General features: G+C 70.6%; 53 protein-coding genes, 4 pseudogenes and 1 riboswitch (2 of these 58 running past the window's edge). Of the genes and pseudogenes, 40 read left to right on the top strand and 17 right to left on the bottom strand.

Features of this window, described 5'->3' with window-relative positions; genetic code table 11:
• On the top strand, positions 1–403 hold the final stretch of the coding sequence (locus tag CP981_RS35415) for a M28 family metallopeptidase (RefSeq protein WP_085922123.1). The gene continues 542 nt to the left of window position 1, outside the view; 403 of the gene's 945 nt are visible here — the last part of the coding sequence; the start codon falls outside the window, past its left edge; its stop codon occupies positions 401–403.
• Between the two features lie 38 nt (positions 404–441).
• Here CP981_RS35415 and CP981_RS35410 read toward each other — a convergent pair whose 3' ends face one another.
• A complete protein-coding gene (locus CP981_RS35410) occupies positions 442–756 on the bottom strand; it encodes a type II toxin-antitoxin system Phd/YefM family antitoxin (RefSeq protein WP_085922124.1) in 315 nt (104 codons plus the stop codon).
• A 61-nt stretch (positions 757–817) separates the two neighbouring features.
• Here CP981_RS35410 and CP981_RS35405 point away from each other — a divergent pair, with 61 nt between their 5' ends.
• The 3 genes from CP981_RS35405 to CP981_RS35395 all read left to right on the top strand — a co-directional run bounded on the left by CP981_RS35405 (position 818) and on the right by CP981_RS35395 (position 2,721).
• Entirely contained in the window at positions 818–1,453 is a 636-nt protein-coding gene (locus CP981_RS35405; RefSeq protein WP_085922125.1) for an ATP-dependent Clp protease proteolytic subunit, read from the top strand.
• A gap of 6 nt (positions 1,454–1,459) precedes the next feature.
• Positions 1,460–1,768: a hypothetical protein gene (locus CP981_RS35400; protein ID WP_085922126.1), complete on the top strand. Its 309-nt coding sequence runs from the start codon at positions 1,460–1,462 to the stop codon at positions 1,766–1,768.
• A 289-nt stretch (positions 1,769–2,057) separates the two neighbouring features.
• Positions 2,058–2,243, top strand: a riboswitch (cyclic di-AMP (ydaO/yuaA leader).
• A 4-nt stretch (positions 2,244–2,247) separates the two neighbouring features.
• Positions 2,248–2,721, top strand: coding sequence for a C40 family peptidase (locus tag CP981_RS35395; RefSeq protein WP_085922127.1), 474 nt, complete (start codon positions 2,248–2,250; stop codon positions 2,719–2,721).
• Between the two features lie 190 nt (positions 2,722–2,911).
• Here the strand turns inward: CP981_RS35395 and CP981_RS35385 are convergent, their stop codons facing one another.
• On the bottom strand, positions 2,912–3,562 hold the full coding sequence (locus tag CP981_RS35385; RefSeq protein WP_085922128.1) for a LysE family translocator: 651 nt from the start codon (positions 3,560–3,562) through the stop codon (positions 2,912–2,914).
• 71 nt (positions 3,563–3,633) lie between these two features.
• On the opposite strand from CP981_RS35385, the gene CP981_RS35380 reads away from it, so the two are divergent.
• Positions 3,634–4,551, top strand: a complete 918-nt coding sequence (locus CP981_RS35380) for a LysR family transcriptional regulator (RefSeq protein WP_085922129.1) — start codon at positions 3,634–3,636, stop codon at positions 4,549–4,551.
• Between the two features lie 207 nt (positions 4,552–4,758).
• On the opposite strand, the gene CP981_RS35375 is transcribed toward CP981_RS35380, so the two are convergent.
• Both CP981_RS35375 and CP981_RS35370 read right to left on the bottom strand, forming a co-directional pair.
• Positions 4,759–5,187 (bottom strand): ATP-binding protein, encoded by a 429-nt coding sequence (locus CP981_RS35375; protein ID WP_085922130.1) that lies wholly within the window; start codon positions 5,185–5,187, stop codon positions 4,759–4,761.
• Positions 5,188–5,467: 280 nt separating this feature from the next.
• Positions 5,468–6,694 carry an 8-amino-7-oxononanoate synthase gene (locus CP981_RS35370; protein ID WP_244329943.1) on the bottom strand — a complete coding sequence of 409 codons (1,227 nt, stop codon included), beginning with the start codon at positions 6,692–6,694 and terminating at the stop codon, positions 5,468–5,470.
• A 156-nt stretch (positions 6,695–6,850) separates the two neighbouring features.
• On the opposite strand from CP981_RS35370, the gene bioB reads away from it, so the two are divergent.
• The 4 genes from bioB (at position 6,851) to CP981_RS35350 (ending at position 11,004) form a co-directional block, all read left to right on the top strand.
• Complete coding sequence (bioB, locus tag CP981_RS35365; protein WP_085922418.1) at positions 6,851–8,014, top strand: biotin synthase BioB; 1,164 nt, start codon at positions 6,851–6,853, stop codon at positions 8,012–8,014.
• Complete coding sequence (locus CP981_RS35360) at positions 8,007–9,311, top strand: adenosylmethionine--8-amino-7-oxononanoate transaminase (RefSeq protein ID WP_085922131.1); 1,305 nt, start codon at positions 8,007–8,009, stop codon at positions 9,309–9,311. The genes bioB and CP981_RS35360 overlap by 8 nt, the downstream gene beginning before the upstream one ends.
• A 123-nt stretch (positions 9,312–9,434) precedes the next feature.
• Positions 9,435–10,136 carry a dethiobiotin synthase gene (gene bioD, locus CP981_RS35355; protein WP_085922132.1) on the top strand — a complete coding sequence of 234 codons (702 nt, stop codon included), beginning with the start codon at positions 9,435–9,437 and terminating at the stop codon, positions 10,134–10,136.
• Between the two features lie 196 nt (positions 10,137–10,332).
• On the top strand, positions 10,333–11,004 hold the full coding sequence (locus CP981_RS35350) for a class I SAM-dependent methyltransferase (protein WP_085922133.1): 672 nt from the start codon (positions 10,333–10,335) through the stop codon (positions 11,002–11,004).
• Positions 11,005–11,025: 21 nt separating this feature from the next.
• On the opposite strand, the gene CP981_RS35345 is transcribed toward CP981_RS35350, so the two are convergent.
• The 4 genes from CP981_RS35345 to CP981_RS35330 all read right to left on the bottom strand — a co-directional run bounded on the left by CP981_RS35345 (position 11,026) and on the right by CP981_RS35330 (position 13,739).
• Positions 11,026–11,397 carry a fic family toxin-antitoxin system, toxin component gene (locus CP981_RS35345; protein ID WP_085922134.1) on the bottom strand — a complete coding sequence of 124 codons (372 nt, stop codon included), beginning with the start codon at positions 11,395–11,397 and terminating at the stop codon, positions 11,026–11,028.
• Entirely contained in the window at positions 11,394–11,666 is a 273-nt protein-coding gene (locus CP981_RS35340; protein ID WP_063770822.1) for a toxin-antitoxin system HicB family antitoxin, read from the bottom strand. The genes CP981_RS35345 and CP981_RS35340 overlap by 4 nt, the downstream gene beginning before the upstream one ends.
• Positions 11,667–11,788: 122 nt before the next feature.
• Positions 11,789–12,358 (bottom strand): CAP domain-containing protein, encoded by a 570-nt coding sequence (locus CP981_RS39320; protein ID WP_280117060.1) that lies wholly within the window; start codon positions 12,356–12,358, stop codon positions 11,789–11,791.
• A gap of 292 nt (positions 12,359–12,650) precedes the next feature.
• Positions 12,651–13,739: a cytosine permease gene (locus tag CP981_RS35330; RefSeq protein ID WP_085922136.1), complete on the bottom strand. Its 1,089-nt coding sequence runs from the start codon at positions 13,737–13,739 to the stop codon at positions 12,651–12,653.
• A 424-nt stretch (positions 13,740–14,163) separates the two neighbouring features.
• Here CP981_RS35330 and CP981_RS35325 point away from each other — a divergent pair, with 424 nt between their 5' ends.
• A complete protein-coding gene (locus tag CP981_RS35325) occupies positions 14,164–15,645 on the top strand; it encodes an APC family permease (protein ID WP_085922138.1) in 1,482 nt (493 codons plus the stop codon).
• 21 nt (positions 15,646–15,666) lie between these two features.
• On the opposite strand, the gene CP981_RS35320 is transcribed toward CP981_RS35325, so the two are convergent.
• Positions 15,667–16,089 (bottom strand): MarR family winged helix-turn-helix transcriptional regulator, encoded by a 423-nt coding sequence (locus CP981_RS35320; protein ID WP_085922419.1) that lies wholly within the window; start codon positions 16,087–16,089, stop codon positions 15,667–15,669.
• Positions 16,090–16,317: 228 nt separating this feature from the next.
• On the opposite strand from CP981_RS35320, the gene CP981_RS35315 reads away from it, so the two are divergent.
• The 8 genes from CP981_RS35315 (at position 16,318) to CP981_RS35280 (ending at position 24,620) form a co-directional block, all read left to right on the top strand.
• Complete coding sequence (locus CP981_RS35315; protein WP_085922139.1) at positions 16,318–17,247, top strand: SDR family NAD(P)-dependent oxidoreductase; 930 nt, start codon at positions 16,318–16,320, stop codon at positions 17,245–17,247.
• A gap of 4 nt (positions 17,248–17,251) precedes the next feature.
• Complete coding sequence (locus CP981_RS35310) at positions 17,252–18,145, top strand: amidohydrolase family protein (RefSeq protein WP_085922140.1); 894 nt, start codon at positions 17,252–17,254, stop codon at positions 18,143–18,145.
• Between the two features lie 13 nt (positions 18,146–18,158).
• Positions 18,159–19,661, top strand: coding sequence for an acyl-CoA synthetase (locus CP981_RS35305; protein ID WP_085922141.1), 1,503 nt, complete (start codon positions 18,159–18,161; stop codon positions 19,659–19,661).
• Between the two features lie 59 nt (positions 19,662–19,720).
• Complete coding sequence (locus CP981_RS35300; RefSeq protein WP_085922142.1) at positions 19,721–20,176, top strand: MaoC family dehydratase; 456 nt, start codon at positions 19,721–19,723, stop codon at positions 20,174–20,176.
• 78 nt (positions 20,177–20,254) lie between these two features.
• On the top strand, positions 20,255–20,680 hold the full coding sequence (locus tag CP981_RS35295) for a GNAT family N-acetyltransferase (RefSeq protein ID WP_085922143.1): 426 nt from the start codon (positions 20,255–20,257) through the stop codon (positions 20,678–20,680).
• 216 nt (positions 20,681–20,896) lie between these two features.
• The gene (locus CP981_RS35290; protein WP_085922144.1) at positions 20,897–22,240 is read left to right on the top strand and encodes a hemolysin family protein; all 1,344 of its coding nucleotides are present in this window, start codon (positions 20,897–20,899) and stop codon (positions 22,238–22,240) included.
• Positions 22,237–23,256, top strand: coding sequence for a hemolysin family protein (locus tag CP981_RS35285; RefSeq protein ID WP_085922145.1), 1,020 nt, complete (start codon positions 22,237–22,239; stop codon positions 23,254–23,256). The genes CP981_RS35290 and CP981_RS35285 overlap by 4 nt, the downstream gene beginning before the upstream one ends.
• Before the next feature lie 116 nt (positions 23,257–23,372).
• Positions 23,373–24,620, top strand: a complete 1,248-nt coding sequence (locus CP981_RS35280) for an FAD-dependent oxidoreductase (RefSeq protein WP_085922146.1) — start codon at positions 23,373–23,375, stop codon at positions 24,618–24,620.
• Here the strand turns inward: CP981_RS35280 and CP981_RS35275 are convergent.
• Positions 24,589–25,212 carry a TetR/AcrR family transcriptional regulator gene (locus CP981_RS35275; protein ID WP_085922147.1) on the bottom strand — a complete coding sequence of 208 codons (624 nt, stop codon included), beginning with the start codon at positions 25,210–25,212 and terminating at the stop codon, positions 24,589–24,591. The genes CP981_RS35280 and CP981_RS35275 overlap by 32 nt on opposite strands.
• 122 nt (positions 25,213–25,334) lie before the next feature.
• Between CP981_RS35275 and CP981_RS35270 the strand changes: the two genes are divergently transcribed.
• The 5 genes and pseudogenes from CP981_RS35270 to CP981_RS35250 all read left to right on the top strand — a co-directional run.
• Positions 25,335–26,201, top strand: coding sequence for an SGNH/GDSL hydrolase family protein (locus CP981_RS35270; protein WP_085922148.1), 867 nt, complete (start codon positions 25,335–25,337; stop codon positions 26,199–26,201).
• Positions 26,202–26,481: 280 nt separating this feature from the next.
• Positions 26,482–26,832, top strand: a complete 351-nt coding sequence (locus CP981_RS35265) for a hypothetical protein (protein WP_085922149.1) — start codon at positions 26,482–26,484, stop codon at positions 26,830–26,832.
• A 235-nt stretch (positions 26,833–27,067) separates the two neighbouring features.
• Positions 27,068–27,778: a FadR/GntR family transcriptional regulator gene (locus tag CP981_RS35260; RefSeq protein ID WP_085922150.1), complete on the top strand. Its 711-nt coding sequence runs from the start codon at positions 27,068–27,070 to the stop codon at positions 27,776–27,778.
• 175 nt (positions 27,779–27,953) lie between these two features.
• Positions 27,954–31,475 carry a carboxylic acid reductase gene (gene car, locus CP981_RS35255; RefSeq protein ID WP_085922151.1) on the top strand — a complete coding sequence of 1,174 codons (3,522 nt, stop codon included), beginning with the start codon at positions 27,954–27,956 and terminating at the stop codon, positions 31,473–31,475.
• 358 nt (positions 31,476–31,833) lie between these two features.
• Positions 31,834–32,112, top strand: a pseudogene (locus CP981_RS35250) (immunity 49 family protein); the annotation flags it as partial.
• Between the two features lie 226 nt (positions 32,113–32,338).
• Here CP981_RS35250 and CP981_RS38000 read toward each other — a convergent pair.
• Entirely contained in the window at positions 32,339–32,509 is a 171-nt protein-coding gene (locus CP981_RS38000) for a hypothetical protein (protein WP_158092600.1), read from the bottom strand.
• Between the two features lie 614 nt (positions 32,510–33,123).
• On the opposite strand from CP981_RS38000, the gene CP981_RS35245 reads away from it, so the two are divergent.
• From CP981_RS35245 to CP981_RS39030, 6 genes and pseudogenes are all read left to right on the top strand, one after another.
• Complete coding sequence (locus tag CP981_RS35245; RefSeq protein WP_208853026.1) at positions 33,124–33,606, top strand: hypothetical protein; 483 nt, start codon at positions 33,124–33,126, stop codon at positions 33,604–33,606.
• Positions 33,607–33,701: 95 nt separating this feature from the next.
• Positions 33,702–34,058, top strand: a complete 357-nt coding sequence (locus tag CP981_RS35240) for a hypothetical protein (RefSeq protein ID WP_085922152.1) — start codon at positions 33,702–33,704, stop codon at positions 34,056–34,058.
• A 127-nt stretch (positions 34,059–34,185) separates the two neighbouring features.
• Positions 34,186–34,524, top strand: coding sequence for a hypothetical protein (locus tag CP981_RS35235; RefSeq protein WP_244329942.1), 339 nt, complete (start codon positions 34,186–34,188; stop codon positions 34,522–34,524).
• Between the two features lie 9 nt (positions 34,525–34,533).
• A pseudogene (locus CP981_RS39635) lies at positions 34,534–34,818 on the top strand (hypothetical protein); the annotation flags it as partial.
• A 102-nt stretch (positions 34,819–34,920) separates the two neighbouring features.
• Complete coding sequence (locus tag CP981_RS35225; protein ID WP_244329941.1) at positions 34,921–36,126, top strand: erythromycin esterase family protein; 1,206 nt, start codon at positions 34,921–34,923, stop codon at positions 36,124–36,126.
• A 289-nt stretch (positions 36,127–36,415) separates the two neighbouring features.
• A pseudogene (locus tag CP981_RS39030) lies at positions 36,416–36,682 on the top strand (IS630 family transposase); the annotation flags it as partial.
• On the opposite strand, the gene CP981_RS35215 reads toward CP981_RS39030, so the two are convergent.
• Positions 36,672–38,042, bottom strand: coding sequence for an FG-GAP-like repeat-containing protein (locus tag CP981_RS35215; protein ID WP_244329940.1), 1,371 nt, complete (start codon positions 38,040–38,042; stop codon positions 36,672–36,674). The pseudogene CP981_RS39030 and the gene CP981_RS35215 sit on opposite strands and share 11 nt — an antisense overlap.
• A gap of 292 nt (positions 38,043–38,334) precedes the next feature.
• Between CP981_RS35215 and CP981_RS35210 the strand changes: the two are divergent.
• Positions 38,335–38,466 (top strand): annotated as a pseudogene (locus tag CP981_RS35210) (helix-turn-helix transcriptional regulator); the annotation flags it as partial.
• Positions 38,467–38,675: 209 nt separating this feature from the next.
• The gene (locus CP981_RS35205; RefSeq protein WP_244329938.1) at positions 38,676–39,434 is read left to right on the top strand and encodes a class I SAM-dependent methyltransferase; all 759 of its coding nucleotides are present in this window, start codon (positions 38,676–38,678) and stop codon (positions 39,432–39,434) included.
• Positions 39,435–39,555: 121 nt separating this feature from the next.
• Here the strand turns inward: CP981_RS35205 and CP981_RS35200 are convergent, their stop codons facing one another.
• The gene (locus CP981_RS35200) at positions 39,556–39,816 is read right to left on the bottom strand and encodes a UDP binding domain-containing protein (protein WP_280117074.1); all 261 of its coding nucleotides are present in this window, start codon (positions 39,814–39,816) and stop codon (positions 39,556–39,558) included.
• Positions 39,817–40,362: 546 nt separating this feature from the next.
• Here CP981_RS35200 and CP981_RS35195 point away from each other — a divergent pair.
• From CP981_RS35195 to CP981_RS35170, 6 genes are all read left to right on the top strand, one after another.
• Positions 40,363–40,917 carry an ATP-binding protein gene (locus CP981_RS35195; protein ID WP_085922158.1) on the top strand — a complete coding sequence of 185 codons (555 nt, stop codon included), beginning with the start codon at positions 40,363–40,365 and terminating at the stop codon, positions 40,915–40,917.
• Positions 40,918–41,098: 181 nt separating this feature from the next.
• On the top strand, positions 41,099–41,692 hold the full coding sequence (gene nbaC / locus CP981_RS35190; protein ID WP_085922159.1) for a 3-hydroxyanthranilate 3,4-dioxygenase: 594 nt from the start codon (positions 41,099–41,101) through the stop codon (positions 41,690–41,692).
• Complete coding sequence (locus tag CP981_RS35185) at positions 41,682–42,152, top strand: RidA family protein (RefSeq protein WP_085922423.1); 471 nt, start codon at positions 41,682–41,684, stop codon at positions 42,150–42,152. Before nbaC ends, CP981_RS35185 begins: the two co-directional genes overlap by 11 nt.
• A gap of 35 nt (positions 42,153–42,187) precedes the next feature.
• Positions 42,188–43,687: a 4-hydroxyphenylacetate 3-monooxygenase, oxygenase component gene (gene hpaB / locus CP981_RS35180; RefSeq protein WP_085922160.1), complete on the top strand. Its 1,500-nt coding sequence runs from the start codon at positions 42,188–42,190 to the stop codon at positions 43,685–43,687.
• A complete protein-coding gene (locus CP981_RS35175; protein WP_085922161.1) occupies positions 43,677–44,234 on the top strand; it encodes a flavin reductase family protein in 558 nt (185 codons plus the stop codon). Before hpaB ends, CP981_RS35175 begins: the two co-directional genes overlap by 11 nt.
• A 37-nt stretch (positions 44,235–44,271) precedes the next feature.
• Positions 44,272–47,436, top strand: a complete 3,165-nt coding sequence (locus CP981_RS35170) for an AfsR/SARP family transcriptional regulator (protein ID WP_158092601.1) — start codon at positions 44,272–44,274, stop codon at positions 47,434–47,436.
• Between the two features lie 12 nt (positions 47,437–47,448).
• On the opposite strand, the gene CP981_RS35165 is transcribed toward CP981_RS35170, so the two are convergent.
• The 4 genes from CP981_RS35165 to CP981_RS35150 are packed head-to-tail and all read right to left on the bottom strand — an operon-like array spanning position 47,449 to position 51,040.
• Complete coding sequence (locus tag CP981_RS35165; RefSeq protein ID WP_085922163.1) at positions 47,449–48,225, bottom strand: 2-keto-4-pentenoate hydratase; 777 nt, start codon at positions 48,223–48,225, stop codon at positions 47,449–47,451.
• A 9-nt stretch (positions 48,226–48,234) separates the two neighbouring features.
• Complete coding sequence (dmpG, locus tag CP981_RS35160; protein ID WP_280117059.1) at positions 48,235–49,308, bottom strand: 4-hydroxy-2-oxovalerate aldolase; 1,074 nt, start codon at positions 49,306–49,308, stop codon at positions 48,235–48,237.
• Entirely contained in the window at positions 49,305–50,234 is a 930-nt protein-coding gene (locus CP981_RS35155; RefSeq protein ID WP_085922164.1) for an acetaldehyde dehydrogenase (acetylating), read from the bottom strand. Before CP981_RS35155 ends, dmpG begins: the two co-directional genes overlap by 4 nt.
• Positions 50,231–51,040 (bottom strand): 2-keto-4-pentenoate hydratase, encoded by an 810-nt coding sequence (locus CP981_RS35150; protein WP_085922165.1) that lies wholly within the window; start codon positions 51,038–51,040, stop codon positions 50,231–50,233. Before CP981_RS35150 ends, CP981_RS35155 begins: the two co-directional genes overlap by 4 nt.
• Before the next feature lie 263 nt (positions 51,041–51,303).
• Between CP981_RS35150 and CP981_RS35145 the strand changes: the two genes are divergently transcribed.
• The 3 genes from CP981_RS35145 to purB form a co-directional block, all read left to right on the top strand.
• On the top strand, positions 51,304–52,302 hold the full coding sequence (locus tag CP981_RS35145; RefSeq protein WP_244329937.1) for a pseudouridine-5'-phosphate glycosidase: 999 nt from the start codon (positions 51,304–51,306) through the stop codon (positions 52,300–52,302).
• Positions 52,299–53,915 carry an MFS transporter gene (locus tag CP981_RS35140; protein ID WP_085922167.1) on the top strand — a complete coding sequence of 539 codons (1,617 nt, stop codon included), beginning with the start codon at positions 52,299–52,301 and terminating at the stop codon, positions 53,913–53,915. Before CP981_RS35145 ends, CP981_RS35140 begins: the two co-directional genes overlap by 4 nt.
• An 875-nt stretch (positions 53,916–54,790) precedes the next feature.
• Positions 54,791–55,841, top strand: partial view of an adenylosuccinate lyase gene (gene purB / locus CP981_RS35135; RefSeq protein WP_085922168.1) — the 5' portion only. It continues 389 nt past the right edge of the window; the window shows 1,051 of its 1,440 coding nt (coding positions 1–1,051); it begins with the start codon at positions 54,791–54,793; its stop codon lies beyond the right edge, outside the window.

Raw genomic sequence — 55,841 nt, 5'->3', positions numbered from 1 at the left:
CAAGCTCGGCGCCGACAAGTCGAAGATCGACTCCTATCTGAACTTCGACATGATCGGCTCGCCGAACCCGGGCTACTTCGTCTACGACGACGACACCCGCCTGGAGAAGGTCTTCAAGGACTTCTTCGCCAAGAAGAACATCGCCACCGAGAAGGAGACCGAGGGCGACGGCCGCTCGGACCACGCCTCCTTCAAGGACGCGGGCATCGCCGTCGGCGGCCTCTTCTCCGGCGCCGACTACAAGAAGACCGAGGAGCAGGCGAAGAACTGGGGCGGCGAGGCCGGCAAGGCCTTCGACGCCTGCTACCACCAGTCCTGCGACACCGCGAAGAACATCGACGACAAGGCGCTGGACAACCACACCGACGCCATCGCCCACGCGCTGTGGGAGCTCAGCTCCTGAGCCACCCGCACCCCCGCACGGTCAGCACTCGCTGACCGTCAGCTCTCGCGACCCGGCCGCCGGTCCCCGGCAGCCGGGTCGCGGTGTTCTGCGGCGATCCCGAACCGCCGCCGTTCGCCCGGAGCGGACGGGAGCTGTCGCACGGCGGAGACCGTGCTGATCACCTGCTCGTCCTCCGCACTCTGCTCTCGCCGCCCCAGCTCATCAAGAAGCTCCAGGTCAGCGGCGGATACCAGCGCCACCAGCGGTTTGCCGTGCCGGGTGACGACCACCCGCTCACCGCCGTAGACAACGCGGTTGATCAGATCCGCCAGCTCCGCCCGGGCTTGCGTCACCGGAATTTCGTAGGCCATGCTCCCATTCTAACTGGACGTACATCCTGTACATTTTTTACACAGAGAGAGGAGCAAGCTCATGCTGCGACCGATGGCCCGCTACATCCTTCCCGAGTTCACCGAGCGCACGTCCCAGGGGACGCGCACCATGGACCCGTACTCCAAGCTGCTCAGTGAGCGCATCATCTTCCTGGGCACCCCGGTCGACGACGCCTCCGCCAACGATGTGATGGCGCAGTTCATCCACCTCGAACACGCCGCGCCCGACCAGGACATCTCGCTCTACATCAACTCCCCCGGCGGCTCCTTCACGGCGATGACCGCCATCTACGACACGATGCGCTTCGTGTCGTGCGATGTGCAGACCATCTGTCTGGGGCAGGCCGCCTCCGCAGCCGCGGTCCTGCTGGCCGCCGGCACCCCCGGAAAGCGGCTGGCCCTGCCCGGCGCCCGGATCCTGATCCACCAGCCCTCGCTCCACGAGCCCGTCCAGGGCCAGGCCACCGATCTCCAGATCGAGGCCGAGGAGTTGCTGCGCACCCGCGACATGCTGGAGCGGATGCTGGCCGAACACACCGGACAGCCCCGGGAGCGGATCGCCGCCGATATCGAGCGCGACAAGATCTTCGACGCCGAAGCCGCCCGGGAGTACGGCCTGATCGACGCACTCACCCGTCAGCGCAAGCAGTCCGCCCCCCAACTCGGCGAGCGGTGAGCCCGGATGCTGCTGCCGGAACTTCCGCCACTGCCCGCCCTGACACGGGCCGAGGGCGACCTGATCGACCGCTACCTGGAGGTGCTCGACCTGCTGGGCAGGATCAACCCGGCCCGGGGCGGCGACACCTACACCGGACTGCGGGCCGCCCAAGCACTGGTCGGCAAGGCCGCCGGACTGCGCGACGCGCTGACACTGATGCACGACCGGGGCGAGAGCGAGCTGCACCGCGAGACCCTGGCCCGGGCGCTCCGGGTACTGGAGGGCGAGCGCCGGGCCGGGCTCGTGACGATGCCGCCGGCCACGGAGAGTTGACGCGACACGCACACGGAGCTGCGCATACGGCGTAGCGTCCGGGCCCGATGTGAGGAGGCGACGAATTGCGCGGGGAGAGGCAATTCCTTGGACCTTTGATGTTTCGCCCCTGGTCCAGGGGCTGCGACGCTCCGCGCCTCAGCGCATGAGGGAACAAAAGTAACCATTCAGGCGAAGTGTGACGCATGTCACATACGGCATTTTCAGCTCGGAATTCTGGTGGCGGGTGCGTGACGATCCCTTCGACGGCAAGACCCCGCCACAGCGACGGGGCGGTCCGGACGGGCGCCTAATCCCGCCGCCGTACCGGATGTCCGGTCGACGTTGTGGATCGGCGGGAGCGGAGGACCCGAGCAGGACGGGGTCCCGGCCTTATGGCCGAGGGCTCCTTGGGGTGAAGCCGTACGCACGGCCGGGCATCTTCGCCTGCCCGAACCCGACAGGTCTTCCTTCGCAGGCGGCTGACGAAGGGTTTGCGCATGACTGTGCGCATGCATACGCCGAATCTGCTGGCGCGCGCCGGCACCGTCACCGCTCTGACGCTGGTCACCCTGGGCGGGACAACCGTCTCCCCAGGAGAGACCGGGAACGCCGAAGCCGCGACGGTGTCCGCCTACGCGCTGCGGATCGCGGCCTCCAAGAGCGGCGCGCCCTACCAATACGGCGCCCAAGGGCCGTACCGCTTCGACTGTTCGGGCCTGACGCTGTATTCGTTCAAGCGCGCCGGGCGGGCGCTGCCCCGTACCGCCGCCGCACAGTACGTCCGCACCCGGCATGTCCCAGCCTCCGTGCGCAGACGCGGTGACCTGGTCTTCTTCCGTTCCGCACGCGGCATTTACCACGTCGGCATCTACGCGGGCCGGGGCCGGATGTGGCATGCGCCCAAGGCCGGGAGCGTGGTGCGGCTGGAACGGATCTGGAGTGGCGCGGTGTCCTATGGACGTGTGGGCTGACCGGCATTTCGTCTCACGTGTGATCAATTACCAGTGGGATTGGCCAACTTGGCCGGGTTACCTCACCACTGAGCACACTGCTGACGGCTGCGGCGCGCGGAAGCTTCCCGCCCGCGGACGGCTCGGTGACGGTGCTGCCCCGCCGTCGCCGCGGGACACCGGGGTGCGCCGGCCTGCCCGTGCCCGTCCTTCAGGCCAGTACGACCTCGACGAGCAGGATGCCGCCCAGTGTGGTGAGCAGCGCTCCGGTGACGGCTTCCAGGGCGCGGGTGACCCGGGGGCGGCGCAGCCAGCTGCCCAGGCGGTCGACGAGCAGAGCGACGGCGGGGAACCACACCAGGGCCATGGCCACGACCATCGTCGCGAGCAGCAGCGTGCGCGGCAGCGCGGGCTCGCCGGCCGGGACGAACTGCGGCAGCAGACTGAGGAAGAGGACCGGGGCCTTGGGGTTGAGGGCGTTGGTCAGGAAGCCCTGGCGCAGGCTTCGCCCCGCGGTGGCCGGGCGGGCGGCCGGGCTGTCGGCCGGTGCGGTCGCGGCATCGCCGGGCGTCCCCCTGCGGCGGACGGCAGCGGCCAGCGCACCGACGCCGAGGTACAACAGATAGACCCCGCCCAGGAGTTGGACGGCGCCGAAGAGCGCGGGCACGGCCACCAGCACGGCCGCGAGCCCGGCGACCGCCAGTGCGGTGTGCACCAGCAGCCCGCCCGCCACTCCGACGGCGGCCGCCACCCCCGCCCGGCGCGAGTCGAGTGCGTGGCGCACCACGACCGCGAAGTCCGCGCCCGGCATGGCGACCATGCCCGCGGCGACTCCGGTGAAGGCCATCAGCTGTCCGTCCATGGGAGCAGTTTCGCTGGTCAGAGCCTTTAATGGGGAGTGGCAATGTTCTTGGGGGGCCTAAAGAGGTTCTTATGTACGACCCCACGCGGCTGGCCGCTCTGGTGGCGGTGGCGGAGGCCGGTTCGATCAGCAGAGCCGCCGACCGGCTGGGCTACACCGCGCCCGCGCTCTCCCAGCAGCTCGCCAAGCTGGAGCGGGAGGCCGGGACGGCGCTGCTGGTGCGCCACCACCGCGGGGCGCGGCTGACGGCGGCCGGTGAGCTGCTGCTCGTACGGGCCCGGCGGGTGCTCGACGAGCTGGAGCAGGCGCGGCACGAGCTGTCCCGGCTGACGGGGCTGTCCGGCGGCCGACTGCGGGTCGGCACGTTCATGACCGCCGGGACGCATCTGCTGCCGCCCGCGCTCAACGCGTTCCGGCGCGCGCACCCCGATGTGGAGCTGAGCGTCACGGAGTACGTACCTCCGCAGGCCACCGCAGCGGTGGCGCTGGGCGAGGTCGATCTGGCGCTGACGCACGAGTATGTGCCGGGCGAGGCGATGCCGCCGCCGGAGGGGGTGCGGCTCGAACCGCTGCTGACCGAGGAACTGGTGCTGGTCACCGCGCCGGGCCATGCCCTGTCGGCGGGTGCCGGACGTCTGCCGCTCGCCGAGCTGGCCGGTCAGCCGCTGGTCAGCATGGCACCGGCCAACCCGAACCGGCGTGCCGTGGAGGCGGTGCTGGCGGCCGCCGGGGCGAGTGTGGCGGTGCGCTGCGAGTCGCCTAGCTATGCGGTGGTGTGTGCGCTGGTGAGCGCGGGGCTCGGGGTGGCGGTGGTCCCGGAGATGATGGCGGAGGGCTCCGTGACCCCGCTGGGGGTCCGCCGGCTGGACCCGCCGGAGCTGCTCCGCCGGATCTCGGTGGCCTACCGCCCCGACGGCGGCGCCCCGGCCGCGGACACCTTGCGCGCCCTGCTGCGCGGAGCCTTCACCCGCCACTCCCCCACGCCGTAGCCCTAGGGGGTGTCCGCAAAGTCCCGCCTGGCTCGCGACGTCTGGCACGCACGCTCGCTGCGTTGTCGGATCGTCCACGTAGACCCACTACGAGGACGACCCTCCGCCTTGCGAGCGCACGCACCAGACGCCGCGAGCCCCGCCCTCCGGGCGGACGACGGGACTTTGCGGACACCCCCTAGGTGCCGCCGGGTGCGGCAGAGGTCGTCAGCGGACGGTGTTCTGCCACGGCAGGGTGATCCAGACGGTCTTCCCGCCGGAGTCGGTGGGGACGACCGAGAGCCGGCCGCCGGCTTCCGCGGCGAGGCAGCGGATGATGACCAGGCCCCGGCCGTTGTCCTGCTGGACGGCGGCGGGCAGTCGGCGCGGGTGGCGGGGATGGCTGTCGGTGATGCCGACCCGCAGCTGCTCGTCGCGCTCCAGCCGCAGCTCGACGGTGAAGTCCGGCGACCGGCCGAAGGTGTGCACGACGGCGTTGGTCGCGAGTTCGGAGACGATCAGCCGGAGGGAGTCGGCGAGTGCGGAGTCGGCGGGCAGGCCCCATTCGGCGAGCACGGTGAGGGCGTGGCTGCGGGCGGTGCGGACCGAGGCGGGGGCGCTCGGCAGAGTCAGTGAGGATGCTTGGTGGTCTGCCATCGAGGCGCCGTCCCTTTCCCACCGAGGCCCGGGTCCGGTGCGCACCGGACCCGGGATGCCGCTCCGGACACCGGTGCGGCCTCGGGCTTCTGCTGGGCGCCAGACTGCCACCCCCGCCGGCGATGAGATACCCGATCCACCCACATATACGGAGCCCTATCGCTCGTTGCGGTGAACTCTGCCCTGCGAGAACGGATTTGGGCGGACCGCACCAGCGGGTTCCGGGAGGCCCGCAGGAGCGGGGCCGACGACGGCGGCCGGCCCCGGAACGCCGTACGCGTCAGGCCGTCGGCGCCGTGGCCACGATCGTGCCGACCGCCGTGTCGAGCTGGGCGTCCGTCAGATCCGCGCGGGCGGTGAGCCGCAGCCGGGAGATCCCGTCGGGCACGGACGGCGGCCGGAAGCAGCCGACCGCGAGTCCGGCCGCACGGCAGTCGGCGGCCCAGCGGACCGCCGCTTCCGGCGAGGGGGCGCGGACCGAGACCACCGCGGCATCCGGCCGGACCGCGGCCAGCCCCGCCGCGGTGAGCCGGTCGTACAGCTCCCGGGCGACCTGGCGGGCCCGGGCGGCGCGCTGCGGTTCGCGGCGCAGCAGCCGCAGTGCGGTCAGGGCGCCGCCGGCCGCCGCCGGGGCGAGTCCGGTGTCGAAGATGAACGACCGGGCGGTGTTGACCAGGTGCTCGATGACCCGGGCCGGGCCGAGCACCGCACCGCCCTGGGAGCCGAGGGACTTGGAGAGCGTCACGGTGGTCACCACATCGCCGTCACCGGCGAGCCCGGCGGCCCACAGCGCACCGCGGCCCCCGTCGCCCAGGACGCCCAGACCGTGCGCGTCGTCGACGAGCAGCGCGGCGCCCGCGGACCGGCCGACCTCGGCGAGCGCGGGGAGCGGCGCGGCGTCGCCGTCGACCGAGAAGACCGCGTCGGTCACGGTGAGCGCCCGGCCGTCGTGGCCGGTCAGCGCCGTGCGCACGGCCTCGGGGTCGGCGTGCGGGGTCACTTCGGTACGGGCCCGGGAGAGCCGGCAGCCGTCGATGAGGGAGGCGTGGTTGCCCGCGTCGGAGACGACCAGGGTGCCGGGGGCGGTGAGCGCGGTGACGGCGGCGAGGTTCGCGGCATAACCGGACGACAGCACCAAAGCGGCCTCGAAGCCGCAGAACGCGGCGAGTTCCGCCTCCAGCCGGGCGTGCAGCTCGGTGCTGCCGGTGACCAGCCGGGAGCCGGTGGCGCCGGCGCCCCAGCGGTGCGCGGCGGCGGCCGCACCGCGGGTGACCTCGGGGTGCCGGGCGAGTCCGAGATAGTCGTTACTGGCCAGATCGAGCAGCGGGGAGTCGGCGGGGCGGGCGCGCAGCGTGCGGACCAGACCGGCACGATGGCGTGCGGCGCGGGCCGTGTCGATCCAGTCGAACGCCGCGTCATACACCGGCCGGGAGGCCGCGGCGGGGGGCTCGCCGGGGGTCGCCGGCGCGGTGTCGTGGAGCAGCGACGGGGCGGAGTCCTGCGGCATCGGCGTCCTTCGTCTGTCGGCCTCGATTGTCGGCTGTCTATAGACGTTAGCGGTCGTTCCGCACGCCCACAGTGTGGTGATACACACACCTCGATCGGAGCTCGTTGTGGAGATCCTCCTTGGCCGGAGGCGGTGGCGTACGCCAGGATCAACGCCATGGAGCTGCTGAACACACTGGTGGACAAGGGACTGCGGCGCGAGTTGCCGACCCGCGAAGAGGCGCTTGCCGTGCTGGCGACCTCGGATGACGAACTGCTCGATGTCGTGGCCGCGGCCGGAAAGGTGCGCCGCCAGTGGTTCGGGCGGCGGGTCAAACTCAACTATCTCGTCAACCTCAAGTCGGGCCTGTGCCCCGAGGACTGCTCGTACTGCTCCCAGCGGCTGGGTTCGAAGGCCGAGATCCTCAAGTACACCTGGCTCAAGCCGGATGACGCGTCCAAGGCGGCGGCCGCCGGTGTGGCCGGCGGCGCCAAGCGCGTCTGCCTGGTGGCCAGTGGCCGCGGCCCCACGGACAAGGACGTGGACCGCGTCTCGGAGACCATCTCCGCCATCAAGGAGCAGAACGAGGGCGTGGAGGTCTGCGCCTGCCTGGGTCTGCTCTCCGACGGCCAGGCCGGCCGGCTGCGCGAGGCGGGCGCCGATGCGTACAACCACAACCTGAACACCTCGGAAGCCACCTACGGCGACATCTGCACCACGCACGACTTCTCGGACCGGGTGTCCACCGTCCAGCAGGCCCAGGCGGCCGGGATGTCCGCCTGCTCCGGCCTGATCGCCGGTATGGGGGAGAGCGACGCCGACCTCGTCGATGTGGTCTTCGCACTGCGCGAACTGGACCCGGACTCGGTCCCGGTCAACTTCCTGATCCCGTTCGAGGGCACCCCGCTCGCCAAGGAGTGGAACCTCACGCCGCAGCGCGCGCTGCGCATCCTGGCGATGGTGCGGTTCGTCTGCCCGGACATCGAGGTACGGCTGGCCGGCGGCCGCGAGGTCCATCTGCGCAGTCTCCAGCCGCTCGCCCTGCACCTGGTCAACTCCATCTTCCTCGGCGACTATCTGACCAGTGAGGGCCAGGCCGGCAAGGACGACCTCGCGATGATCGCGGACGCCGGGTTCGAGGTCGAGGGCACGGACACCACGACGCTGCCCGAGCACCGACGGCCGGCCTGCGGCGGGGCGGCGGCCGACGACGCGGACGGCGCGGACGGCGACGCCGAGGAACTCGCCGCCACCGTCGCGGCACCGTCCGACGACACCCGCCGTGATCTGGTCTCGGTGCGCCGCCGCGGTGCCGGTACCGACCTGCCGCCCAATGCCTGAGCCGCTCACCCCCGGCGAACTGCTCGCGCTCGACCGGCAGCATGTGTGGCATCCGTACGGGCCGATGCCCGGCCGGACCGCACCGCTGCTGGTGGAGTCCGCGTCCGGGGTCCGGCTCCGGCTGGCCGAACCGGCCGAGGGCCGGGACGAGTTGGTGGACGGCATGTCGTCCTGGTGGTCGGCGGTGCACGGCTACAACCACCCGGTCCTCAATGACGCCGCGCAGGGCCAGTTGGGTCGGATGAGCCATGTGATGTTCGGCGGGCTGACCCATGAGCCGGCCGTCCGGCTGGCGAAGCGGCTGGTCGACATCACCCCGGAGCCGCTGGAGCATGTCTTCCTCGCCGACTCCGGTTCGGTGTCCGTCGAGGTCGCCGTCAAGATGTGCCTTCAGTATTGGCGCTCGCTCGGAAAGCCCCGCAAACAGCGGCTGCTGACCTGGCGCGGCGGCTATCACGGCGACACCTGGCAGCCGATGTCGGTGTGCGATCCGGACGGCGGGATGCATGAGCTGTGGCAGGGGGTGCTGCCGCGGCAGATCTTCGCGGACGCCCCGCCGGCCGGCTTCGACGCGGCACCGGACGAGGCGTATGCCGCGCAGCTGCGCGAGCTGATCGCCCGGCACGCCGATGAGCTGGCGGCGGTGATCGTGGAGCCCGTGGTGCAGGGGGCGGGCGGGATGTCGTTCCACTCCCCCGGCTATCTGCGGGTGCTGCGGGAGGCCTGCGACGCCCATGGCGTGCTGCTCGTCTTCGACGAGATCGCCACCGGCTTCGGCCGTACGGGCGCCCTCTTCGCCGCTGAACACGCGGGCGTCGCACCCGATGTGATGTGCCTGGGCAAGGCGCTGACCGGCGGATATCTCACCCTGGCGGCGACGTTGTGCACGGCGGCGGTGGCGGACGGGATCTCCCGCGGCGCACTGCCGGTGCTGGCGCACGGTCCCACCTTCATGGGCAATCCGCTGGCCGCGGCCGTCGCCGATGCCTCGATCGAGCTGCTGCTGTCCCAGGACTGGGCGCAGGAGGTCAAGCGGATCGAGGCCGGGCTGCGGGACGGTCTGGCCCCGGCCCGGGGCATCGCCGGGGTGCGTGACGTACGGGTGCTCGGCGCGATCGGTGTCGTCCAGCTCGACCACGAGGTGGACATGGCGGCCGCGACCCGGGCGGCGGTCCGGGAGGGCGTATGGCTGCGCCCGTTCCGGGATCTGATCTACACCATGCCGCCGTACATCACCGGCGACGGCGATGTGGCGCGCATCTGCGCCGCGGTGTGCGCGGCGGCGCGCGAGGGCTGACCGCACGGGCGGCGTGGCCGGGTCTCCGCGCCCCGCCGCCCCCGGTGCCGTGCGCACCGGGCACACCGCAACATTCCCAGTCATAGCGCGCGGTATCGGCCGCGCAGAGTCGGAGGCACAACCATGTCGGTGCTGTTCGTGACAGGCACGGGCACGGAGATCGGCAAGACCGTGACCACGGCCGCGATCGCCGCGGCGGCGCTCGCCCGGGGCCGTTCGGTGGCCGTGCTCAAGCCGGCCCAGACCGGCGTCACAGCGCATGAGCCGGGTGATGTGGCGGAGGTCGAACGACTGGCCGGCCCGGTCACCGGCGTCGAACTCGCCCGCTACCCGGAGCCGTTGGCGCCCGCGACGGCCGCGCTGCGGGCCGGTCTGCCGCCGGTCGGTCCGCAGGACATCGCCGAGGCCACCGCCAAACTGGCCGCCTCGCACGACTTGGTGCTGGTCGAGGGCGCGGGCGGGCTGCTGGTCCGCTTCGACGCGGACGGCCATACGCTCGCCGACGCCGCGCGGCTGGCCGGGGCCCCCGTACTGGTGGTCGCCCAGGCGGGCCTGGGCACCCTCAACACCACCGCGCTGACCGCGCTGGCCCTGCGCTCGTATGGCCTCGACTCCCCGGGCGTCGTCATCGGCAGCTGGCCGGCCGAGCCCGACCTCGCGTCCCGCTGCAATCTGGCGGACCTCCCGGACGCCGCGGGCGCTCCGCTCCTCGGCCTGGTCCCGGAGGGTTCCGCCGGGCTCGCGCCCCACGCCTTCCGCACCGCGGCCCCGGACTGGCTGGCGCCGGCGCTCGGCGGATCGGGCGCGTTCCGTATCCCCGCGTGACGGCGGGGCGGCCGCGGGCACACCGCCGCACGGACGGCGCGTGGTGAGCGAGGACGGGACCTGCCCTCGGTGCGAGAGCGGCCCCCCGCCTCGTACGGATGTCCGGGCCGCTGACGGGGTGGCTGCCGGTGACTCCTTGCCCGCCCGGTGGGGAAACTGACTCCAGGAGCGGGCAGCGTCGGCGAAGGGGTCCGTCATGTGGCAGCGCAGAAGAGTTCCGCAGGGCACGGTGCACCACCCGGTGTTCGCCCGTTTCTATGCGAGCTGCTGCGGTCCGGCCGCGGATGCGCGGGCGGGGGTGGCCGCGCTCCGGAAGGAGCTGCTGACGGGCACCACCGGCCGGGTCATCGAGGTCGGTGCGGGCACCGGGCTGAACTTCGCGCACTATCCGGGGACCGTCTCGGAGGTGGTGGCCATCGAGCCGGAGCCCACCCTGCGGGAGGTGGCCCGGTCGGCGGCGGCGCATGCGGAGGTGCCGGTGGATCTGGTGCCGGGGGTGGCGGAGGCGCTGCCGGTCAAGAGCGAAGCGTTCGACACCGCGGTGGCGTCGCTGGTGCTGTGTTCGGTGCGTGAGGTGCAGCGGGCGCTGCTGGAGCTGCGGCGGGTGCTGCGGCCGGGCGGTGAGCTGCGGTTCTTCGAGCACGGGCGGGCCGCGGGGCGGGGGCTGGCGGCGGTGCAGTGGTCGCTGGACCGGACGGTCTGGCCGCTGCTGATGGGCGGCTGTCACACCGGCCGGGACCCGTTGGGCGAGATCCGCACGGCCGGGTTCGAGGTGTTGCGGGTGCGCCGGCTGCGGGTGCCGGAGCGCGGGCCGACGCTGCCGACCTCACCGGCGGTGCTGGGCACGGCCCGGCGGCCGGCCGACTGAAGCGGCCCGCGCGCGGGCGGCTCAGACCGTCCAGGTGCGCAGCTCGTCCGCGATGGCCCCGACGTCGGCCGTACCGTCCTTGACGAGGCGGGCGAGGTCGCGGACCTGTTCGGGGGAGGTGGCGATCTTCAGACCGCTGGCGACGAGGTAGCCATAGGCGACGGCGGTCGCGAACATCGCATTCGCCTCCTCCAACGCCGGTACCTGGAGCAGGAGTTGGAGCAGCGCTGCGGCGCGGTCCTGGGGTTCGGTGTAGACGGGCACACCGAATATCTCGGCTTCATGGCGGCTGACGGCGGCCACCAGGGAGCCCCAGTCGGTGACCTGGGGGTCTCCGGGGGTGTGCTGTTCGGCGATCAGAAGGAGCCAGGCGAGGTCGATGCGCAGTGTCACGTGGTGCCCGGCAGTCCTTCGTGGTCGGTGGTGCCCGGGGTGGCAGGGGGACTGCCTTCTTGCCGGCCGAATTCCTCGGCGAAGACGCGCTCGTACTGCTTCATGAAGTCGGAGGCGGCCTCGACGAAGGTCTGGCCGACCTCGCCGGCGTCCTTGAGGACGAGCTCCTCGATATAGCGGTTCATGCTCACTCCCCGCTGCGTAGCGCGCTCTCGCGCCGCTTCAGCAGTGGCTTCGTCCACCCTGACGTTCAGCTGCGTCTTCGCCACTCCTCAAAGCTAGCGCGCATCCGCTAGCAGCGGCAAGCGGCGAGGGCGGCGGAGAGCCCGGGTCCGCCTGCCCGGATGCTCCGCCGCGGGGCATCCGGGCAGGCGGCTCCCACGGCCCGGCTCTACTTGTAGCCGAAGTCCTGGGTCCAGTAGGCCCGGTGCTTGCCGCCCAGGGCGACACCTATGCCGGTGGCCTTGGAGTGGCAGCCGAGGAGGTTGGCCCGGTGGCCGGGGCTGTGCATCCAGGCGTCGAACGCGCCCTGGGGGGTCGTCGGCCAGGCGTCGATGTTCTCCGCCGAGGCATCGCCGTACCCCTGCGCCTCCACCCGCTCCTTCGGGCCCTTGCCGTCGGTGGAGGTGTGCGAGTAGTGGCTGTGGGCGGCCATGTCCTGGCTGTGCAGCCGGGCGGCCTGTCCAGGCGGGGGTCGCGGTGCAGGGGCGCACAGCCGTGCTCGACCCGTGTCTTGTTGACCAGCCGGTTGATTTCCGCCTCGTAACGGTCGATCTTGCTGTTCCCCGACTTGGTCGCCTTCGGCGCCGGCGTGGAGGGCCGGTCGCTCGGCGTGGCGCCGGGGGTGGCGCTGCCCGGGGCCTGGGGGACATAGGGGAATGCCGGAACGGAAAGCGGACGGCGTGCGGCGTACGGCGGCACCATCAACTCCCCACAGCCCCTCGCACCTCCCGCCCAGCACCCAACTCTCCCTTTATGCAGAGGAGTTGACGGGGAAATGCGCTTCGGATTCTGCGAATGGGAGGAAGTCCGGCCGTGTGACCACCCCGAAAAGCCTTCATCGCAAAGGAACTTGCACCGGAGATATGGCGGCAGTTGGTAAATCGTCCGCGAGTTCCGTACGATGCCGCAGCGCCTTTCCACTCCCGGGACAGGGAAAGGGAATTTCGGGCCAGCCGCAGAATTTCTGGGCCTGGGCGGGCAGGGCTCTTCCGTCGCGCAGCGGGCTGCGGGCGGCACCTTCAGCGGGTGCCCTAACGGGTGTCCGCGAAGCCTCGTACGTCCTCGGGATACAGCGGCCGGAGCGGGTCGAGGATGCGGGCGGCCTGCTCGCGCACGCTGAACACCGCTGCCCCGTCGCACCGCCGCCGGGAGCGCGCCCACCGGAAGTACAGCGGCGTGGTCACGATCAGCCCGACGCACCTATGCACCGCGCGGTAGAGGTTGAGCGCGCTGTGGTGGAGGAGGACCAGGAGGAAGAGTGCCAGCAGCACCGGCCCGAACGCCCCGGCCGCGGTGCCGAATCCGGCGACCGGGTCCGGGCCCGGGCAGGCCGGGGCGACGACCGCGCCGGCCAGGAACGGCAGCAGGGAGCCCAGGCAGGAGCCTCCGTAGGTCGCCCGGAAGGCGGCGGCGGTACGGGCGGGCCGGGGCAGCGAGCGCGCGGGGTCCGCGACGTACGGGGCGAGGGCCGCCTGCCACAGGGCGCTGAGAGCGACGATCGCGAGCCAGCCGGCGAAGGTGAAGCCGCCCCGGGTGAGGACGTCCGCGGGCAGGCCGCGGGCCACGACGACCGCGAGGCCGGCCAGGCTGCCGAGGCCGAGGGCCACCGCCGCCGCCTTGTGGAGGAGGTGGAGCAGCCGCCGGCCGATCAGGCAGAGCAGCGCGGAGCCGGCGGCGGCGAGCAGGATGGCCGCGCCGACCGGCACGTTGGGTGCCAGGGCGTGCAGCGACCGCCCGGCGAGCACGAGGTGAACGGCGAAGAGCGCGAGGTACACGGCGGCCGCCGCGGCCACGCTCGGCAGTGCGCCCGGCGAGCCGAACCGGGCCCGGCTCCGGAGCCTACGCGGCCCGCCGGACTGCGGTCCCGGTGCCCACCGCGACGCCGTGCACGCCCCGCCCAGCAACTGTCCGACCAGCACCGCCAAGATGCCCGACCAGAGCGGCTGATGGAACACCTGCACCGCCATCGCGCCGGTGACCAGGGCCAAGGGAGCGATATGGGTGGCGAACCCGAGGGTGAACAGCGCACGGACACCCCCGTGCCGTGCGCGCTCCGGCACCTCGTCGGTGGTGTGGATTTCGACCGCGCCGGGCTGCGCGGCTCCGTGCCGATCGGTCACGGCGGCCTCCTCGTGGCTGGCCCGCGCGGGGTCGCGGGTTGGTGGGTGACGGGACGGCCAACCGGCGGGCGGGCAGCGCGGAGCTGCCGGATGACCGGTGGGGCGGCGGCCGACGAGGGGGGCTGAACGGAGTCTCGGATACCCGGGCCACCAGGTCAATGACCAAGATCCGTCCTCCCCGGGATCTCCATGTGATGCGGGACGCACGACGCGGCCGCGCGGTTCTCCACCGGCCGCCGGGGCGCGACTCGACGGACGACGGCGGCGGCCCGGACGACCGGCCGATGCGTCCGTCGCAGGGCGTGCCGCTGCCGATGCGGCCGGAGCCGATGCCGCACGATGTGACCGTCGCCGGCCCGGCCCACGGAGGGCAGCGACGGACCGGACCGACCGCGACCGCACCGGCCATCAGGAGGACCACGCCGTGTCCGTCCCCGCCCCCGTCCCGAACCTGAAGCGGAGTCTGCGGCGCTTCGACATCATGGCGATGGGCGTCGCCGCCGTGATCTCCTTCGATGTCATCGGGCAGATCGCCGCCGGCGGCGGACAGGCCGTCACCTGGATCGCGGTCATCGCGGTGATGTTCCTGGTGCCCTACGCCCTGGTGTTCGCCGAGACCGGGGCCGCGTTCCCGCAGGAAGGCGGGCCGTACGTCTGGGTGGAGGTGGCCTTCGGGCGGCCGGCGGCCGTGCTGACCACGATGTTCTATTGGGTCACCAACCCCGTCTGGCTCGGCGGTTCGCTGGTCTTCGTGGCGGCCGCGGCATGGGACGGCTTCGTCCTCCCGCTCGGCTCGGGGACGGTGGCGGACTACGCCTTCAAGCTGGCCTTCATCTGGGCCGCGATCCTCACCGCGGTGGTCTCGCTGCGCCGCGGTAAATGGATCACCACGGCCGGCGCCGGGGCCAAGGTGCTGGCGTTGGCCTTCTTCACCGGTACTGCGGTGGCGTACGGGATCCAGCACGGCTTCCGGGGTCTCCAGGGCGCCGGCTTCGCCCCCACCGGAGTGGGGTTTCTGGCGCTGGTGCCGGTGCTGCTGTTCGCCTTCGTCGGGTTCGAGGCGCCCAACGCGGCGGGCGACGAAATGCTCGCTCCGCAGCGCGATGTGCCGGTGGCGATCGGGGTGTCGGGAGCGATCGCCATCTGCTGCTACCTGCTGCCGGTGCTGGCCATTCTCTCGGCCGCGCCGCCCGGCAAGGTCACCGGCGTCGGCGGCTTCATGGATGCCGCCCGGCTGGTCTTCGGAATCTACGGCGACGGGCGCGAACCGGTGCTGACCTTCGTCGCGGTGCTGTTCGTGGTGGCGCTGCTGACACAGGGCAGCGCCTGGATGATCGTCGCCGACCGGATGCAGGCGATGGCGGCAGCCGACGGCGGGTTCTTCAGCCGGGGCCTGGGCGCCTTCCATCCGCGGCTGGGGACGCCGGTCCGGATGAATCTGCTGTCCGGGGTCACCGCCACCGTGTTCATGGCCGCCGCGATGAATCTGGCGAAGGGCGACGCCTCAGCGGTCTTCGGCGTGGTGCTGACCGTCGCGATCACCACCCTGCTGCTGTCCTATCTCGCCGTGGTCCCCTCGCTGCTGGCACTGCGGCTGCGCCACCGCGAGGTGCCCCGGCCCTACCAGGTCCCGTTCGGCACCCGTGGTTTCACCGTGGCGACGCTGCTCGTCTACGCCTGGATCGTGCTCGGCTCATGGGTGGCGCTGTTTCCCGGCACACTGGAGCAGCTCTTCGGCCTCCCGTACGACTTCCGGGCGGTCTGGGGCGTCTCCCGGCTCACCTTCGAGGCGTTCACCCTCGGCACCGTCGCCCTGCTGCTGGCGGTCGCCGTCGCCGGGTACCTGACGCAGCGCAGGCGCACCCGGTCCCGGGACGAGGAGCGCGAGGCCGGCCCGGCCCGATAGCGCGGGGGCGGGCCGGCGGGACTACTGCTCCGGCTCGGCGACCCGGAGCAGCAGTGCGTGCAGCTGGTCCCGTTCGTCGGCGTCGAGCGGGACGAGCAGTTCGTCGGTGACCTGACGGCTGGACTCGTCGGTGTCGCGCAGGGCGCTGCGGCCCCGGTCCGTCAGGACGACGATGCGGCTGCGGCGGTCGCCGGGCGCAGGCCGGCGTTCGACGTGACCGAGGTCCTGGAGGTCGTCGACCAGGCTCACGATCGCGCTCGGGTCGTAGCCCAGCCGTTCGCTCAATTCCCGTTGCAGGGCGCCTTCCACGGTCGTCAGATACCGGAGCAGGGCGTAGTGGCGCAGCCGCAGGCCGTACTCCTGGAGCGCCGTGTTGAACATGCTCCCCGACCGCAGGCCGAGGCGGTACAGCAGGTAGCCGGTGTCGGCGTGGAGGGCGCGCATCCAGGGGACGTCGGCGTCGGTCTCGGCGATCTCTGGCTCCGGTGTGAGGTCCCGTGGGAACGGGAGCGCGGGTGGGGACGGTGCGGTCTCAGCATGGAGCATACCGAGGTTCACGGCAACTATTGACGACAACAATGATTGGTCTTAGCTTCCTTCGTGAGAGTCGGACCGCGCCGAGCCGCGCCCCGGGCTCCGCCCCCTCCCTCCCAAGAGAAGGAGCACATCGCCGTGTCAGACCCCACTCCCCCTCCCTCCACCGACCTCAGCGGCAAGGTGGCCGTGGTCACCGGCTCCGGCCGGGGTCTCGGCCTCGCCTACGCCACCGCGCTGGCCCGGGCCGGTGCCGCCGTCGTCGTCAATGACGTGGACGCCGGGATCGCCGGGCAGGCCGTCCGTTCCCTCACCGAAGCGGGCGGCCGGGCGGTGGCCGAGGTGGTGGCCGTCGGCACCACCGAGGCCGCGGACCGCCTGGTCGCCCGCGCCGTCCAGGAGTTCGGGCGGCTCGACATCATGGTCACCAACGCCGGGATCCTGCGGGACCGCGTCCTGTGGAAGATGACGGACGACGACTTCGACAGCGTCGTCACCACGCATCTGCGGGGCACCTTCACCTGCGCCCGCGCCGCCGCGGTCCAGATGCGGGAACAGGGCGAGGGCGGCAGCCTGATCCTGATCGGCTCGCCGGCCGGCCAGCGCGGCAACTTCGGCCAGACCAACTACGCGGCGGCCAAGGCCGGTATCGGCGCCATGGTGCGCACCTGGTCCATGGAGCTGGGCCGGGCGGGCATCACCGTCAATGCCGTCGTCCCGGTGGCGGCCACCGCCATGACCGAGACGATCCCGGCCTTCGCCCCGTACATCGAGGCCCTGCACCGCGGGGAGCCGCTGCCGGAGTTCCTGCGCAAGGGCGAGGGGTTCGGCACCCCCGAGGACTGTGCCGCACTCCTGCCGTTCCTCGCCTCCGACGCGGCGCGTGACGTCACCGGGCAGTGCATCGGCATCGGGGGTGACAAGCTCGCACTGTGGTCGCATCCGCAGGAGGTCTCGGCCGCCTACGCCGAGGGCGGCTGGACGCCGGAGAGCATCGCCGCCACCTGGCATCACTCGGTGGGCAGCGCTCCGCAGACGGTCGGTATCCCCGCTCCGAAGGCCCGGTGACCCGATGAACACCGACGAGCTCGTGGCGATCGACGTCCACACCCATGCCGAGGTGTCGGCCAAGGGCGCCCATGCCCTGGACGACGGCCTGTACGACGCCTCCAGCGCCTATTTCAAGGTCGAGGGCGCGCGCAAGCCGACCCTGGAGGAGATGGCGGCGTACTACCGGGAACGGAGGATGGCTGCCGTCGTCTTCACGGTCGACGCCGAATCCGCCACCGGCACGCCGCCGGTGCCCAACGAGGAGGTCGCGGAGGCCGCGGCCGCCAACCCGGACGTGCTCATCCCCTTCGCCTCACTCGACCCGTTCCGGGGCAAGGCCGCCGTCAAGCAGGCCCGGAGGCTGGTGGCGGAGTACGGCGTCCGGGGTTTCAAGTTCCACCCCAGCATCCAGGGCTTCTTCCCCAACGACCGCGATCTCGCCTACGCGCTGTACGAGGTGATCGAGGAGACCGGGTCCATCGCGCTCTTCCACACCGGCCAGACCGGTATCGGCGCCGGTGTGCCCGGCGGGGGCGGCATCCGGCTGAAGTACTCCAATCCGCTGTACGTCGATGACGTCGCCGCCGACTTCCCGCAGATGAAGATCATCCTGGCGCATCCGTCGTTCCCCTGGCAGGACGAGGCTCTCGCCGTCGCGACCCACAAACCGGGCGTGCATATCGACCTGTCCGGATGGTCGCCCAAGTACTTTCCGAAGCAGCTCGTCCACTACGCCAATTCGCTGCTCCAGGACAAGGTGCTCTTCGGCTCCGACTACCCCGTCCTCACGCCCGACCGCTGGCTTGCCGACTTCGCCAAGCTGCCGCTCAAGGACGAGGTCAGGCCGAAGATCCTCAGGGACAACGCCGCCCGGCTCCTCGGGCTCGCCGATCAGGACACCGAATCCCGCTCCTGACAAGGAGATTGTGATGCGCAACGAGGGACTGGGGTCGTGGCCCGCCCGCCGGGCCCGTAAGACCCCCGGTCGCACCGCCCTCCTCCATGAGGGCGCGCCGACCTCCTATGCCGTACTCCACGAGCGCACCACCCGTCTGGGCCACGCCCTGCGCGCAGCGGGGGTCCGGCGCGGCGACCGGGTCGCCTACCTCGGCCCCAACCACCCGTCCTTCCTGGAAACGTTCTTCGCGGCCGGGCTGCTCGGCGCGGTGTTCGTACCGCTCAACACCCGCCTGGCCGCACCCGAGATCGCCTACCAGCTGACGGACTCCGGTACCGGCGTGCTGGTGCACTCCCCGGCGCAGGCAGCCGTCGTCGACGAGCTGCGGGGCACCGTGGACCTGCGGAGAACCGTCACCGTGGGCCCGGAGTACGAGGAGCTCCTCGCGGCCTCCTCCAGCGACCCGGTCGACGAACCCGTCGGCAGCGACGAGGTGGGCCTCATCATGTACACCTCGGGCACGACGGGCCGCCCCAAGGGCGCGATGCTCACCCACGCCAACCTCACCTGGAACGCGGTCAATGTCCTGGTGGACAGCGATCTGACGGCCCACGAGGTGGCGCTGGTGTCGGCGCCGCTGTTCCACACCGCCGCGCTGAACATGCTCACCCTGCCCGTGCTGCTGAAGGGCGGCGCCTGCGTCCTGACCGGGTCCTTCGACCCCGATGCGGCCCTCGATCTGATCGAGGAGCACCGTGTGACGTTCATGTTCGGGGTGCCGGCCATGTACAGCCGGCTCGCCGGCCGGCCCCGCTGGCAGCAGGCGGACCTCTCCTCGCTGCGCACCCTCACCTGCGGCGGCGCACCGGTCCCCGGCTCGCTCATCGAGACCTACCAGCACCGCGGCCTGTCGTTCCTCCAGGGATACGGGATGACGGAGGCGGCCCCCGGCACCCTCTCCCTCGACGCCGAACACGCCGTCAGCAAGGCCGGCTCCGCGGGCGTCCCGCACTTCTTCAGCGAGGTACGCGTCGCCCGGCCCGACCTGACGCCGGTGGACGTGGGAGAGACGGGCGAGGTATTCGTCCGCGGGCCGCATGTCATGCCCGGGTACTGGGGGCTTCCCGAGGAGAGCGCGGCGGCGTTCACCGACGGCTGGTTCCGGACCGGGGACGCCGCGCGGATCGACTCCGACGGCTATGTCACCATCGTCGACCGCCTCAAGGACATGATCATCTCGGGCGGGGAGAACATCTACCCCGCCGAGGTCGAGAACGCCCTCCTCGCCCACCCCGATATCGCCGAGTGCGCGGTCATCGGCGTACCCGACGACGAGTGGGGCGAGGTCGGCCGCGCGGTCGTCGTCCCCCGCGAAGGGGCCGTGCTCGACCCGGCCGAGATCCTCACCTCGCTGGCCGGCCGGCTCGCCAAGTACAAGATCCCGAAGACCCTGGTCGTGGCCGGTGAACTCCCGCGCACCGCCTCGGGAAAGCTCGCCAAACAGCAGGTCCGCGCCCGGTACGGCGCGCTCTGACCACGCCTTCCGCTCTGCACCACCGCCCCCCTTTCCGTCCCTCCCCGAGGAGAATCACGGTGACTGTTTCCGTCCACGGCATCGACGAGCTCAAGAAACTGTCCGGCAGCGTGCTCGGCACCAGCGACTGGATCGACATCACCCAGGACCGCGTCAACGGATTCGCCGACGCCACCGGCGACCACCAGTGGATCCATGTGGACGTCGAACGCGCGCAGCAGGGGCCGTTCGGCGGCCCCATCGCGCACGGTTATCTGACCCTGGCCCTGTTCATCCCGCTGTTCACCGACCTGCTCGACGTCGAGGGCGTCAGCACCAAGGTCAACTACGGCCTCAACAAGGTCCGTTTCCCCGCGCCCGTCCCGGTCGGCAGCCGCCTCCGGCTGACCGCCGTCCTCGCCTCCGTCGACGACATCAGCGGCGGAGTGCAGATGACGGTGGACGGCACCATAGAGATCGAGGGCGGCAGCAAACCCGCCGCCGTGCTCCAGAGCGTCACGCGCTTCTACGTCTGAGCCCGGCAGCCTCGGGACCTGGCCTCTTCGTACGGAAAGGGGTCGCCGATCGGGTCGGCGCTCTGCTTGGCTCACCCCATGAGCGATCTCCACATCCGCAGCGCCACCCCGTCGGACATCGACACCGTGCTGACGTTCTGGCGCACCGCCGCGGAAGGCACCAGCATCAGCGACGACCATGACGGAATGGCCCGGCTCATCACCCGGGACCCGGAGGCCCTGCTCCTCGCCGAGCGCGACGGCGTCCTCACGGGCACCGTGATAGCCGGCTTCGACGGCTGGCGCTGCCATCTCTACCGGCTGGCCGTCCACCCCGGGCACCGCAGGCAGGGCATCGGCGCCGCGTTGCTGGCGGCCGCCGAGGAGCGGTTCCGCGCGCTGGGCGGCCGGCGCGGCGATGCGATGGTGCTGGACCGCAATGAGCCGGCGCAGCATGCGTGGCGCGCGGCGGGTTACGCACCCGAGCCCCAGTGGAGCCGCTGGGTCAAACACCTCGACGCCTGAGCGCCCGCGGGTGAAAGGCACCCGGAGCCCGTCCCGACCCCGGGGCGGGCTCTTTGCTCACCAGCGACTTTTGCTGATCCTTTACTATGGGGTTCCCCCACTTCAGTGAAAGGTGTGTGAGCGTCCAGCCATGGGCGAGCCTCCCAGTTGCCGGGCACCCTCCCGGCAGAGCGCGAACCTCCCGATCCTGTTCGATCATGGGACGGAGGTGACTCGATGACCGACCTGCTCTTTCTGGGCGTGGCGCTCCTCCTGACCCTGGCCTGTGGTGTCTTCGTCGCGGCCGAGTTCTCGCTGACGACCGTCGAGCGCAGCGACCTCGAGCGCGCCGCCGAGCGCGGCGAGCGGGGTGCGGACAGCGCCCTGAAGGCGGTCCGCGGTCTCACCTTCCAGCTCTCCGGAGCCCAGCTCGGCATCACCGTCACCGGCCTGGTCATCGGCATGCTCTCCAAACCGGCCATCGCCACTCTGCTGGCGGGCCCGCTGGACGCGATGGGCCTGCCCCGCTCGGTGGCGGATTCGCTGGCCGTGGTCCTCGGTACGGCGATCTCCACGGTCGTCCTGATGGTCGTCGGCGAGCTGGTCCCGAAGAACTGGGCCATCTCCCACCCGCTGGTCATCTCGAAGAAGGTCGCCACCGCCCAGCGCGGTTTCAGCGCCGCCTTCCGGCCGCTGATCCGGCATCTCAACAACACCGCCAACCGCACGGTGCGCCGGATGGGGCTGGAACCCGCCGAGGAGCTGGCCTCGGCCCGCGGCCCGCAGGAGCTGGTGGCGCTGGCCCGGCACTCCGCCAAGGAGGGCGCGCTGGCGCCCGACACCGCCGAGCTCTTCGTCCGCACCCTCAATCTCGCCGATCTGACCGCGGAGAACGTCATGACACCGCGGGTGCAGGCGATCGCGCTGGAGGTGCAGTCCACCGCGGAGGACGTGGCCAATGCGACCCGGGCGACCGGGCTGTCCCGCTTCCCCGTCTACCGCGGCAGCCTGGACAGCGTCGTCGGAGTGGCGCACATCAAGGACGTGCTGGCCATCCCGGCCGAGCGCCGTCCCCGCCACCCGGTCTCCGAGCTGGTCCGCGAGCCGCTGCTGGTCCCCACGACGCTGACCGTGGACCGGCTGCTCGACCGGCTCTCCGGCAAGCGCACGATGGCGGTGGTGATCGACGAATACGGCGGTACGGCCGGGGTGGTGACGCTGGAGGACATCGTCGAGGAAGTCGTCGGCGAGGTCCGCGACGAACACGACCCGCTGGAGACCCCCGACCTGGCACCCGCCGGAACCGACGCGGCGGGCCGCACGGCCTACCAGGCCGACGGCGCCGCGCGCACCGACCAGCTGGAGCGGATCGGCCTGCGGCTCCCGGAGGGCCCGTACGAGACCCTCGCCGGTCTGATCGCCACCGAGCTCGGCCGGATACCGCAAGCCGGCGACGCCCTGGAGGTGGCGGGCTGGTCGATGGATGTTTTGGACGCCACCGGCCACCGCGCGGCGCGGGTGCTGCTGCACGCGCCGCTGCCGGGCAGCGCCGATGAGCAGGAGAAGGAGGCCCGCCGATGACCGCGGTCCAGCTGTTCGTGGGGCTGCTGACGCTGGTCGTCAACGCCTTCTTCGTGGGCGCCGAGTTCGCCCTGATCTCGGTACGCCGCAGCCAGATCGAGCCGTACGCGGAGCGCGGTGACCGCCGGGCGACCAGCGTGCTGTGGGGTCTTCAGCATGTGTCGGCCCTGCTGGCGGCGGCCCAGTTGGGCATCACCCTGTGCACCCTGGTGCTGGGCGCGGTCGCCGAGCCCGCCATCGCCCATCTCCTGGAACCGGCGTTCCACGCGATGGGTGTCTCGACCGCGCTGATCCATCTGATCTCGTTCGTGATCGCGCTGTCGCTGGCGACGTATCTGCACATGCTCTTCGGCGAGATGGTGCCGAAGAACGTCGCCCTGGCCGAGCCGGTGCGCAGCGCCCTGATGCTCGGGCCGCCCCTGGTCGCCCTGACCCGGGCGCTGCGCCCGGCGATCTTCGCGATCAACGCGCTCGCCAACGGGCTGCTCAAGCTCATGCGGGTGGAGACCAAGGACGAGGTGGCCGCGACGTTCTCGGACGACCAGCTCGCGAAGATGGTCGAGGATTCACGGGCGGCCGGGCTGCTCGACGAGCGGGCGCAGGAGCGGCTGCGTGACGCACTGGAGCTGGGCCGCCGGCCGGTCCGGGATGTGGTGCTGCCGGTCGAGAAGGTGGTCTCCGCGGAGATGGGGATCACCCCCGAGGGGCTGGAGCGGCTGGCCGCCGAATCCGGCTTCTCCCGCTTCCCCGTGGTCGACGACACCGGGCGCATCCTCGGCTATCTGCACGTCAAGGACGCCCTGGACGCCAGCCCCCGCACGCTGCCCTTCCCGGTCTCCGCGCTGCGCCCGATCGCCCGGGTGAAGGCCTCGACGCTGCTGGACGACGTGCTGACGGCGATGCGCGGATCGAGTACGCATCTGGCCGCTGTGATCGGCGAAGAAGGGCGGCTGGCCGGGCTGGTGTCGATGGAGGACGTGCTCCGGGAGCTGGTGCTGCAACGCCCCGCGGCGTGATGAGGGGGCGGTGAACCCCCACGCCTGACCGATCGGTTAGATTGCTGACCGATCGGTCAGGGCATGCCGCCCTCGCCGGTCGCCATCGCAGGCGTACGCGAGGAGGGGGCAAGAGCATGCACCGCACCACGTGCTGTATCGCGGGCGGCGGACCCGCAGGAATGATGCTCGGACTGCTGCTGGCCCGGGCCGGTATCGACGTGACCGTCCTGGAGAAGCACGGCGACTTCCTGCGGGACTTCCGCGGCGACACCGTCCATCCGTCCACCCTGCGTCTGCTGGACGAACTCGGTCTCGGCGAGGCCTTCGCCCGGCTGCCGTTCGCCAAGCTGGAGGAGATGCGGGCGCGGATCGGAGACACCACGGTGGTGCTGACCGATATGCGGCGCATCCCCGGCCGGCACAAGTACTTCGCCATGGTCCCGCAGTGGGATTTCCTCGATCTGCTCGCGGGCGCGGCCGCGGCGGAGCCCAACTTCACCCTGCGGATGAACACCAGGGTCACCGGACTGCGGACGAACGGCGACCGGGTCACAGGGGTGCGGTTCCTCGACGAAAACGGCGCCCCCGGCGAACTCGCCGCAGCCCTGACGGTCGCCTGCGACGGCCGGGACTCGGTGGTGCGGCAGGCCGCCGGGCTCCGGCAGCGGCAGTTCGAGGTGCCGATGGACGTCTGGCAGGTACGGGTGGACGCCCCGGCCGACAGCCTCAAGGGCGGCCGGGTCTTCGCACACTTCGGCGGCGGCCAGGTCGCGGTCACCATGGATCGCGGCACGTACTTCCAGACCTCCTATCTGATCGGGAAGGGCCGGGACGCGGAGCTGCGCGCCCACGGCATCCAGTGGCTGCGGGACCGGCTCGGGACGCTGTTCGACTGGGACGACGAGGTGACCGGCTCGGTCGCCTCGTGGGACGACGTCAAGCTGCTGGAGGTCACCTTCGGCCGGCTGCGGCGCTGGTACCGGGACGGACTGCTGTGCATCGGGGACGCGGCGCACACCATGTCGCCGGTCGGCGGGGTGGGCGTCAACCTCGCGCTCCAGGACGCGGTCGCCGCGGCCCGCATCCTGGCGGAGCCGCTGCGTCGTGGCACGCCCGCGGTGGCCGATCTGGCGCGGGTGCAAAAGCGCCGGCAGCTGCCGATGACCGTGATCCAGCGGTCCCAGCGGGCCGAGCACACGATGATCAGCTCCGCGCTGGCCGGCACCCTCGACGGCGACCGGCTGCCGGTGCCGGTGCGGCTGCTGCGCCGGGTGCCGCCGCTGCGGACGGTGACCGGCTATCTGGGCGGGATCGGCATCCGCCCCGAGCGCGCCCCCGCCTTCGCCCGGGTCAGCTCCGCCGCTCGATCGCGTGGAGGGTGAACTCCTCCAGCTCCGCGGCCGCCGCGTCCAGATCGAGCTCGGGGTGGGCAAGCCAGTGCGCGATCACTCCGTCGATGGCGCCACCGATGGCCAGGGCGACGGTCTGCGGATTGAACTCCCGCAGGACGCCTGCCTTCTGACCTTCCGTCAGCAGCTCGGCCAGGCGCTGCCAACGGCGGTGGGTGTCATGAGAGCCCGGGGTCTTGAGCCGGGTGCCCCCACCGTCGTCGAGCAGCATCTCGGTGATCACGCGGACCTGGCGGCGGTTGGCCTGCTGGTAGCCGATCATCGCCCGTACATAGACGACGATCGCCTCCCGCGGGCCGGCCGCCCGCGCCAGCCGCTCGGTGACATAGGCGCTGAACTGCTCGATCACCTGCTCCAGCGCCGCCCGGGTCAGATTGTCCTTGGACGAGAAGTGGTAGAGCACCGCGGCCTTGGACAGTCCGGCCCGCTCGGCGATCGCCGACAGCGAGGTCGCCGGGTAGCCCCGGGTGGAGATCAGGTCGATGGTGGCGTCGATGAGCTGCTGGCGGCGGGCCCGTTCGGTGAACGTCGGCTCGTCGGGGCCATCGCCCCGGCGGGGAGTCATCGCGCGGCCACCTGTCTCTTTCCTCGCCGTCCGGACGCACCAGACCGTACACCGCGGGGCTCCGCCGCACCCCGGGGACCGGGCATACCGAGCGGTACGGCGGGCGGTAGGATCACGGCGCCATGGAGATGAATGCCCGTTACACCAGTTTCGTCGCGGTCGGCGACAGCTTCACCGAGGGAATGTCGGACGCCCTGCCGGACGGCTCGTACCGCGGCTGGGCCGATCTGCTCGCCGCCCGTCTGGCGGCCGCGGCCCGGGGGCCGGCCGGGGAACCCGCCGCCGCACCGGGCTTCCGCTACGCCAATCTCGCGGTGCGCGGCAAGCTCATCGGGCAGATCGCCGACGAGCAGTGCGGGCCGGCGGCCGCGATGGGCGCCGATCTGGTGACGCTGGTCGGCGGGCTCAATGACGTCCTGCGGCCCCGGTGCGACGTGGCCCAGGTGTGCGCCCGGTTCGAGGACGCCGCCGGGCGGCTGGCCGAGGGCGGTGGGCAGCTGGTGCTGATGCGCAGCCCGGGGCGGCAGGGCCCCGTACTGGAGCGCTTCCGGCCGCGCATGGAGCAGCTGTTCGCGTGGATCGACGAGGTGGCCGCACGGCACGGCGCTGTGGTGGTGGATCTGTATGCGTCCAAGGCGCTGTCCGACCCGCGGCTGTGGGCCGACGACCGGCTGCATCTGAACGCCGAGGGGCACCGCCGGGTGGCGGAGGCCGTCTGGCAGGCGCTCGGGCTGACAGCCGAGTCGGACTGGGACGCGCCGCTGCCGGCCGCCGCCCCGCCGGGCTGGGGTGCGCGGCGCGCCGCGGATCTGCGGTTCGCGCGCGAACATCTGGGGCCGTGGATAGGCCGGCGGCTCACCGGCCGGTCCTCCGGAGACGGCCGGACAGGCGCCCAGTTCAGCGCTGAGCTGGGCAAAGCCTTCTGGGTCACCCCTGCGGACCACACAAACCCTGACCCCGTGACGGACTGGCGACGGGTGTGGCCTTGACTCGATGCCCTGCCCGGCTGCCATGCGCCGCCTATTAAACGCGGGCCTCACCCGCAGGACACCTGCAGCCGACGGACCGGCGTCCCGCCGCGAGTTGTACGGCATCCTGGGCGAGGACCTGCGTCCTGCCGACCCTTCAGCCCGTTCCAATGCGCGGCAACGAAGCACTCGCCGGTCGGCCGGCGCCTACCGCACCGGCCCCGGCTCTCATCAGCTGATACTCGCCCACTGGTGGGCGCTGCCCGGTGCACAGCGGCCTATCAGCTGCCACAGTTGGGGGATGCACGGAAACTTCTTGGCTCGGCACCATGACCAGTTGGCTGCGTGGCTGAGGGATGGAGAGGCCGAAAGCCTCAACGCATTCCTGGGCGCACACCACGAGTCCTTCGTGCTCGTGACGACAGATGGAGCGCTCCTCGGCCTTGAGACGCTGCGCGAATCCCTGCGTAGTGCGGGCGGCAGCCAGCCTGGCTTGTCGATCCAGCTGGAGGAAGTCACCAGTATCACCCCCGAGGTGTACCGGTTCCTGGAGCGCCACATCGTGGACGGCTCCGTCGTGGGCGTGCGGGTGGTGACGGCCGTAATGGAGGACGGGTTGCTGCTCAGCGTTCAGGAGACCGCCCGTCGGTAGCGGAACCAGCGGACGTCACGCTTCAGCGTTATCGATCTCGCGTGGCGCGTACGCGTTCTACCACCCGCATTGCCTGCAACACCTCGCCGCCCGAGCCGGCATCCGAACGGCACGGCGCCCGGTGGCGCAGGCCGGCAGTGTCCTCAGCGGGTGGCGATGGAAGCGCAGACGTGGCGGGCTGACTGCAAGTCAGCACCTGATGTTCAAATGTCTGATGTTTGTATAGAGTGCTGCCATGAAACGCATCAGCGCACCGCGGCGGACCGCCAGCCTCTCCGCTCAGCTCGTTGACAGTCTTCGCTCCCACATCGAGGCCGGCGGGTGGCCGGTGGGGACGCGGATCCCGCCGGAACAGGCCCTCATCGAAGAACTCGGCGTCGGACGCAGCACCCTGCGGGAGGCGATCGGTGCGCTGGTGCACCTGGGTCTGCTGGAGCCCCGGGCCGGCGACGGCACCTACGTCCGCTCATCGAGCGAGCTGCAGTCGGTCATGGTGCGGCGGGCGAGCTCCGCACGGCGGGACAACGTGCTGGAGCTGCGGAGTGTTCTGGAGGAGTACGCCTCCCAGGCCGCGGCCCTGCGCCGCGACGAGAGTCAGTTGCAGCAGCTGCGGGAGCTCCTGGCCGACGCCGACGCGGCCTGCGCCGATGAGGACACCTCCGCGGCCACGAACGTCGACGCGCTGTTCCACCGGGCCGTGGTCCGGGCGAGCGGGAACGACCTGCTGATCGAGGTGTACGACTACCTCGGCACGGCGCTCACCTCGTCCCCGGGGGGCCTGCCCTGGGACGCCGTCCATGCCGAGGAGCACGCCCGCCTGCACCGCCGGCTCGTCGACGCGATCGAAGCCCGGGACGCGGGCGGCGCCCGTGCCACGGCGGCCGCGATCGTCCAGCTCACCCACGGCCACGAGACCGGCACACCACGAGACGCGGAGGACCGGTGAGTCCGCGGCCGGCTTCCGTACCGGCTGTCCTGGGCATCGCCACGGCGGTCGCCGCATACGGCACGGGACAGGACCACCACCAGCTGCGTCAGCCCTCCCCCTGAAACGAACACCCTGCCCACACGGCAACGCCGCCCACCCGAACGGGCTTTCACGACCGAAAAGGAGACCACTCGTGTCCCACCCCCGACCCCCCGCCGCCGAACTCGACGCACGTACCGACCGGCGCAACGCCCACCTGTCCGCGACCGACGCGCAGTTCCGTGACACCGCGCCCCTGGACGCCGTCACCGAGGCGATCCGGCGGCCCGGACTGCCGCTCGCCGCCCTGGTGGCCACGGTGATGAAGGGGTACGCCGACCGTCCCGCCCTGGGCGAGCGTGCCACCGAGCCGGTTACCGACCCGGAGACGGGCCGGACCACGCTGCGCCTGCTGAAGCGGTTCGACACGCTCACCTACGGCGAACTCTGGGAACGGGTGGGCGCGGTGGCCTCCGAGTGGCGGCACCACCCCGCACACGCGATGGGACCGGGTGACCTCGTCGCCGTTCTCGGGTCCACGAGCTCCGAGTACACCGTGGTGGAGCTGGCCTGCATCCGCTCCGGCATGGTGTCCGTTCCCCTCCAGGCCGGTACCTCGGCGTTACACCTGTCTCCCATCGTCGAGCAGACCGGACCGCGCCTGCTCGTGGCGCACGTCGACCACCTGGCGGTCGCGATCGACATAGCGGCGAACGCCCCCTCGCTGGGCCGGATCATCCTCATCGGCCACCACTCCGAGATCACCGCCCACCAGGAGGAGCTGGACTCCGCGCGCGGGCGGCTCGCGGCGCAGGACCGAGGCGTCACCCTGGACACACTGGCATCGGTCATCGACCGGGGAAGGACGCTGCCGTCGCTCCCCGAGGTTCCCGACGGGTCGGCAGCCGACGCGCTCAGCGCACTGATCTACACCTCGGGCAGTTCCGGCACCCCCAAGGGCGCCATGTACACCGAGCGCCTGGCCAGGCACTTCTGGATCGATTTCGTACCCGGCCAAGCGGTTCGGCCCTCCATCGTGCTGAACTACCTTCCCTTGAGCCACATGATGGGCAGGGGCGTACTGTTCAGCACGCTCGCCAAGGGAGGCCTCGCCTGCTTCACGGCGTCCAGCGACCTGTCGACCCTCTTCGAAGACCTCTCGCTGGTCCGACCCACCGAGTTCCTCATGGTTCCCCGCATCTCCGACATGCTCTTCCAGCACTACCGGGCCGAGTTGTCCCGCCGGACCGAGCCGGACGGCGATGCAGCCGAGCAGGTGAGGGAGGAGTTGCGGGAGAAGGTCATGGGCGGCCGCCTCCTGTGGGCCGTCACCGCCTCCGCTCCACCGAGCGACGAGCTGACGGCGTTCGTCGAGAACTGCCTCCACGTCAGGCTGTCCGACGGCTACGGGTCGACGGAAGCCGGCATCGTCTCCCTCGACGGCCAGGTGCTGCGCCCGCCGGTGACCGACCACAAGCTGGCCGACGTACCCGAGCTGGGATACTTCGCGACCGACTCACCGCACCCCAGGGGCGAACTGCTGATCAGGTCCGACCGGCTCGTCCCCGGCTACTTCCGGCGCCCGGACGCCACCGCCGAGGCCTTCGACGAGGATGGCTTCTACCGCACGGGCGACATCATGGCCCGCGTCGGCCCCGACGCGCTGCGGTACGTCGACCGCCGCTCCAACGTCCTCAAGCTGCCACAGGGCGAATTCGTCACCGTCTCCCGCCTGGAGGCGCTCTTCAGCGGCAGTCCGGTCGTCCGGCAGATCTTCCTGTACGGCAACAGCGCCCGCGCCTACCTGCTCGCGGTCGTCGTGCCGACGCAGGACGCCCTCGACCGCGCCGACGGGGACCCCCGGCGCATCAGGCCGGTCCTGCGGGAGTCCCTGCAGGAACTCGCCACCGAGGCGGGACTGAACTCCTACGAGATCCCCAGGGACTTCCTCATCGAGAGCGAGCCGTTCACCCAGGAGAACGGACTGCTCTCCGGAATGCGCAAGCCGCTGCGGCCCGCCCTGACGAAGCGCTACGGCGAGCACCTCGAAGCGCTGTACACCGAATTGACCGACCGCGAGGCCGACGAACTGCGGGCACTGCGCCGGCTCGGCCCCGACCAGCCCGTACCGGAGACCGTGCTCCGGGCCGCACAGGCGCTCCTCGGGCAGCGGAACGGCGACCTGGAGCCCGGCGCACGCTTCCTCGACCTCGGCGGTGACAGCCTGACGGCACTGTCGTTCTCTCAGCTGCTGAAGGAGATCTACCGCGTCGATGTTCCTGTCGACCTGGTCATCAACCCGGTCAACACGCTGCGGCGGGTGGCCGACCACATCGAGCGGGCGCTCGCGTCGGAACACCACCGCCCTACCGCCGACAGCCTCCACGGCCCTGATGCGACGCGACTCGACGCGGCCGACCTACGGCTGGACGCGTTCCTCGACGCACGGGCCATAGGGCGGGCCGAACGGCCGGCCGGTCCGCTGCCCGAGGCCCGGACCGTGCTGCTGACCGGCGCCAACGGCTACCTGGGCCGTTTCCTGTGTCTCGAATGGCTGGAGCGCGTGGCGCAGCGCGGTGGCACGCTGGTGTGCGTGGTCCGCGGCTCCTCCGCCGAGACGGCCCGGGCACGGCTGGAGGCGGCCTTCGACAGCGGCGACCCGGAACTCATGGAGCGCTACCACGCGCTCGCCGCCCGGCATCTGCACGTGATCGCCGGCGACATCGGGGAACCGAACCTCGGCCTCGACGACAGGACTTGGCAGCGGCTGGCAGACACCGTCGACCTGATCGTCCACCCGGCGGCACTGGTCAACCATGTCCTGCCCTACGACCAGTTGTTCGGTCCCAACGTACGGGGAACAGCCGAACTGATCAGGCTCGCGGTCACCTCCCGAATCAAGCAGTTCACCTACCTGTCGACGGTCGCCGTCGTCTTCGGGAACGAGTCAGCGGCCGACGAGTCGGCGGACATCCGCACCGCCTGCCGGACACGCGGCCTCGAAGGTGACTACGCCGACGGTTACGCGGCCAGCAAATGGGCCGGCGAGGTGCTGCTGCACGAGGCGCACGAAAGGTTCGGGCTGCCGGTCGCAGTCTTCCGCTCGAACCTGATCCTCGCGCACCCGCGCTACCGCGGCCAGCTCAACATTCCGGACGTCTTCACCCGCCTCCTGCTGAGCCTGCTGGCGACAGGCATCGCACCCGGCAGCTTCTACGACCGCGACACGGGGGACGGCAGCGCACACTACGACGCACTCCCCGTGGACTTCACCGCGCGGGCGATCACCTCGCTGGGTGACGACGCACGAGAGGGCCACCGGACCTACAACGTGGTCAACCCGCACGAGGACGGCATCTCCCTCGACACGTTCGTCGACTGGCTGATGACAGCCGGGCACCCCCTGACCCGCGTCCAGGACCACGCCGAGTGGCTCGACCGTTTCGAGACCGCCCTGCGGAGCCTGCCCGACCACCAGAAGCAACATTCGCTGCTTCCTCTGCTGCACGCCTTCGCCGAGCCGCAGAAGTCACTGCCCGGGTCCGCCCTGCCGGCGGACCGGTTCCGTGCGGCGGTACGGGCCGCTGCCCTCGACGAGGAGAACGACATCCCTCGTCTGTCACCGGCCCTGATCACCAAGTACGTGGCTGACCTCCGGGCGCAGTACCTGATTTGACGCGCACCTGCGTGTCGGCGGACGGCATCGTCACGCTGCCTCCGGGCCGGCGGCACCGGTGAGGAAGACCGGCCACTCCCCCGCCGCGGCGCCGCCGAAGAATCCCGGCGCGCCGGCAACGACCGCAAGACCATCGCCAAGCGGGGCGGATGGTTACCCAACAGCGGGGTGATGGAGGGCTACTTCGAGGACGCCGAGGGCTGGGAGGAGAACGCCATGATCGGGGTGCTGTGGCAGAGGGGCGCACCCCACAGAACGCCGGTGGCCTCAATACCCGCAGGTCAGCGGGATTCGGCGGGATGCAAGTGTGCTGTAGTTCTCGTCGAATCAGGGTAAGCCGCCCTTGACTCTTAAGATGGCCAGGGACCGGGGGTTCTTCCCGCCGCCCACGGTCCTCTTCTCCCAGCTCGTCGAGGGCGACGAGGAAAGCTTCAACCTCGCTCTGGCCGACGCCCTGGAAGCCCACCGTGACCACTACCAGGTGGCCGACCGCGCGGACTCCTGTGACGCCGCTACCGACCTCGATATCTTGGCCCTGGCGTGCCACGCGCGCCGCAGGGGCTGGCACATCCAGGTCGAATCCCCTTATCTGCCGCAGGGATTGCTACGGGCGGCCTCGGCTGCGCGCGGCGCGTAGCGGCTCCAAGGGCCCCCGCGGTCCCGGCCGGCCGGGACGAGCGCCGGCCAGGCCGCGCAGCTGCTGGCGCGCTGGCTGCCCACCCGTACATCGGAGGGGAGCAGGGCGCTGCTCCCCTCCGCCCGCGGAGGTGAGCCGACCTTCGCGCCCTCGCCTATCGGGCGCTGGACGTGCTCTCCGCGGAGGCGGAGGTGGACCGTGAGCTGCCGTTCTGCACCCAAGGTCGTCAGCGGTCGACTCGGGAGGTGGCAGGCACGTCGAGATCGTCCTCCGGGGCGACTTCGCTAAAGCTGTTCGCGTAGATGGGTTCGATGAAGACGTTGCTGTAGTCGGGCTTCGCCGGGCGAGGGAGATTGGCAGCGATCGTGTTGTGCGGCTGCGGTGTTGAGGGGGGCATGAGGCTCCTTGGTGTTCTACGGCTGTAAGCGGTGGTCGGGCTGTGATGGCTAGCGTGGTCGTGCCGGCGGCCGACGCACTTCTGGATGCTGCGTGGGTAGCCAAATCGTCGGGGCCGATGCCGCGGCCCAGATGTCAGCGGGGTTCAGCTCCGCCGACGCAGCCGTGGAGACGAAGCTGTTGGGCCCGTCCGGTGTGATGTCGTACCGGGTGTCAGTTCGGCGAGAGGCTGCGAAGCGCTCCAGATGCTCGACTCGATGATCATGATATCTGTATCGGGCCCGGCAGATCGTGTCACGCGACGCGTGGGGCCGGAGCCATGGCGGGTTCGAGTGCTGCGCTGCGCTCTCCGCGGAGGCGGAGGTGAGCCGCCGAAGGGCGATGCCTGCTCGGGCGGTACGCGGTGCTCTCCGCGGAGGCGGAGGTGAGCCGGAAGAGCCGCAGGTAGAGCCGGTGGATTCCCCCGATACGGCAGCCGCGACCAAGGGAGCGGTTCGGGCGTGCGCCGAAGGCTGCCTTGGCAGGACCGCGCTGGCGAACGGTGGGTAGGCATGCGGGTTCGCCCGGGGTGAGTCAGTCAAGATGAGCTCTCCAATCGGTGAGGGAGGGCGCAGGGTGGGTTACGAATTGCAGGCAGTGATCGCGGGAGACGAGTTGCTGCGTGCCGTGTCACGGGACGTTCCTGGCAGCCGGGTTGCGCCTCTTCGCCAGGGCCTGTCGCTGATGCCGATGACGGATGAGGTCCTCGATGCCGTTGTGGACGGCAGCGCCGTGGGGGCTCTGGGGTTCTGGCGCCTCCCGGGAGGGTTCGAGAGGCTGCTCGCGCAGTGGTCCGCCGCAGGGCCGGTCGCCTATGTCGAAGCCGAGTACTTTGGGGGCGTCGGGGAACAACGAGCCGTGGTCTGGGCTGACGGGAAACTGGCATTGGGGCCGGTGGATGAGCCGACGAGGAGGCGCTTCTCCCGTGTAGTCAGCCCGATTTCTCAGGCTCTTCGGCGACTCGGCGCGAGGAGAAGCCTGGGCGAGGACGAATTCGAGGCCGTGGGACTGGACCGCCATCGAAGCAACGGTGACTGGGTCTCTTCCAGTACCTCTTAAGACGCTGCGTCCTCTGGCTGTCGGCAGTCGGCAGTCGGCAGTCGGCTCCAGCCGCTCACGGCTGGTTGTCAGTGTGATGTGGGAGCCTCGCGGGCATGAGTTACGACTTGGCCGTCTGGGAAGGCGAGAGACCAGCAGATGGCAAGATCGCCGGTCGGACCTTCAATGACCTCTACGAGCGCCTCATTGACGCGGAGGTAGGCCCGCCTCCGACTGAGCGCATCGCGGCCTATGTCGCCGCGCTCCTTGAGCGCTGGTGTGATCTGACCGAGGACGAGGACGACACCTCGCCGTGGTCGACCGGGCCGTTGATCGGCGAGGCCAGGGGTCCACTGATCTATTTTCCGATGCGATGGAGCATGGCTGAGGAAGCCTCCGCCTTCGCCGCAGACGTTGCGCAGTCCATGGGACTGGTCTGCTTCGATCCTCAGCTGAACAAGCTCAGGCCTTGACGCCTTGGCCGGTCGGCCACGAGCTCCCCAACGGCTCGCTAGTGCCGCATCAAGCAACGTTCGCCTCGTCCCGTGGGCCGGGGCGGCAGCAGGTGGCTGATGAATGCGCTGTGCGTAGTCTCGCGGGGTGCATTCTCATCTGAGCTTCGAGAACCCTCCTGCGTGGTCTCACGAGGTGGTGGTCGAGACGTTGGAGCGGGCTCTGCGTGACCGCTCGGCGGAGAGTGAGGCGGCGGGAGTCCTGGTCGGGACCGCGAAGAACGACGACGACGGGGACTTCGTCGAGCACTGGTGTGTGCAGGTCGGGATGCGGGCTGTGTCGGGGAGTCCGTTGCTCGGGCTGGCCGGCCTGTGCCTGGGACACACCGCTCGACGCTTCGGGCGTCTCAGTGATGAAGCCCTGGCGCTGGCGGCGTCGCCGGCTGTGCGGGCCGAGGGGGTCCGGAGCTTCCTGCACCTGTGGTGACGCTGTCTCTTGCCGTGGCGGTCAGGCTGCGGTGGTCCTGCGCGCGCGGCTTCGCGAGCCGCGGCTTGTCCTCGTGGGCGCCGGGGCAGTTCGAGCTGGTCGAGGCTGGTGTTCGGGCGGGCTGCCCGGGGTCGGTCAGCGGATCTCGTTGCGGGCGCGGGCGAAGCGGACGGCACGTGGGAGAAGGTCCTGAGGGCCGTCCAGGCCGACGCTGACGCCGATGGCCGGATCGACTGGAGCGTGGTGAGCGTGGACGCCACGGTGTGCCGTGTCCACCAGGGGAGTCGTGGGAGCGACTGGGGCCGGCGTCGGCGGCGCCGGGCGAGCCGTCTGACTGGCCGCCTGGCTTACAGGGCGCTTGACCTCAACTCAACTTGATGTATGAGAGTGCAGGGCATGGACCACGACATCGCCCACGCCTCCGCGCTCCCCTTCTCCACCGACTCCCTCGACGGACTCGCCGCCCGGATCGCCACCGGCGCCACGATCGTCGGCATCGGCGGGTCCACCCGCTTCTCCCGCGAAATCTCCAGCCTCCAGGACCAGCTGTTCCGCCGCCTGGTCACCCGGCACGGCTTCCGCCTCCTTGCGTTGCAGGAGCACGCCGGGGCCGTCGACCGCCTGGACCGCTACGTACGCACCGGCGAGGGCTCCGCCGAGAGCGCGCTCGACGCCTCGTGGCGCCCGTGGCGCACCGCGGAGACGGCCGCGGCGCTCCGCTGGATCCGGGCGTTCAACCGCGACCACCCGGACGACCCGGTCCAGATCGTCGGCACGAAGCCCGCGCAGGCGCAGCACGAGGACTACGACGCCGTGCTCGGCCACGTCCGCGCCCTCGCCCCGGACCGGCTGCCGGAGCTGACCGCGCACCTGGAGCCGATCAGGACCGCGCACGACCTCGACGAGCACGTCCAGCGGGCCCAAGGGGTCCACCCGGGACGCCCGTTCGCCGAGCACGCGCGGGATGCGCTCGCGCTGCTCAAGTCCCTGCCGACGGCGAAGGGGAGCGAGGCCGTGCTTGCGCGGATGCGTCTGATCGTGGACTTCCACGATCAGAGCGTCGCCGGGCGGGGTAGCTTCGGCGGCGAGGACGACGCGGCGGCCGACATGCTGGCCGGACACCAGCGTCGGACGGGCCTGCGCATGGTCTTCTGGGACGGCATCGCACACACCTCGGCGGCTCCGTTCCGCCTCGGGACGGTCTCCGACGGCACCCTGATGCCCAGCGTCGGCAGCGAGCTGCGCGCCCGCTACGGGGCGGGGTACGTCGCGGTGGCGATCGGCTTCCACCACGGGGACCTGGGGGTCGTCACCATCCCGGAGCCGCCTGCGGACTTCCTGGACGCCGAGCTCGGCCGGGCAGACACACCCGCGCACTGGCTGGATCTGCGCGGGGAGCACGACGCGAACGGGGAGCACGGGGAAGACGCACACCGCCACTGGGCAGGCCCGGCGAAGATGCGGGTCATCAGCGGGGTGTACGACCCGGCGCAGGACGCGGACGCCTATCTGCGCGTCGCCTCCCTCACCGCCGCGTTCGACGTGCTCGCCCACGTCCACGAGGCCCGTGCCGCGCACTGGCTGGAGCGCGTGCAGCGCTGAGACCTTAGAGGCTGTTGTGAGCGTTTGTCAGTCGGGGCGGTCCTCTCCAGAGGGCGCCTGCTCAGACGGGAAGCAGATCCGGCTGAGGAGGTACGGTGCGCGGCCCGGCTCTGGCTGGTTGCGAGCAGGGGGCCCAGGACCGCCCCGCTGGTCCCTGACCGTCGACCGAGGCGAACGCGACGCCCCGCGCCAGATCGCTGCCGGCTGCGAGAGCACCGACGTCGAGTACGAGCAGGCATAGCACCAGTCCTCGGCCGCACTTCTCCCCTTGGGCCGCGGCTCGGCCGGACGCTTCCATCTTCACTTCACTCCGACAAGTTCGTCCTGGCTGAGCCTGGTGGAGCGGTGGTTCGCCGAGCCCACACAGAAGAAACTCAAGCGAGGTGTCCACTGCTCCGTCCAGGCACTCGAACGCGACATCCGGACCTGGCTCGCCTACTGGAACGAGCACCCCGGCCCCTTTATCTGGACCAAGACCGCCGACGAGATCCTCGACAAAGTCGCTACTGCCGACGCATCTCCAAGCAGGCCACTGGGGCGTGGTCTCAGAAGGTGACCTGGGCGCCGGGTAGTGCGGCGCCGAAGAGGCCGTGCGGGCCGCGGAGAGTGAGGCCGGTGGCGGTGCCGCAGAGGCTGGACGATCCGTTGGTGGCGGGGCCGGTTGGGGTGCCGCGGGCGATCCAGATGCAGCCGTCGTTGTTTTCGCTGGGAATGCCCACGACTGATTCCGCCTTGCCGTCCTTGTTGAGGTCGACGAGGTGAACGGCGCTGCCGAATCCGTCGTCCGTTTCGGCATTTCCGGAGATGCCGGGGGTGTCTTGGGAGTAGGCGGTGGACTTGTCTGTGGTCAGGCCGGCAGCGGAGCCGTACAGGACGACGGCGCCGCCGGCGAAGGCGCGGTCGCCGATGGCCTCGCCGGGCACGCCGACCAGAACGTCGTCATAACCATCGGCATTGATGTCGCCGGTGCTCAGTGACTGCCCGAAGCGGTCAGCGACTTCCGCGGCGCCGGGGATGCCGGGGGTGCCCTGGTGGAAGATGCGGGGTTGCTGATCGACGGTGATGCCGTGGGCGCTGCCGTAAAGGACGTTGATCTCGCCTCCCTTGTGGGCGCCGCGCTCCCCGTCGACGGTTCCGTCATCCGCGATGCCGGTGATCAAGTCGCCGTAGCCATCGCCGTTGACATCCCCGATCCGGCCGGTGTGACCGTCGGCAGAGGGCAGCTTGAGCGGCGAATTCTTGATGGGGTCGGAGGAGTCCACCGGGCCGCGGTCGAGGAGGACTGGGCCGCGGTGGTCGCCGCCCGTCGGTCCGGGCAGCCAGAACCGCTCCGCCCGGCCATCGCCATTGACATCGCCCATGACCGCCCCGCGTGCGCCGAAGCGCCATTCGCGGTACTGCGAGGCGGCCTGGCCGGTACGGCTGAAGGGCCCTGAGTAGGAGGCGGCTTCGCAGCGCGATGCGACGGTCACTTCCGGGGATCCGTCACCGTTCATGTCTCCCGTGGCCAGGCCCATTCCGAAGCCGCAGAGGGTCTGGTTCCGGCCGAACTGTGCGACCGGGTTGATCGTCGCGCCACCCGTCAGCCCGGATGGCCCACCCCACACCACGGTCACCGAACCGCGGGCGTCTTTGCCGTCCACGGCCTCGTGGGGCGCACCGATCAGCAGGTCCGCATAGCCGTCGCGGTCGATGTCCGCACTCGCCACCGACGCGCCGAAACCGTCGAACGCTTCCGGCTCACCCGGTACCCCCCGGCTGTCCTGAGTGATCACGGCGCGGCGGGCGGGGCTCACCGAGGCGGCGGACCCGTACAGCACCACCACGGCGCCGGCCTCTTCCACCGCGCCGTTGGCCGCACCCGGTGCCCCCACGGCCAGATCGCGGTATCCGTCGCCATTGAAGTCTTCCTGCACCGCCGCTGTATTCGCGCCCTTGTAAGGCGCGGCTGCGGATGCCGGACCTGAGACAACGACGGCAGCGGCGACCGTGATGAGCACGGCGGATAACGCAACGGTTCTGTGCAACGGAACTCCCTGATCCGAAAGGTGACATGGCCAGCTTCGCCATGTGCTCGGCCACAGCCGTCCTCGCCGGCTTCGATGCCGACACCACTTGCCACACACGACACACCACATGGGCCAATGGTTGTAGACGGCCGGCGGCGGCACCGCCGACTCAGGACATGCGGTCCGGTAAGAAGCCCGGCTGTTGCAACATCTCGAAGGGTGCGGGCTCGAAATCATCGACGGCGAGGAGACCTACGGGTACGCCATCACCCGTCAGCTGAACGAGCTCAGCTTCGCCGACGTCGTCGAGGGGACGGTGTACACCATGGTAGGAGCGACTGGTCCCTGACGTCGGTCACCTCGCGTCGAAGGGACTCTGACGCTGGTCGGGCTGCTGATGGGTAGTACTGGGTATGCGGTCGCCCCCGTGGCGGCGCACTCTACATCGCGGAGGTGCAGATGACACAGTGTCCCGGGGCGACCCCGTACCCGATCTCGCCCGCAGTACAGGAAGCGTACGGTCCGACGGATCTCAGCTCGATGTCCCTGTTCGGTGGGGGGTTCATCAACTTCGGCTACTGGCAGGACATCGACCTCGGCCGGCCGCTGACCGAAGACGACCGGATCAGCAGCCAACAGGCCATGTACCGCCACGTGCTCGCCGCCTTGGCGCCCGTAGAGGGGCCGCGGGTCCTGGAGGTCGGATCCGGTCTGGGGGTCGGCTGCGCCGTTGCGCTCGAGGAGTACGGCTTCGCGCACGTCACCGGCATGGACATCCATCCGCAGCAGCTCAAGCGGGCTGAACAAACCAACGCCGATCTGTTGGCCCGCCGCCCCGAACAGCTGCGCTTCGCACACGGAGCAGCCGAAAGCATGCCGTTCGCGGAGGGAGAGTTCGACTGCCTGTACAGCGTGGAAGCCGCCCAGCACTTCCGTGACCTCGACGCGTTCGCCCAGGAGGCCGCACGCGTGCTGCGGCCCGGCGGCCGCGCCGTCATCGCCAGCTTCTTCGTCCCCGACGCCGACCTGGCCGGACCCGAGCGGCTGGCCGAACTGCTCGACACCTACAGCACCGGCCTGGACGTCGCACACACCATCCCGCAGCTCACCGGCAGCCTCGAACGGGCCGGTCTGACCGGGGTCCGCGCCACCGCGATCGGGGCGTCGGTATGGCCGGGCTGGGACCGCTGGCTGGCTCGCATGTGGGAGCCCGGCACCTGGCCTCGCAACTTCCTGCGGGCCTACCGTGAAGGCACCCTCGACTACTTCACGGTCACCGCACAACGACCCATGCCATGACCCGGCGGTCAGCCTCAGAGCGTTCTCCCTGTTCAGGAAAGCATGAGACGCCCGAAAGCACCCTGATTCCCAAGCTCAGAACGCAGGACTTCGATTCCCCGCTCCACCGCGAGGCGGGACATCACTTGACATTTGGGAGGACCGTGGCGCGGCCGACGCTCATGTAGGTGAAGCCGGCAGAGGCCATCGCGTGGGGGTCGAGGACGTTCCGGCCGTCGAAGAGGAGCCGGCGGCGCATGCAGCGGCCCGCTGCGGACCAGTCGACGGTCTTGAGTTCCGGCCACTCCGTCACCACGATGGCGGCGTCCGCACCGAGCATGGTCTCGGCAGGAGTGGAGTGGCGCGCGGTCGCCTTCCACGGGGCGGCGTCGGCCGGCCTGATGCGCGTACTGAACGTCCGTCACCCGGCAAGGTCCACTCGTCGGTCAAGGTGCTTGCACCGCCTCCGGCTCCTCTGGCCACTGCCGTCGCCGCCGCGCAAAACGGCTGGCACGTGATCTCCACCAGGCGCGCCACCCCCAAAAGGGGGCGCACTGCGGACGGCAGCCGAGGAAGCCGGAGTCACCGTCGAGGTCTGGGCGCTGAATGTGACCGACCCGGCCTCGGTCGAGTCGTGCCCAGCCGACCTCGACCGGCGAGTCAGGGGGACCGTGACCAGTGTGGGCGGCGTGATCGGCCGGCCCCGCCTGGGAAGCGGGGTCTGCACCGGCCGGGGCTGAACCGTCGCGAGCGGCGCAGCGGAATCGTGGCCCCTGGCGTCGCTCAGGCAGCCAAGCCCTCCTGCCGCACTGTGTTCACACAGATGCGAAGGGTGAGGCATCGAAGCGCCGGCGCCCCGTGTATGCCGCTGTGATGCCACCCGCAGGGGCGCTGCCCGCATGTCAGCGCACGGTAAGGGGCGCGTCAGCCCACCGCTGAAGGATTGCTCGTGTCCGCATCCAAGGAGCACGAGTACTGGGAGGCGGGGGAGATGAGTGACACGGTGAACACAGCACTTCGCGTGGACGGCTCCGCGCTCGATGCCGTCCGTTGGGAATGCGGCCGGGCGTCGCCCCCGGCGCAGCGCGCTCCGGCCCGGCCGTTGCGGGCCGTGGACCACGTCGGGAGGACCGCTCCCCGGGCCGTGCTGGCCGGGCCCTCGCGCGAGCCGTTCGTGCGGACCTGCCGCGACTTCGCGACGCAGGTGCTCAGCCGCTGGGGCGTTGCGGGAACGGCGCGGGACTCCGCCGTGCTGGTCCTCGACGAGCTCGCGGTGAATGCCGTCCAGCACGGCCACGCCGACACCACGGTCGTCCTGAGCCGGGTCGGGGACATCCTCGTGGTCTCGGTCGCCGACTCCGGGGCCGCGGTGCCCCATTCCCGGGACGACACGGACAGCGATGAGCACGGACGCGGTCTGGCGATCATCGAGTTCCTCACGGAGTGGACCGAGGTGCACCACACCACGGCGGGGCGTCGGGTGTGCGCGGCTCTGCGTCTTTGACGGGACCTGCGGCAACCGGGTCGAGCCCGTCGGCCGGGGGACTCCACGTCGTCAGTCACATGTCAGTGCCGCGTCAGCGCTTTCTCAGGCCGATCCTGACGATAGGCGTATCAGGTCGTGCTCGCCCTGCACCGGTCACCGAGGGGCCGGCGGGCTGCTGACCCCGAATGGGAGGTCGAACATGGCGGTGTCTCCGGTCATTCTCAACCTGCGGCGCTGGATAAGCGACAACATCGATCACTTTCAACCGCCCGTGGGAAACAGGGAGTTGTGGAAGGAGGGATCGCAATTCATTTTCATGGTGTCCCACGGGCCCAACTCACGCAACGACTTCCACATCAGCCCGAGCGATGAAATCTTCTATCAGCTCACCGGGGACATTCGTGTCGACTATCGGGACGAGAACGGATTCATCGAGAGCGTGACCGTCCGCGAAGGCGATGTCTTTCTGATGCCCGCGATGGTGCCGCACTGCCCGCTGCGGCCCGCCGGGACCTGGGGAGCGGTCATCCAGCGGGTGCGCACCGAGCAGGAGCCCGATTGCATCCTCTGGTACTGCAAAGGCTGCGGGGACCGGCTCAACGAGACATGGTTCGGCCTGTCGGACATCGAGGTCCAGGTCAAGGCCGCCATCGAACGGTTCAACGGCAGCGCGGAACTGCGGACCTGTGCGAACTGCGGCGCCGTGCACGAGGTCGCCGGGCCGTTCGTGATGCCCCGAAGTGCCGCGGAAGGCGGCCGTAGCCGGAAGGGAGAGCGTGGCCATGGCGCGTAGTCAGGGAAATGACGATGGTCAGGGAAGGCACGGTCAGGACAGCCGGGGCGTCGTCGCCGATCAGGCGGTGCCGCGGGGCAGGTATCCGCATGTCCGGCGGGTCGGCGACTTCGTCTTCGTCTCGGGCATCAGTTCACGCCGCGCGGACAACACACATATCGGTGCGGAATCCGATGAGTTCGGCACGGTGACGCTGGATATCCGCGCACAGACCCGCGCGGTGATCGAGAACATCGCCCGGATACTGAGCGCCGAGGGATCGGGGCTCACCGACATCGTCGATGTCACCAGTTTCCTGGTCAGCATGAACGACTTCGCTGGATACAACGAGACCTATGCGGAGTTCTTCGATTTCGACGGCCCCACCCGTACCACCGTGGCCGTCCATCAACTCCCGCACCCGCACCTCCTGATCGAGATGAAGGTCATCGCCTTCAGTCCGGCCGAGGGCTCGCGGTAATACATCCCACGCAGCAACGAAGGAGGATCGATCACATGGGTGCGCGCACTGCACAGGAATATCTCCAGGGCCTCAGGGACGGCAGAGAGGTCTGGATCGGCGGGGAATCGGTCAAGGACGTCACCTCCCACCCCGCCCTGCGCCGCGGGGCGAGTTCGCTCGGCGGCTGGCTCGGCCGGCAGCACGAAGCGGAGCTACGGGACGTTCTCACCTTTCCCTCCCCCGAGTCCGGTGAGCACGTCGGAATGTCCTTCCTGCGCCCCGAGACGCGGGATGATCTGGGCAAGCGTTCCGCCGCCTTCCTGGAAAGCGCACGATGGAGTGGCGGAATGCTGGGACGCACGCCCGACTACCTCAATTCCTCGGTCATGGCGCTGGCTTCGGCCTCGGAGTTCTTCACCGCGGTCAACCCCGAGTTCGGCCGGAACATCCAGGCGTACTTCCGCCATCTGCGGGAGAACGACGTCGTGCTCACCCACACCCTGGTGAATCCGTCGGTCAACCGGCGGCTCACCGATCAGGGCATCCCCAGCTCACAGGTCGCCCTCCAGATCGTCCGGCACACCGACCGCGGCATCGTGGTGCGCGGGGCGCGACTTCTCGCCACGCTCGGCCCGCTGGCCGACGAACTCCTGGTGTTCCCGTCCACCTCGCTCAAGGACGACCCGTCGTCGACCCGTTACGCCTTCGCGTTCGCCGTGCCCTGCGCCACCCCGGGCCTGCGCTTTCTGTGCCGGGACAGCTACGACACGGGCCGGCCGGTCTTCGACGCCCCGCTCTCCGCGCGGTTCGAGGAGATGGACGCCGTCGTCGTGTTCGACGATGTCGAGGTCCCCTGGGAGCGGATCTTCCTCCTGGAGGACCCGTCCTCGTGCAACTCGGTGCATTCCGCGACAAATTCACTGATCCACATGATGCACCAGGTCGTCTGCAAGAACATCGCGAAAGCCGAGTTCATGGTGGGGCTGCTGTGCGCCATGACCTCGGCCAACCAGCGTGACCGCGCCCCGCAGACACAGGCGCAGATCGCCGAGGCGATGTGTGTGGTGGAACTGATGAAGGCCTGCCTGACCGCGAGCGAGGCCAACGCCAGGCCCGACCAGTGGGGCACGATGACGCCGGACCGGATGCCGCTGGACGCCGCCCGCAACGTCTTCCCGCAGCAGTACCAGCGGTTGGTCGAGCTGGTCCAGCTCCTCGGCTCCAGCTCGCTGATGGCCACCCCCGCGCAAGCCGACCTGACCTCGGCAATCGCCGGTGACATCGAGACCTACTTCGCTCTGGAGAACCTCGAATCCCCACAGCGCATCGGGTTGTTCCGACTCGCCCAGGACGTCGCCGTATCGGGCTTCGGCGCCCGGCAGGCGCTCTACGAGCGCTTCTTCTTCGGCGCGCCGGAACGAGTGGCGAGCATGCTGTTCCAGGCGTACGACAAGGAACCCCTCACCAGGAGGATCTTCGACCTCCTCGGCCGCCCGGACGGCTTCGCCGAGGGGCAGCGGGACACCGTTTCGGGGGCCCGTGATGGACGCTGACTCCTTCCGCCGGGCGCTGGGCACCTTCCCCAGCGGCGTGACGATTGTGACCACCACCGACGCGGACGGCGAGGCCTGGGGCATCACCGCCAGCGCCTTCTGTTCCGTGTCCCTGTCGCCGCCACTGGTGCTGTTCTGTCCGGCGGTGTCGGCACGCTCCCACGACCTGCTGCGCGGGGCCGAGCGGTACGCGATCAACGTGCTGCGGCCGGAGCACCGCACGCTCGCCCTGCGGTTCGCGACGGCCGGCGCCGACAAGTTCGCGCGGGCCGGATTCCGCACCGAAAGCGGAGTTCCCGTCCTCTCCAGCGCGCTGGCCACTCTGGTCTGCCGGGCATCCGCCCGGTACGACGCCGGCGACCACAGCATCCTCGTCGGCGAGGTCGAGAGCGTCCATGTGCAGGAGGGGCTGCCGCTGTTGTACTTCGACCGCGAATTCCGCGAGCTGTCCCCCGCACCGCTCCTCGCGCCACCCGGCCGGGTGGACCGCTACCGCGACCGGCCGCTGCTTGACGCGGACGGTGCTGACGGAAGCCATGCCGCGTGACAAAGGGGCCGCTGACCGGCGGTGTTACCCTTTTCGCATGCGAGTTCAGCTGCTCGGCCGGCTGGAAGTCCACGAGGCAGAACGACTGGTTCCGCTCGAAGGGCCGCGGCAGCGGACCTTGCTCGCCCTGCTGGCGCTGCACAGCGGAATGGTGGTCTCGACCGACCGCATCCTCGCCGAGGTCTGGGGCGAGGACTCGCCCTCACACCCGGCGAACACGATCCAGGCTCAGATCTCGCGGCTCCGGGCGCTGCTGGGCAGCAAGCGGATCGTGACCGCGAGCGGTGGCTACCGGCTGGACGTGGACCGCGAAGACGTCGACGTCTACCGGTTCGAGGCCCTGGTGGCGGCCGGACGCACGGCTCAGAGGTCCGGTGAGCCGACGGCCGCTGCCGCCACCCTGTCCGAGGCGCTCGCCCTCTGGCGCGGTCCCGCCCTGGCCGATGTCCTGGACATGGGCTTCGCCCGGAGCGAAGCCGGCCGGCTCGACGAGCTGCGGCTCATCGCTCTGGAGAGCCGCATCGAGGCGGACCTCGCCGTGGGCCGCCATGCCGAGGTCATCCCGGAGCTGTCCGCTCTCACCGAGGCACACCCGCTCCGGGAGCGCTTCTGCGCCCTGCTCATGACCGCTCTGTACCGCGCCGGCCGCCAGGCCGAAGCCCTGCGCGTGTTCCGGCAGACCCGCGCCCACCTCGTCGACGAGCTGGCGGTCGACCCTGGCGAGGAACTCCAGCGGCTGGAGCAGCGGATCCTGATCCACGACGCGGGCCTGCTCGGGCCCGCCTCCTCCCCGGCCGCCCCGGCGGCGGCCCCGGCCGCGCGCACCACGGGCAATCTCCGAGCGCCCCTGACGAGCTTCGTCGGACGTCGCGACCTGCTCGACCAGGTGCGGCAGTTCATCCGTTCCTGGCGGCTGGTCACCCTGACCGGGGCCGGCGGGACCGGGAAGACCCGCCTGGCCCTGGAAGCGGCCGACGCCGCCGGCCTGGCGCTGCCCGACGGCGTGTGGGTGGTGGAACTGGCGCCGGTCTCCGAACCGGACCGGGTGGCCGGCGCGGTCCTCCAGGCACTCGACGTCAGGTCGCAACCGTCCACCACCATGCAGGCGGCGCCCGCTCCGGGCACCGTTCGGCCCGCCGTCGAGCGTCTGCGGCAATACCTCCGGGACAAACAGCTGCTGCTGGTGCTGGACAACTGCGAACACCTCGTCGAGACGGTCGCCGAGCTGGCGGAAGCACTGCTGCGGGACTGCGGACGGCTGCGCATCGTCACCACCAGCCGGGAGCCGCTCGGGGTCCCCGGGGAGATGCAGCTGCCCGTACCGCCCATGCGCTACCCGGGTCCCGCCGAGGAGGACCCCGAGGCCATCGCCGGTTACGAAGCGGTACAGCTCTTCGAGGAGCGCGCCCGTGCCGTCAGTCCCGGCTTCCGCCTCACCGAAGGGAACGCCGTACAGGCCGCGGAGATCTGCCGGCGACTGGACGGCGTTCCGCTGGCGATCGAACTCGCCGCCGCCCGCACCAAGACCATGTCACCCACGGAGATCACCCACGACCTGGCCGACCGCTTCAGTCTGCTGACCGGAGGTTCCCGCACCGTGACCGCGCGCCACCGCACCCTGGCGGCGATGGTCGACTGGAGCTACGAGCTGCTGTCCCCGGCGGAGCGGGCGGTCCTCGACCGGCTCTCGGTGTTCTCGGGCGGATTCACCGTGGACGCAGCGGCGGCGGTCTGCGCCGACCTGCCGGAGACGGCCCCGGCGGCCGTGCGGGACTGCCTCGACCGCCTGGTCAACAAGTCCCTGGTCACCGCCGAAGTGGCCACGGGCGACCAGGCGCGTTTCGAGATGCTGGAGACGATCCGGGAGTACGGCACCGCACGGCTGCATGCCACCGGCGACTACGGCAAGGTACGGGACCAGCACGCCGCGTACTTCCTCGCGGTCGCCGAGGAGGGCGGCCGGGCGGTCCGGGGGCCCGAACAGCCCGTCTGGCTCGCCACCCTGCAACGCGAGACGGGAAATCTCGACACCGCACTGGACTGGCTGCTCGGACGGGAGGAGGCCGAGCCGGCGCAGCGGATGGCGGGCGCACTCGCCTGGTACTGGTGGATCCGTGCCGAGCATCAGAGCGGCACCCGGCGACTCCTCGCCGCCCTGGAGCTGGACGGCCGCGAAACCTCGCCCACGGTCCATGCCCTCGCGCTCGCCTGGGCGTCCCATCTCGCGCAGAACGCACACGACCTCGGTGCCGCCGTGCGCCTCGGCCGCAGGGCCCTGGACGTCGGGACCGCGGCCGGCAGCTCCGACTCCGATCTCGCCCTCGCCTCGGCCTTTCTGGCGCACGCGCTGATGCGCCAGGGGGAGCACGAGGAGGCCGCAGCCCATATCGCCCGTGCCTTCGACGGGCTGGACGAGGACACCGACCACTGGGTGCTGGCGAGTTCGTACCTCGTCGCCGGACTCGGTGCCTTCTGGCAGGGCCATGGGGAACGCGCCACCGAGCTGTTCACCGACGCCCTGACGCACTACCGCCGCAGCGGCGACCAATGGGGAGTGCTGCGCGCGCTGTTCCGCCTCGGTGCGGTCAGTGAATGCCGCGGCCGCTACGAGGAGGCGACGGCGCTCGCCGACGAGGGGCTCGCCCTGGCCCGGCGCCTCGGGCTGGCGGAGATGGTCGCGGCACGGCTGGCCGACCTGGGACGGCTGGCCGTCCTCCGCGGCGAGCCGGACGCCGCCCGTGACCTGTTGCACGAGTCGTTGAACACCGCTGCCTGGGTCGGTGCCGAGGAGCCCGCCGCCAGTGCCCGTAACAGTCTGGGCATCCTCGTGCGCGCCGAGAAGGATCTGGAACGGGCCGGTGCCCTGCACACCAGCGCGCTGGAGTCCTATGAGCGCATGGCCCTGTCCAGGGAGGCGGGGATGTCCCGTATCTGTCTGGGCCTGGTGCTGGTCGATCTCGGGAAGACGGCGCAGGCGCGGGAGTGCTTCGAGGGCGCCGTCACCACCGGCGAGTCGGTGCACGACCCCTGGTTGCTGGCCATGGGTCTCGAAGCCCTGGCCCGGGCGGTCTGCCGGACCGACCGGCAGCGCGCCGCCGGCCTGCTGGCCCGGGCACGGCAGATCCGCGAGGAGACGGGGATGCCCACTCCGGCCTGGCTGGCCGACGACGTGAAGCGCGCCGTCAAGGCCGTGGAGAGCTGAGGCGGACACCCCCTACGGCGCGACCCCCACCGACGCCGAACCAAGTGACTCGATCACCGTCCGCACCTGCGCCCCCGGGCCCAGCGGAACGGCCGCGGTGGCACCGCCGGCGAGTACCACCCACCCCGCCCGCAGCGGCATCCCGGCCCGACCGGTCAGCTGTGCCGCGGCGACCAGCGAACGCCATGGGTCCCCGAGGATCGCCGCGGTGGCCCCGGCCTCGGCGAGCCGGCCGTCCACCTCCAGGAGCACACCGAGGCAGTCCAGCGACGGCGGCACGGGCCGCCAGGCGCCGAGGACGAATCCGGCCGCGGAGGCGTTGTCGGCCACCACATCCGCCAGGGTGAAGCGGAAGTCCGCGTACCGCGAGTCGATGATCTCCAAGGCGGGGGCGACCGCGGTCACCGCCGAGGCGATCGTCTCCGGGGGTGCGCCGACAGATATGTCCTGTCCGATCAGGAACGCGACCTCGGGCTCGACCCGCGGATGGATGTAGTGGTCCGGCGCGATCCGGTCGCCCTCCGGAACCAGCATGGCGCTGGTCAAACGGCCCCAGATGACCTCGTCCACGCCCATCTGCGCCATCTTCTGCCGGCTGGTGAAGCCCATCTTCACCCCCACCAGTCGTTCGCCGCGGTCCAGCCGCCGGGCGACGGCCAGCTCCTGCACCGCGTACGCCTCCGCGACGCTCAGCGGGGCCTCTTGTGAGGGCTGCGAGGTGACCTCACCCCGCCGGGCCGCCTCATCGAGCCGCGCGGCCAGTCTTTCCCTGGGAGTCCGTTCACTCATGTCGACCTCTCACCCCTCGTCCACGGTGTGTGCCGGTTCGGCGCGGTCGCGGGCCAGGTCGAGCGCCACGTCCACGATCATGTCCTCCTGTCCGCCCACCATCGCCCGTCGGCCCACCTCGACGAGGATCGAGCGGGCGTCCACCCCGTACCGGCTCGCGGCGCGTTCGGCGTGGCGGAGGAAGCTCGAATAGACCCCGGCATAGCCGACCGCCAGGGTCTCCCGGTCCACTCGGACCGGACGGTCCTGCAGCGGCCGGACGAGTTCGTCCGCGGCGTCCATGAGCGGGAAGAGCTGACAGCCGTGCTGCCAGCCCATCAGGGTGGCCGTGGCGACGAAGACCTCCAGCGGAGCGTTGCCCGCTCCCGCGCCCTGGCCCGCCAGCGCGGCGTCCACCCGGCGGGCGCCGTGTTCGACGGCCACCACGCTGTTGGCGACGCCCAGGGAGAGGTTGTGGTGGGCGTGGATCCCGATCTCGGTCTCCGGTCGCAGCACCTCACGGTAGGCACTGACCCGCGCGGCGACCTCGTCCATCGTCAGCCGTCCCGCGGAATCGGTGACATAGACGCAGTGCGCACCGTAGGACTCCATCAGCCGGGCCTGCTCCGCGAGGACCGCCGGCGGAGCCTGGTGCGACATCATCAGGAAACCGGCCACGTCCATACCGTGCTCCCGCGCCCAGGAGATGTGCTGGGCGGCGATGTCCGCCTCGGTGCAGTGCGTGGCGACGCGGACGCTGCGCACCCCCAGTTCGTGGGCCTGTTGAAGATCGGCGATGGTGCCGATGCCCGGCAGCAGCAGCGTCGTCAGCCGCGCCCGGGTGAGCGTCTCGGCGGCGGCCGCGATCCACTCGGCGTCGGTGTGGGCGCCGTGACCATAGTTCACGCTGGAGCCGGCCAAACCGTCCCCGTGCGCGATCTCGATCGCGTCGACCCCGGCCCGGTCCAACGCCCCGGCGATCAGCCGCACTTGATCCAGGCGGTACCGGTGTGCGATGGCATGCATGCCGTCGCGGAGCGTCACGTCCTGGATGTAGAGGTCCCGGCCGCTTTCCTTCGCCGCTACTGAATTCACCGTGCTCACCTGGCCGCCGCCTTTCTCCGGAGTTCCACCAGGCGCTCGGCCGTACGCACCGCGGCGGACGTCATGATGTCCAGGTTTCCGGCGTACTCGGGCAGGAAATGCCCGGCCCCGGATACTTCGAGGAAGACCGATACCTGGAGGCCCGTGAAGGAGTCACCGAGTGCGGGAACACGCCGGGGATGCTCGACGCGCTCGAACTGCACCGCCTGCTTCAGCCGATAGCCGGGGACATACGCACGGACGGCGGACACCGCGGCCTCCACCGAGGCGCTGATCGCCTCCGCATCCCCGTCCGGGCACAGGCAGTGCACGGTGTCCCGCATGATCATCGGTGGTTCGGCCGGGTTGAGGATGATGATCGCTTTCCCCCGGCGGGCGCCGCCCACCTGCTCGATGGCGCGCGCGGTCGTCTCCGTGAACTCGTCGATGTTGGCCCGGGTTCCGGGGCCGGCCGACCGCGAGGCGATGGTGGCCACGATTTCGGCGTACGCCACGGGTGCCACGGCATTCACCGCGGCCACGACGGGGATCGTGGCCTGGCCGCCGCAGGTGACCATGTTGAGGTTCTGGACGTCGAGTTGGTCGAGATTGACGCTCGGCACCACATAAGGGCCGAGTGCGGCAGGTGTGACATCGATGAGGGTCTTTCCATGAGGGCTCAGCACCGCCGCGTTGTGCAGGTGCGCGCGGGCGGAGGTCGCATCGAAGACGATCTCGATCTCCTCGGCCCCGGGCAGTCCGATCAGTCCCTCGGCGCCCGACGTGGTGGTCGGGATGCCCAGCCGACGAGCGCGCGCCAGCCCTTCCGACGCGGGGTCGATCCCCGCCATGGCGGCCATCCGCAGACTGCTCGACTGCCGGAGGATCTTGAACATCAGGTCGGTGCCGATGTTGCCGGACCCGAGAACGGCGACCGGTACTGTCATGAGTGCCTTCCCTTCGCGAACGCCGCTCGTACCGAACCGAGCCCGGAGACGTGTGCTTCGTAGACGGTTCCGGGCACGACGCGGACCATGGGGCCGAGGGCACCGGAGAGGACCACATCGCCGGCGGCGAGCGGATGGCCGGTCCGGGCCAGTCGGCGGGCGAGCCAGGTCACGGCGTTCACCGGGTGTCCCAGGCACGCCGCGCCGGCTCCGACGGACAGGGGTTCACCCCCGGTCGTCAGTACCGCTCCGCTCTCCCGCAGGTCCAGTCCCTCCAGACGGCGCGGGGACCCGCCCAGCAGAAACCGGCCGCTGGAGGCGTTGTCGGCGACCGTGTCGACGATGTCGATGTCCCAGGCGGCGACCCGTGAGTCGACCACTTCGATCGCCGTGACCACATAGGCGGTCGCACGCAGTACGTCGGCCGTCGTCGTCCACTCCTCGGCAAGGCCGGTTTCCAGGACGAAGGCGACCTCTACCTCGATGCGCGGGTCGATCAGGCGGGTGAGATCGATTTCCTCGGTGTCGCCCACCGCCATATCGCCGAACAGCACCCCGAAATCCGGCTGGTCGACACCCAGCTGCTGCTGAACCGCCGGTGAGGTCAGTCCGATCTTGCGCCCGACGAGCCGTCGTCCCTCGGACAGCGAGCGCCGTGTGTTCGCTTCCTGAACCGCGTATGCGGCCTCGATATCGCCGGCACTCAGCAGTGCGCGGACCGGTTCACACGGCAGATTGCTCACCCGCGCGTTCCAGAGCCGTTGCGCCGCTTCCGCGATGCCGTCGTCATCAGTGCTCGGGAGCATGCTGAGGGGCCCCTTTCGGCAATTCCCTGGCCGCCCGGGTTCACGGACCGGGCGCCGGACAGCCACACCCTGCTGCCCGGCTCTGTTGCCGGTCTGACATGGCGCTGACGGAGCGGGCCGAGCGCGCGGCCGGGCACGTCAGCCCGCCGTCAGGCGCACCTCAGCCAGGGGGCCGAGCCTTGTCGCCACTCTCCGCACGAGCAGCGGCCACGGACGGATCGCGCCGACGTGGCCGCGGGTTCCCGGGTCAAGAAGGAGGAGATGTGCACCAGTTGCTACGCCTCAGCGACGAGGTCGAACAGGCCCTGGAGGAAGGTTTGCCGGTGGTGGCATTGGAGACCACCGCCATCAACCACGGGCCACCGTATCCGGGGAATTTGGAGTGGGCGCTGGCCATCTGCCGGGCGGTGCGCGAGGGAGGGGCATCCCCCGCTCTGACCGGCATCGCCGATGGACACTTCGTCGTCGGGATGAGCGAGAGTGATCTTGAACGGTTCGCCGCCACCGCGCACATTCCCAAGGCCAGTACGCGGGACCTCGGGCTGGTCCTGGCCTCCGGCGGCCTCGGGGCCACCACCGTTGCCTCCTCCTTGCTCATCGCCCACCTCGCCGGAATTCCGGTGCTCTCGGCCGGAGGCATCGGAGGAGTACACCGCAATGCCTCGGCCACCTTCGATGTCTCCGCCGATCTCATGGAGTTGACCCGCCATCAGGTCGCGGTGGTGTGTGCGGGCGCCAAGAGCATTCTGGACGTGGGGCTCACCCTGGAATATCTGGAGACGCTTGGGGTGCCGGTCATCGGCTATCGGTGTGCGGACTTCCCGGCCTACCACTGCACTTCCAGCGGATTCCCCAACCCTCAGCGGGTCGATGAGCTCACGGCCCTGGCCGCGGCCGTCGACCTGCACTGGACGGCCGGGGCGACGGGATCGGTGGTCGTCACCTCGCCCATAGGAGCCGAGCACGCGCTGGACGGCGACCGCATCGAGCAGGCGGTCCAGGGCGCCGTGCGGCAGGCCGGACGCGACGGTGTGCACGGCGCGGCGATCACCCCGTACCTGCTGGAGGCCGTATCCGCGGCGACCGGGGGACGGAGTGCAGCGGCGAGCCGCTCCGTGCTGATCAGCACGGCGAAGCTGGCCGGACAGGTGGCCGGTGCCTTCGCGGACCGCCAAACGGCTGAGCGCGGTGCAGGCCGTGCTCCGCGACCAGGACGGCAGGCCGGCCGGGCCGACGACGTGTGGAAGCGAGTGAGAAGATGACCAGCCCCAGAACCAAGGCCGTTGAGGACCGGCGCAAGCACGCCCGACTCCCCCGTAAGGCCACACTGATCACCAGCTGTCTGGCGGTGTGTCTCGCCCAGATCGCGCTGGCCATGCCCGCGACCCTCAACGGGCTGTTCCAGCAGAGCCTGCACCCGGTCGGCTCCCAGCTCACCTGGATCTCCGACGCGTTCTTGTTGCCCGTGACGGTACTGGAGCTGACCTTCGGCGTGCTGGGCGACCTCTTCGGCCGCAAACGGCTGCTGGTCGGCGGCACGGCCCTGCTCGCCGTCGGCGAGGTGGTGGCGGCAACTGCCGGTGACATCCCCCAGTTGTGGACAGGCCAGCTCCTGGGCGGTCTCGGCGCCGCGGCACTGTTCCCCACCACGCTCGCCATGGTTGCGGCCGGCACCCACACGCCGCGCGACCGGGCCCGGGGCATCGCGGTCTGGACCGCCTCGCTCTCCACCGGCGGCTTTGTCGCCCCCGTGCTCGGCGGCATATCCGGCACATACGGTTCATGGAAGCTTTCCTTCGTGATCGTCGCCGCACTCGCCGTCATCACCGCACTTGTCTGCTGGCTGCTTGCCGAGGACTCCAGCTCGCCGGAGGGCCGCTCACTGGACTGGGGTGGCCAGATCACCATCCTCATCGGCCTGTTCGCCCTGCTCTACGCCGTGATCCAGGGGCCGACCGACGGATGGGGCTCCCCATCCGTCATCGGTTCCTTCGTCGTCGCCGCGGTGTTCCTCGTCCTGTTCGTCCTCGCGGAGCACCGGGCCCGCTCGCCCCTGCTGCGGCTCGGTCTCTTCCGCAACCGCGCCTTCACCATCGTCTCGGTCATCACCGTCGTCGGGATGTTCAGCTTCCTCGGCACCGCCTATGCGACCAGCATCCGCATCGGGGTGATCCAGCACCAGAGCCCCCTGCGGACCTCGATGGCCTTTGTCCTGCTCGGCGGATTCTCGCTGGTGCTCACTCCGCTCATCTCACGGCTGCTGGAGCGGGCGAATCCGCGCTGGCTGCTCTCCGGCGGGCTGCTGCTGATGGCCACGGGCGACTTCTGGATGGCGACCCTGGACATACGGGAGACCTCGCTCGGCGCGCACCTCGCCCCCTTGGGCCTGGCGGGCATCGGCTATGCGTTCAGTATCGCGTCGGTCACCGCCGTCGCCGTGAACACGGTGCCCGTCCGCTACACCGGTATGGCCAGCGCATCGACCAGCCTGCTCCGGGACTTCGGCTTCACCCTCGGCCCTGCGCTCATCGGTGCGGTCGCCCTCGGCCAGGCCGCCTCGGCGTTCCGGTCCGGCTTGTCTGCGTCCTCGCTCCCCCCGGCGACGCAGGCCGCTGCCACAGAAGTGGCCCGGGCAGGGGGCCCGCTGGCGGTGAACTCCCTTCCGCCGGACTCCGCGCCGGGACAGGCGGTGTCCCTGGCCCGGGACGCGCTGGGCCAGGGCTACTCGCTCGGGTACGTGGTCTGCGGGACGGCCGCCCTGATGGCGTGCCTGCTGGCCGTGTCGGCCTTGCGGGGTGACCGGAAAAACGCCCCGAGCCCCCAGGAATCGTCAGCAGCGGGCACTCCGGCAACGACGGCCCCGGAGCCGCTGTAGCAGGTCAACCGGTGCGCACGGGCAGGCTTCCGGGGCCGGCGAACACCAGCGCAGTGTGCCCGGGGCGCCCCGGCCGGACCGTTGACCGGCCGGGGCGCCGAACCCGGGGGGAGAGAGATCCGGCGCGGGTATGGGGCCTTACGCGCGGTTACGCGGTCGATGGCGAGCCGCAAGAGGCTGCGCCGCATTTCCAGCTCTGCCGCCTCCCACGTTTCCCTCAACAGTTGGCCGTCGTCCACGATGCTCGTGTCGATGACAGCACGCGGGGCAACGGCGTCCGAGTGTTTCTGCGTGGCCTCCACGGCCGCGCTCCCTCGTCTCTTCGGTCTCCTCGGGAAGCGTCAGAGCCGTCCAGCGCTCCGCGATCTTGACCGCCGGGGCGTCGGTCGGTTCCAGCGCCATGACGACGTTGAGCCAACGGCCGACGACCTCCCGTTCGGGTGCGCCGGCGTACGCGGACGCTGGAGCCGGGCAGATGCCGCACTCCCGCTCCTTCTCGCACTCGTACGAGAGCCCACGGAGAGTCATCGCGCGCTTACACCCCACACAGGGCAGCAGGTCAGTGAGGGGGTGAGACGCCTTGCCGGCGCCCGGAAATCCGTCGCCGGCCAGCGGACGGACTTTGCCCGCCGCCACGCTCTGTGCCTGCCGCTGACCAGCCTCATCCACCAGCTCCGTGCGCAGGTCGAGGCAGGGAACCTGGGCGGGTGTCACACCGTCCGGCGACGGCCGTCCGGCCAAACGGTCCGAGCTGCTGCCGTATGAGGACTGACACCGGGCGGCGCCGGGCTCCCGGCCCCCGCGTCCGGCTTGGAGGAAGCTACAGCCGGGACCGGGGCGCTGGCCTGCGCAAAGCGCCAGTAGACTCTGACCACGTGACTGCCTCTGCGAAGCCTCGCATCCCCAACGTTCTGGCCGGCCGCTACGCCTCCGCGGAGCTGGCCGTGCTGTGGTCCCCCGAATACAAGGTCAAGCTGGAGCGGAAGCTCTGGCTTGCCGTGCTGCGCGCGCAGAAGGACCTGGGGGTGGAGGTCCCCGAGCAGGCGCTGGCCGACTACGAGCGGGTCCTGGACGACGTCGATCTGGCCTCCATCGCCGAGCGCGAAAAGGTCACCCGGCACGACGTCAAGGCCCGTATCGAGGAGTTCAACGCCCTCGCCGGCCATGAGCAGGTCCACAAGGGCATGACCTCCCGCGACCTGACCGAGAACGTCGAGCAGTTGCAGGTGCGGCTGTCCCTGGAGCTGATGCGGGACCGTACGGTCGCCGTGCTGGCGCGCCTGGGCTCGCTGGCCGCCCAGCACGCCGAGCTGGTCATGGCGGGCCGCTCGCACAACGTCGCCGCCCAGACCACGACCCTCGGCAAGCGTTTCGCGACCGCCGCGGACGAGCTGCTGGTGGCGTTCGCCCGGCTGGAGGACCTGCTCTCCCGTTACCCGCTGCGCGGCATCAAGGGCCCGGTCGGCACCGCCCAGGACATGCTCGACCTGCTGGGCGGCGACGCCGCCAAGCTCGCCGACCTGGAGCAGCGGATCGCCGGGCACCTCGGCTTCGGCCAGGCCTTCACCTCCGTCGGCCAGGTCTACCCGCGGTCGCTGGACTACGACGTGGTGACCTCGCTGGTGCAGCTGGCCGCCGCCCCCTCCTCGCTGGCCAAGACCATCCGGCTGATGGCCGGCCACGAGCTGGTCACCGAGGGCTTCAAGCCCGGCCAGGTCGGCTCCTCGGCGATGCCGCACAAGATGAACACCCGCTCCTGCGAGCGCGTCAACGGCCTGATGGTGATCCTGCGCGGCTATGCCTCGATGGCCGGTGAGCTCTCCGGAGACCAGTGGAACGAGGGCGATGTGTCCTGCTCCGTGGTGCGCCGGGTGGCCCTGCCGGACTCGTTCTTCGCGCTGGACGGCCTGCTGGAGACGTTCCTGA

The organism is Streptomyces platensis (assembly GCF_008704855.1).
GTDB lineage: Bacteria > Actinomycetota > Actinomycetes > Streptomycetales > Streptomycetaceae > Streptomyces > Streptomyces platensis.
Note: the sequence above shows the minus strand (reverse complement) of the source record. Positions and strands in the feature narration are given on the sequence as shown.

Excerpts from the sequence above, each read along its gene's own strand:
- CP981_RS35410 (WP_085922124.1), bottom strand. The coding sequence starts at position 756 with ATGGCCTACGAAATTCCGGTGACGCAAGCCCGGGCGGAGCTGGCGGAT.
- CP981_RS35385 (WP_085922128.1), bottom strand. The coding sequence starts at position 3,562 with ATGGACGGACAGCTGATGGCCTTCACCGGAGTCGCCGCGGGCATGGTC.
- CP981_RS35260 (WP_085922150.1), top strand. The coding sequence starts at position 27,068 with ATGAAACGCATCAGCGCACCGCGGCGGACCGCCAGCCTCTCCGCTCAG.
- CP981_RS35370 (WP_244329943.1), bottom strand. The coding sequence starts at position 6,694 with ATGCCGCAGGACTCCGCCCCGTCGCTGCTCCACGACACCGCGCCGGCG.
- bioD (WP_085922132.1), top strand. The coding sequence starts at position 9,435 with ATGTCGGTGCTGTTCGTGACAGGCACGGGCACGGAGATCGGCAAGACC.
- CP981_RS35265 (WP_085922149.1), top strand. The coding sequence starts at position 26,482 with ATGCACGGAAACTTCTTGGCTCGGCACCATGACCAGTTGGCTGCGTGG.
- CP981_RS35150 (WP_085922165.1), bottom strand. The coding sequence starts at position 51,040 with ATGCTCCCGAGCACTGATGACGACGGCATCGCGGAAGCGGCGCAACGG.
- CP981_RS35305 (WP_085922141.1), top strand. The coding sequence starts at position 18,159 with ATGCGCAACGAGGGACTGGGGTCGTGGCCCGCCCGCCGGGCCCGTAAG.
- CP981_RS35175 (WP_085922161.1), top strand. The coding sequence starts at position 43,677 with ATGGACGCTGACTCCTTCCGCCGGGCGCTGGGCACCTTCCCCAGCGGC.
- CP981_RS35360 (WP_085922131.1), top strand. The coding sequence starts at position 8,007 with ATGCCTGAGCCGCTCACCCCCGGCGAACTGCTCGCGCTCGACCGGCAG.
- CP981_RS35285 (WP_085922145.1), top strand. The coding sequence starts at position 22,237 with ATGACCGCGGTCCAGCTGTTCGTGGGGCTGCTGACGCTGGTCGTCAAC.
- CP981_RS35350 (WP_085922133.1), top strand. The coding sequence starts at position 10,333 with ATGTGGCAGCGCAGAAGAGTTCCGCAGGGCACGGTGCACCACCCGGTG.
- CP981_RS35375 (WP_085922130.1), bottom strand. The coding sequence starts at position 5,187 with ATGGCAGACCACCAAGCATCCTCACTGACTCTGCCGAGCGCCCCCGCC.
- CP981_RS35270 (WP_085922148.1), top strand. The coding sequence starts at position 25,335 with ATGGAGATGAATGCCCGTTACACCAGTTTCGTCGCGGTCGGCGACAGC.
- CP981_RS35155 (WP_085922164.1), bottom strand. The coding sequence starts at position 50,234 with ATGACAGTACCGGTCGCCGTTCTCGGGTCCGGCAACATCGGCACCGAC.
- CP981_RS35395 (WP_085922127.1), top strand. The coding sequence starts at position 2,248 with ATGACTGTGCGCATGCATACGCCGAATCTGCTGGCGCGCGCCGGCACC.
- CP981_RS35380 (WP_085922129.1), top strand. The coding sequence starts at position 3,634 with ATGTACGACCCCACGCGGCTGGCCGCTCTGGTGGCGGTGGCGGAGGCC.
- nbaC (WP_085922159.1), top strand. The coding sequence starts at position 41,099 with ATGGCGGTGTCTCCGGTCATTCTCAACCTGCGGCGCTGGATAAGCGAC.
- CP981_RS35320 (WP_085922419.1), bottom strand. The coding sequence starts at position 16,089 with ATGCGCGCCCTCCACGCCGACACCGGCTACCTGCTGTACCGCCTCGGC.
- CP981_RS35280 (WP_085922146.1), top strand. The coding sequence starts at position 23,373 with ATGCACCGCACCACGTGCTGTATCGCGGGCGGCGGACCCGCAGGAATG.
- CP981_RS35290 (WP_085922144.1), top strand. The coding sequence starts at position 20,897 with ATGACCGACCTGCTCTTTCTGGGCGTGGCGCTCCTCCTGACCCTGGCC.
- CP981_RS35405 (WP_085922125.1), top strand. The coding sequence starts at position 818 with ATGCTGCGACCGATGGCCCGCTACATCCTTCCCGAGTTCACCGAGCGC.
- hpaB (WP_085922160.1), top strand. The coding sequence starts at position 42,188 with ATGGGTGCGCGCACTGCACAGGAATATCTCCAGGGCCTCAGGGACGGC.
- CP981_RS35310 (WP_085922140.1), top strand. The coding sequence starts at position 17,252 with ATGAACACCGACGAGCTCGTGGCGATCGACGTCCACACCCATGCCGAG.
- bioB (WP_085922418.1), top strand. The coding sequence starts at position 6,851 with ATGGAGCTGCTGAACACACTGGTGGACAAGGGACTGCGGCGCGAGTTG.
- CP981_RS35400 (WP_085922126.1), top strand. The coding sequence starts at position 1,460 with ATGCTGCTGCCGGAACTTCCGCCACTGCCCGCCCTGACACGGGCCGAG.
- CP981_RS35165 (WP_085922163.1), bottom strand. The coding sequence starts at position 48,225 with ATGAGTGAACGGACTCCCAGGGAAAGACTGGCCGCGCGGCTCGATGAG.
- CP981_RS35240 (WP_085922152.1), top strand. The coding sequence starts at position 33,702 with ATGAGTTACGACTTGGCCGTCTGGGAAGGCGAGAGACCAGCAGATGGC.
- CP981_RS35170 (WP_158092601.1), top strand. The coding sequence starts at position 44,272 with ATGCGAGTTCAGCTGCTCGGCCGGCTGGAAGTCCACGAGGCAGAACGA.
- CP981_RS35295 (WP_085922143.1), top strand. The coding sequence starts at position 20,255 with ATGAGCGATCTCCACATCCGCAGCGCCACCCCGTCGGACATCGACACC.
- CP981_RS35140 (WP_085922167.1), top strand. The coding sequence starts at position 52,299 with ATGACCAGCCCCAGAACCAAGGCCGTTGAGGACCGGCGCAAGCACGCC.
- CP981_RS35185 (WP_085922423.1), top strand. The coding sequence starts at position 41,682 with ATGGCGCGTAGTCAGGGAAATGACGATGGTCAGGGAAGGCACGGTCAG.
- CP981_RS35205 (WP_244329938.1), top strand. The coding sequence starts at position 38,676 with ATGTCCCTGTTCGGTGGGGGGTTCATCAACTTCGGCTACTGGCAGGAC.
- CP981_RS38000 (WP_158092600.1), bottom strand. The coding sequence starts at position 32,509 with ATGCCCCCCTCAACACCGCAGCCGCACAACACGATCGCTGCCAATCTC.
- CP981_RS35275 (WP_085922147.1), bottom strand. The coding sequence starts at position 25,212 with ATGACTCCCCGCCGGGGCGATGGCCCCGACGAGCCGACGTTCACCGAA.
- CP981_RS35225 (WP_244329941.1), top strand. The coding sequence starts at position 34,921 with ATGGACCACGACATCGCCCACGCCTCCGCGCTCCCCTTCTCCACCGAC.